The following is a 49765-nucleotide window of genomic DNA, read 5'->3' as shown; positions in this document are numbered from 1 at the left end:
ACGCCGCTGAGTGGTTCCGTCTTGTTCTTTTCGTCATGCCTTTGCTCCTAAAATCCGGCCTTGCGGCCGCTATTGTGAAGCAAGGCATCCACTTATCCTACTGTCCGAAAAACCGGAACCGCTTCTTCTCTACTGGCTTCGTATCATCGAAAATCCACTCGAAGTATTTCATCACGAGCAGAACTAATTCATACATCAAAAAATGAAACGATTTAGTATCGATGGGAAATTGTGGTCCGTAAAAATAAGAGTACCAGCAACTAATTTCATGAATCGCCACGAGTTCTGTAGACACTCTCCAGCCTATAATTTAGGCCAATAGGAGAAGTGATGAGCAACAAGCGATACACCGACGAATTCAAAGCTGAGGCAGTTAAGCAGGTCACTGAGCGAGGGCATACTGCGGCCGATGTAGCTGCACGGCTCGACGTTAGCGCGCACAGCCTCTATCAATGGATGAAGCGCTTTGGCATCCCACCAGCGGAGCGCAAGGTCTCCGACGACCAGCAAGCCGAAATTCGACGGCTCAAGCCGACGGCGTTCAAATCGTCACCGACACTACACAAGTAATGTCAAACTTTACCTTTGCTGAAACCACTGCGAGTCGTCTTGGGCACGAAATGGTAGATATTATATTGAGCACGCAGGAGCCCACCGCAGAATAGAGAGGCCATGCAATGCCTGTGGCCTAGCAAACACCAGGGTAAGCTGATGAAGCTGTGCAACTAAGCAGCCAGGTCCCATTGCTGAATTCCCAAAAATGGCATAATCAGAAGACTAGAGCTACTCGGGGAGTAAGATGGATAACAAACGTCACTGGGAAGGTGTCTACGAAACAAAGTCTCCTGACGCGGTCAGTTGGTATGCTCCACACCTCCATAAATCCATCGAGCTTATTGAAAAAAGTGCGCCTTCTCGGAATGCTGCCATTATTGACGTTGGAGGAGGAGAGGCAACTTTAGTTGATGACCTATTTGCGCGGGAGTATCGCGACCTAACGGTGTTAGATATTTCAGAAGCTGCAATTAATGTCGCAAAATTGCGGTTAGGTGAGGCAAGCAAGCAAATACATTGGCTTGCGGCGGACATCACGAAAGTTCAGCTTCCTGAAAATCGCTACGATATATGGCACGACCGCGCTGTCTTCCACTTCCTGACTGAGCCCGAACAACGGCTTGCTTACGTAAAACAAGTCACCCGTGCTATGCGAACTGGAGGTAGCGTCATTGTTTCAACCTTCGGTCCCCAAGGCCCTCTTAAATGCAGTGGCCTTGAAATAGTGAGATATGATGCAGACGCGTTACATGATGAATTCGGGGCAAAGTTTAGTATGGTCGAAAGCTGTGTTGAGTTACACCAGACGCCATTCGGTACAACACAGCAATTCATCTATTGTATGTGCCGTATAGACTAACCGCCCCAAGACGTGTCACCCAACGTTTGCAGTTTGCAAATAGATGGAGCTCTCCTTGCGCGGTAGAACCCTGCCCGGCAGGAGAATCAGAGCGATAAAAACGTCCCTCACTGTTCTTGGTGTCAACTACACCAAAAAAATCGCCTCACATGAGAGCAGATAACCAGGGCACGGAGGCATCGCTTCGCCGTATAGTCATAGAATAGGTATCCATAAAACCAATTAGTAACCGGCATTCCAAGTAGCCCCGAATGACTAATTGCGAATGTAGTTGCGACACATTGCCAACAAACGCTCCAAACTATCAGCATCATCGCGTTGAAGTAGCAGCTCTACAACTTGTTCAACTTGAATTCGGCTTGGAACAATCTCAATTGGGCTGTTAGTCATCCACCCGACAAGCAACTTCGTCAATGAGTCTACGGGCAGCGTCTTCACCTGTTTACGAGTTGGTACTTGAGTATGATATTCAAAACCTTTTCGCTGCGGCTGTTCCCTTAACTTTGCGGCTTCCATGTTTTCAACCGGGACGCCAAATGTATCAAAATCGTCTTGCATGACATACCTTATTCGCGAAGAACGCAATCACACTAACATACTTATGATGAAGGTGTCTTGATGCTGGGCATCTAAGTGCGTATTTCACAGTTACTGGATGGGCTGTTCGACGACATGGACAACTTAAGTCCGGCAACGTGAACACTCGCTTGCAAGATATTGGCAGTCGCTTTGCTTAACCGGCGGCTGCCGCCCCTGAGCAGCCATTCAAGAAGAAATGTTTACGTACGTAGCCGCGAGCAAAAACATGCACAGAAGCAGCCACAGCGCCTTTCGTACAACGGAATAGCGCTTGGCCGCTATTGGAGCAAGGACATTCAAAATTAGGTCCGCGAGCATTTTTTTCCTTTAACAGCTTATGGCCGATATCAGCGCTGAGGAATGCTTGCTGCCCACGCATCCCAATATGCTTTACTGGCTGCGGCAAGCTCATCGACTGAAACTGCATCACCTGAATCAAGATAAATCGATACAGCTCCATAGGATACTTTGAGCGAACCCATTACGCAGTTTATAACGACTGGATGAGTGCCCTCTTCAACGCCAAGGATTTCAGGCTCAAGCCTAACTATTTCATCAAAATCCTCGACCGGCGAAGAGTCGTATTCTTGATAAACTAACTGGTCGCAATAAGACAAGACGACTTTAAATCCTGTGCCTTCGCCCGGGAATTGTTGCCGCAAGTAGCGAATTGATACTTCTATTGAGACTGTACCTGGAATTTTTCCTGCGATGGACGTAATTCCACCGTCATGCAGTAACCCCCAGAAGTCTTCCATCTTCATCCCAACGTTATTTATTCCGAGCGTCCGGTAATGGCCGAATCGAGGCATTCACTATATCTCAGAGGAGTGGCGAATAGCCTTTTCATACTGCGAAGGCTCGAAACGGAATGGGCCTATTTCTTCAAATATCCAAGGATCTTCGTAGCCGTTCTCGTAGGCGAAATCCGACCAGATCACTTCACCAGCGCGTCTCTCTACCATTACCGAAAATCTTCCACAGCCGATATCACCGCACTCAGGACAAATATATATTCCGACGCGCCGTTGCTGAGAGCCAGTGTCAACCTTAAGTAAGAGCTCATTTAAAGCTTGTGCTTTGGCTTCGGCGAAACCACGAACAAAACAGCCCATGAAGTCGCCATGTCCGCCATTCATCGTAACAAGGCGGGCTAACAAAGACGTACCATCCACCAAGAAATCTGCGGAATCGCGCTGTACTGTAGTGGCTCCGTTCACTGAGGATCCTGGGCGATGCAGGTTGACGTGGCTCAGCGTTGCAAAGGACATTGATAAATCTCGTTTCGGGGTTTTAAAAAACTTTACTTGCAACAGGCAGCTTTTGGCCGTGTGCGGCATCATACGGCGGAGTCCTCTGGATTGACGGTCCAGAATGACGTGCCTGAATGGCTGCGGTCGATGAAGTAGTGATGATTTTTCCGTTTGATCGCATCTATCGCAGCTACCGCATCTTCAGCAGTTTTCGCGTCCGGATGTTCTAACAATTCCTCCAAGTGAGGAATCGCATCGGGTCGCAGGGAGTATGCACAAACACCACAGGCGCGATAGCGAACCAATGTCGCTTTGTCTTTAAGAGCACGAATACCAAGTTCAAACGCAGCTTCTGAATCGCGTGCAAATCGAATAGCGTGAAAGATTAGAGCTACACGACCTTGCGCTTTTTTTGTGCTGCCGTAGGCATCGGCCAAAAATGGGACAACACCTGCTCCAAGAGGACGCAACAAGGTCCAAGCGGCTTCTTGCTCAACTACGCTGGCCGTGTCCAGCCTCTTTACCAACTCTCTTATTTTCAAATCATCCATTGGCTACTTTTTATTTCACGTGGCTGCTATTGGCCGTATTCAACCAGTGAAAGAGGATATCAGCTTGCCCCTCCCCAAAATACGCGAAATCTCACTAGTCTGTGCATACTAGTCAATTGAATGCCAATAATGACGCGCAATGAGCGTCGATTGTGACCATTGCGGAGTTGCTGGACGGCAATCAGGATATCTTATGAGGAAGCGCTTGCGGCGAATGGTGTGCTTATTCACCGCAAAATATGCGGCGAATAGAACCTGTAGACAAGAAAAACACGGGCAGGATTGTTCCAGGTATGCCGACATGTAGAAATGAAATCTTCTCGTTACCGACTTGTTGGCTGTAGTGGACGGCAAAGTATCTTCTTAATGTAGCGAATTCGCCCCTTGGGGGGGGCAAGCTTTAGCGGTCTCTGTTGCAGAAAAAATTGTCCATTACCGCCGAAATACTCACCAATAGGTGTCGTTGCTGGGATAGTATTTTTGATAGCCTTAAAAGGCATACCTTACTCTTCCGTTCAACAGAAAAAAGATTAGGGCTTGTACAATCAACGCATCGCCAATGATTTTAGGGATCTTCAATGTCTACCTATCAGGATTATCAAAAGCAAATCGCTGAGCTCCAAGCCAAAGCTGAAGTCGCGCGGCTAAATGAGATTTCAGAAGCGAAGGCAAAAATTCGGGCAATTATGAACGAATATGGTTTGACTTTAGCTGACATCGGTGGAAGTCCCAAATCGATGCCTAAGGCCTCGCGCAAGCCTGTAGAAATCAAATATAAAGATGCGGCAACAGGCGCCACTTGGACAGGTCGTGGACGCGCTCCTAAGTGGCTTGCGGGTAAAGATAAAAGCCAATACCTGATCCGATGAAAGAATTTGGTGCGCGTCCATATGGCAATATCAAGCATCTGTTTGCTCGGCCATTTCAAGCGCATCATCTACCTCAATGCCTAGGTATCGCACAGTGCTCTCAAGTCGTGTATGCCCCAACAGCAGCTGCACAGCGCGCAGGTTCTTCGTACGACGATAGATGAGCGTGGGCTTGGTTCGTCGTAAAGTATGTGTGCTGTACGCCGTTGGATCCAAGCCAATTTCATCAAACCATTGATGTGCTATTCGCGCATATTGTCTAGTTGATATATGTGGTGATCCACTGATTCGACTCGAGAATAGATAATCATCGTGCCGCAATCCGGCAACATTAATCCATTCAAGCAAGCTCTTTCTGGTGCCTGCCGTTAGCTCAAATTGAACGGGCTGCTTTGTTTTTTGCTGCATCACAGTCGCCCGATTTGCTACATGATTGCCGTGAACCACATCGAGTACGCGTAGTTGTACCAAATCACAGCCCCGCAGCTTGCTGTCTATAGCGAGATTGAAAAGTGCCAGATCGCGCTGGCGCCCGTAGATTTCAAGCCTGACCCGAATAGCCCAGATTTCACTGATGCGCAGCGGCATCTTCTGGCCTACTAGCTTGCCTTTGTTCCATGGCGAATTGTGCTCTGAAGCATAAGTCTTGGTGTTCATAATCGACCTCCCTGTGTTGGAGCTCCACTATGCGCCGACTTCATCAATAGGGTTGTTCCTGTAGCGTTAGAATTCGAGGATTTTCCTTCTGGGCAAAATGTTATGCTAATTCTCAGGCTGCAGTCGGCCAGGAGCGGACGATTGCGAATGAATGTTTTCAAAGCCACGGCTGACCACTACAGACTCAGTTCAGCAACCGGCTTCTTCAGCCTCGAGTTCTCGTCCTGCAGAATCTTAAGCTCTCGTACGCCTTCGGATTGCATGCCGCCGTACTGCTTCTTCCAGCGATAAAAAGTCTGCTCAGAAATGCCAAGTTGCAGGACAATATCGCCGACCGCCATGCCCAGCTCGGCCTGCTTTAAGACGGATACAATTTGTTCTGCCGGAAAATGTTTGCACGTCATGGTCAAGTCCACAAAGGAATTATTGACCGAAAACTCGCGCCAGAATGTGTCTATTTTCGCCAATGCAGATCAAAATCGTCGACTAAATCAAAAATCACCAAGCACGTCTAAGACAAAACTGCGAATCTGGTGACTGCCCTACCTGAAAATACCACAGCATGTTGATCCCACCATGACATGCCAGATGAACGCAAGTAGTATAGAAGTTCATTGAGACAGCATTCGCAGAGACCATCAATAGAGCTATTTAGAATTAGTAGATCTGAGTGTCGTTAATCTCTTCACACCACCTTAAGCTTCTGATCAATTGAGGAATCAAAGCATGACTTTTGCAAAAAAACTATATGTTTTGTTAGCGGCGGCAGTTATGGGTATGTGTGCCGTGGGATTAATCAGTTATTTACAGATCTCGACTGTGTTTGAAGCTGCAAACTATGCTAACGTCAACACCCTTCCGAGCGTGGAGCAACTTGATAACGTCGACGAGGCCTTTGGCCGCATGCGCATTGACACCTGGAAGCATCTTGCTACCAGCGATCAAAGCGAGCGCGACCAAATCGCCAGCGACATGGCCAACGCCGAAGCCAAAATTCGCGATGCCCTGACGCGTTACGAAAAGGAAGACATCTCAGACGAGCAAGATCGTGTTTTGCTCAGTGGAGTCAGGCAGACAATTGCCGATTACTATCTTGCACGGGACAAGGTTCTGAAGCTATCCGCATCAGGCGACGTCGAACAGGCCCGTAAAGCGCAGTTGAGCAATCAGGAGATCATCGCCCGTGCCGATCGTGCCATATCTGATCATCGCGCTTATAACTTCAAACTTGCTGATGAGGGCTCGAAGCGGGCCGAAAGTGTACACGCCAGATCCACTTGGATTTCTATCGCGATCACCGTGCTATTCGCGGTCGGCATCGCAATCGCCGGCCATTTCTTGATCGATCGTCTGTCCAATGCGCTCAAAAGCGCGGTCAAGATTGCTGATGAAGTCGCAGCAGGTGACCTGACCCGCGAAGACATAAGCAGCGGGTCGGACGAAGTTGGGCAATTACTGGCAGCGCTCAATCTCATGAGCAGCAAACTGAACACTATTATAGGCGAGGTACAGGAAGGCGCGACTGCTATCCAGACCGCTTCTCATGAAATCGCCAGCGGCAATATGGATCTGTCGGCGCGTACCGAACAGCAAGCCGGCGCCTTGGAGGAGACTGCTGCGTCCATCGAGGAGTTGACCAGCACGGTTCAGAACAACGCAGAATCTACCACGCAGGCCCGGCAATTAGCCAATGAGGCAGCAGAAACCGCGATCCAAGGTGGTGAAGTTGTCGCACAGGTAATCGAGACCATGGCAGCGATAAACGCCTCGTCCGTACGGATAGTCGATATCATCTCGGTCATTGACGGAATCGCATTCCAGACCAATATTCTGGCATTGAACGCCGCTGTAGAGGCGGCGCGGGCGGGTGAACAAGGTCGTGGGTTTGCGGTAGTAGCGACCGAAGTACGCAATCTGGCCCAACGCTCCGCTAGTGCAGCGAAAGAAATCAAGATGCTCATTGATGACTCCGTTGCACAGGTCAGCCAAGGGGATGAACTAGTCCACAAAGCCGGCGCAGCGATGGAGCGATTGGTAGAAGGTGTCAACAACGTCGCGCGCATCATCGGCGAAATTGCCGATGCCGGAATTCAACAGAGTTCGGGACTGCATCAGGTAAATCAGGCGGTAGGGGAAATGGATTCATTTACCCAGCAGAATGCGGCGCTCGTTGAACAATCGGCCGCCGCCGCAACAGCTATGAGCGAGCAGGCACAGAATCTGAATCAGTTGATTGGACAATTTACACTTCGAGCTGGCACAAACCACGCCACAATGACGAAGCATTTACCACGAAAAGCCGCCAACGCTGCTTTGGGGTACACCCCGTCGACCTAAACTGCTCGGATCAATACGCGATTCGCTAGGGATTACTCCAACCGCAGATGCTTAGCATATGCTGATTTCCGAGGCCGGAATCAGCATATAACATGGCATGTTTTATAGTTGCATGGCCACCGCTACCCTTGATGAAATGCTAGGCTGTTCTAAATTTGAACTGTAGCAAACGTTATACTTGTTGTGATGCACGGAGGAACTATGGGACTGTCTAGGGCAACGAATTATCGAGGCTACATTGTCAAAACTTTAGTTCAGCCGAGTCAGCCCCCTACTGCTGGGTTCATAGGGTACGTCAGTATTGAAATCGACAGCGATCAAATCGTAACGGATCACACCGATATCATGTCTCATTTTAGCTTTGCGGAAACGGCCGCGAGACAACTTGGGCATGAAATGCTGGACTTGATACTGGGAGCGCCTAATGGCTATCGTTAGCCGCCTCTACCCTAACACTACCGTTAATCAGCAGCGTATACCTTTACTGAAAGTTCTCTGCTGAAGTCAGCAGCAGCAATCCGTTTAAGGGCTTTGATTATTGAAGCATAGGGTGAACCATCGTTTTCGAATACCTCAGCGCAGTACGCTACGTTCACACCATTGATCCGGCAAAGGTATTCGTAATAAGCACTTTCATCGATATCCTGAAACCGTCCCCATCTGGTAACGTCATAGACGAGAATAAAAGCGAAGTCATGATTTTGCTTTACGTCTTCAATGAGCCGACACAGCCCAGGCCGTCCCCTCTTTGTTAATCCACTCTTGCCCTCGTCCTCATATACCTTAACCAACGTCAGTGAACGTTCTTCTGCGTATTTCTCGATGGTGTCTAGTTGGTTCCGAGTGAAATACTCCTGACGCTTAGTCGACATGCGCACATAGGCTACCGCTCGACGATCCAATGCGGCCGGTTGGATTGATTTCGGAATGTTGCGCCGCATTTTTTAATATCCTCTCTCCCGCTGAATAGTAGAGACAGACTAGCGCCTTTTCCGGCAATGTCAAAAAGTGAAGTGCAAGGTGTAGCGGAACAGCCTGCTCACAAAGAAGCGATGCGGCAAACGGAAGGCCGTGGCTGTTTATTAATTCTCGGGCAGCCCAGCACAGCTTCAGTAATTTGGGATTCATTCTTTTAGTATGAGAGCCTAGGCTTACATCGCGTTGATCATGCTCAACTGGGAATGGATCATCCAGTGTTCTTTAGATAGCGGAAAGCAAGTAGTACGGGTTACGCGCGACACGGACTCTGGTGCCATTTATGATGGCAACTCTTATTTGAATGATTGGCTCAAGAAGGAATTCAGCGAGCGAGCTAGCAAGAAGAGGAAAATCATTCTTACTGATAAGTTGTCGGTAGGGCTAAAGATAGTTCACGCGGCGGTGATCAAGGAAATGGAAGAGGAAGAGGAGAAGTTGCTGGCGGAAGTCCATGCTGATTTCGAGGACCTGACCAAATCTGGTGGCTAGCCAATCACTTATCCGGGTAGGAAACTGGTTGAGGCGACTCCCCCCAAGTCAGTTCTTTTCGCGATACCTATTTATCGCGAAGGTCCGATTTGGGGCATTTCCGCTCGGCGTGACAATTCGTGAGCTTTCCAAAAGGTTAAGGTGCTACCCTTTGAGCCTTAGGCCGGCAACGGCCATAGCCGCCGGTAGATGTTCGCAAAACATTAAGCTGGAGCGCTAATGTCTATCCCTAAAATTGGAGAACTAGATGTTTTCTTTTAAGAGTCTTGTACGTGCCGTCCTGATTCTATTGGCACTCTGTAGTGCTGTGTTCTCAATTGCTGCTGATGAGCAGAGTGCAACTCAACCAGGTATTCATTTCAATTTCGATTTTGAGACGGCTAGGATTGTCAGTAAGGCTGTAAGCACTGGCGATTTTGATGAGGCTGCTCTCTCCGTGTGCGTTTGCGCGCTGAATTGACCCACTCAGTTTGACCCTCCCTCCACTGTCTGGCGAACGCCGCGACTCTGTCGTAAGACCCCTTAAAACCCAAATTGATAAGCTCCTGGTGAAGCTGCTTGAGGCTGCGCCTCTGCTTTCGGGATTTGGCCGCCTCAGTCTTGAGCCAGGCTGAAAGCTGGAAGGCGTAAGGATCGATTGCGCTGGTGGATTGGCGCTCCGCATACGCGGGCTCGGTGATTTCCGACCGCAAGTAGCGGCGGACGGTGTTGCGGGAGATGCCGAGCCTCTTCGCGATTTCCCTCAGCGGGACCTGGTCACGAAGGTGCCAGCGTCTAATAATTCCTAGTAATGCCACGTCAATCACTCCGATCCCCTACTCGTTCTGATGAGTAGGATTGTGTGCTAAACGTGGGTCAATTTTCGATGCAAATTATGCTGCAAAGTGGGTCAGTTTTCGGTGCAAATCAACAGACTTAAACTGTCTCAGTGGTGCGACGGTTTTTGGGCACAACCTTGGGCAGAGTATTAGCTGAGGATTAATATTTATCGTCACAATCTGATTGGGATTGCGCTAAATTAGCTGCGCAGATAAACTAACGGATATTGCTAAAGAAAAGCAATCTCACTTTATTTATCTGCGCAGATAAACTATGTCTATCCTTGAAAAAAATCTTGTCGAATCGCTACGCATGGCTCTGGCCAGCGCGGGCATAGAAGTCGACGAGCCGATGTTCGACGTTCCCTACCGCGGCGGCAAGCTCGATTGTCTGTTGCATATCAGCTCGCCCTATGGTCGCAGGCGTCTGGCCGTCGAGTTGTTGCGCCAAGCCTATCCGAGAGACATCCGCGATGCTGCCTGGCAACTCCAAAGTTTCCTAAAGGATAACGACGAAGCCAAGGACATCATCCCTGTGGTGGCCGCGGAGCATATCAGCGAAGGTGCGAAGGACGACCTGCGTCACCACAAACTCGCGTATTTCGAAGCCTGCGGCACGTTTTATTTGCGGCACAAGGAATGGCTCATCGATATCCAGCGCCCTTCCAGACCCAACGCCCGTCGCAGCGAAGTGCCCCTTTTTACCGGCGCCAGGGAGCAAGTCATCTTGGCCTTGCTCGTGGAACGCCACAATTTTAGGAGCGGCCTGGAACTGGCAAAGCTGTCGGAGACGTCGACCTACACCGTGTCAACTGTGCTTTCGGAACTGGAGCGCAAGGAATGGATTGAGAGCGAGGGAAGCGGCCGGACGCTCCGTCGTAGGCTATCCCAGCCGACGGAATTGCTGGACGCGTGGGCGGAGGCGTGGACGCAGCGCAAAGACATTAAAACGAAGTGGTATTGCTTTATGTCCAATCCCGCCAATATGCTCGAGCAATTCTTCGAGAAACTGGACAACTCACTGATGGGGAGAGACGACGGTGTCTTTACTGGCGCCGCAGCGGCGAACCGCATCACTCCGCATCTCACACGAACGGATACAGTCGAACTTGTCATTCCTCCTGGTAAAGCTGGACTATATGAATTTTCGCTCAAGTTGAAGCCGGTGGACAAGGGAGCCAACGTCACGCTGATCGAACGCACCGGCGCTAGCTTTCTGTTTGCCGACAAAAAAACATCTTCCCAGCCCCGGTTGGCCAATCCTTTTATCCTGTATCTTGACTTGCTGGATGGCAAAGGTCGAAACAAGGAACTTGCTCATCAACTTCGCCTAAATGAACTAGGAATCTGAATATGGCCACTACAGGAAAACCCCAAACAGCCGAAGGCTACGTCACCGCTCAAACCGTGGCCTGCGAGCGGGTATCGGTTTCGTTTTCCAGAGCTTCAACCTGCTTCCCGCGTTATCGGCCACCGAGAATGTGTCCATTCCCTTGCTGTTGCAGGCCACGCAAGACAATCTCGATCTGGCGCGCGCGCGGGCCATGCTGCGCGCGGCGCGTGCTAGGCACGGCCTGGTTGAGGCATCGCGCTACCCCCGGCTTGGCGTGGCTGCTTCTGCGGCGCGTGCCCATGAGAGCGCCAATGTCCCGAGTACGGCGCAGGGCCAGCCTGGCGAGACGGACAACCTGTTTCAGCTCGGTTTCGACGCCAATTGGGAAATTGACTTGTTTGGCGCCCGTCAGCATGAGCGCGACGCTTCGGCGGCGGACCTTGGCGCCGTTCAGGATGACACTGCTGCGGTTCGCCTGAGCGTTCTGGCCGAGGTGGCGCGCAACTACGTCCAGCTGCGCGGCATCGAGGCACAAATTGCGCTGGCGCGGCAAAGCGCCATGACCGCCGATGAAGCGAAGACATTGGCGCACAGCCGCCTTACGGCAGGTATCGGCACCGAGTCGGAGCTCTTAGCCGCCAAGGCGGACTTGGCTGCAGCACAGGCCGCCATCGAGCCACTCGACGCCACCCGCAAGGTGACGCAGCACCGTCTGGCCGTCTTGACCGGCAGCACGCCCGGCGAGATCGAGCGCGAACTTGAGGCCGGCCAAGCCATCGCTACCGTGCCCGCCACACTGCCCGGCGATCTTCCTTCCGACCTGCTGCAGCGGCGCCCCGACATCCGCGCTGCCGAACGCCGCCTGGCTGCGGCAACGGCGCGTACCGGCGCCGCGCAAGCCGACTGGTATCCCCGCTTTTCGCTGCAGGGAGACATCGGACTCGCCAGCGCGGCGTTGGGCAGCCTGCCCAACGCCGCCAGCCGCACCTGGAGCATCGGGCCATCGCTGTCATGGCCCATTCTGCGTGCCGGCCAGATTACAGCAACGGTGGCAGTGCGCGACGCAGAACAGCAGGCCGCCTTGCTGGCTTATCGTCAGGCCATCCTGATGGCCATGGAAGAAGTCGAAGATGCGCTGGCCACCTACCGCCATGAGCAACTACAGCATGCACGACTGCTTGCGGCGGTCGTTACTGCACGCGACAGGGTCGCCCTGGCGCAATCGAATTTTGACGGGGGAATGAGCGACTTCCGCAGCGTGTTGGCGGTAAACCAGTCCCTGGGCGAGGCGCAAAAGGCGCTGGTACATAGCGATATCGCGCTAGCGACGGAGTGGATTGCCATTCATAAGGCGCTGGGCGGCGACTGGTGTGAGGGGGGCAAGGCATGCGTCACGTCGCACTGAAAATGCTGGGCGGCGATCGCGTCAAGTACGCCGCATTGATCCTGGGGGTTGCCTTTACCGCCTTTCTGGTCACGTTTGCGGCATCCTACTTCTGCGGCTTCATGACGCGCGGCTTCGCCCTGGTGAGCGAAACCGGCGCGGACATCTGGGTCATGGACCCGGCGGTCGATTCTGTCGAGCAGACTACCAATTTGCCCAATTGGGCTCTGGACCGGGTACGTTCGATACCCAGCGTGGCCACCGCCACACCGATGCTGCTGGGCTCGGCCGAGGTGCGCTTCCCGAACGGACGCTTCCAGCCGTTCCAGGTGATCGGCATCGACGGCGCGACGCTGACTGGCGCGCCGTCGTATCGCCAGCTGGACGTTCGCGCCCTGCGCAAGCCAGGTGCGGTGATCGCCGATACGGGCGGTACGGAGGACAAATTGCTGGCTCCGGTCTCTGCCGGCGATGCCTGGCCCAGCAATGGCCTGCCGAGACTGAGCGCGCCGCTCAGGATGCTGCAGACCGGCGATACGTTGGAGGTAAATGATCACCGGGCTGATGTTATTCACGTATCGTCCAGTCATCCGCGCTACCCGGCGCGGCCGCTGCTGTATATGACGATTGGCAACGCGCGCCAGATGCTGCTGCCAGAGCGACGGCAACTGACCTTCGTGCTGGTCAGCGCGGCACAGGGCAGCGATGCGCACGAACTTGCCCGGCGCATCCGGCGTCAGACTGGATTGAAAGCACTGACGGCGGACGACTTCAAGGCCAATACGGTACGATGGTATCTGGTCAACTCGGAAGACGTTGGCGATGTGATGTCCATGCTGACCTTGGCGATTGCGGTCGGCTTTGGTGTCACTGGAGTGATGCTTTACATGTTCACCAGCGAACACCTGCGGCAGTATGCGGTGCTTGGTGCTTTAGGCGCCACGCCGCGAACCTTGATGATGATGGTCTTTCTACAATCGGGCACCTGTGGCTTACTTGGCACGGGGATAGGCGTCGGGGCTTGTGGTATTGCCGGCCTCCTGCTACGCGGCGGCGATTACCCATTCCGTATGCTGTGGTTCACTCCGCTTACTGGCGGCGCGATCGTCGTCTTGATCGGCATCGTCGCGGCTATTCTCATCAACCCGGACACTCATTCTCATCTCAATCTGTACAGCCGATGGCACTTGAAGTCGGACAGCAACTCTCCTGTACGTACACCCCACGTCGCAAATGATTCGGAGGGCAGGCCTCCTCGTCGAATTGTGAAAATGCGTGATATTTTCATTTCAGTAAGCTGGTATCCTGCTGCGTTAGGCCGAGATCGGCCAGAAGCTTCCGTTGAATTTTCTTAGAAAACGGATACCCCTGAATATTTCTTTCATTCCCATTTTGTTGATGACCACCCTAGCAGCGTCGGGCTATGCATGTGCTGGCGAAGGGTTAAATGGATTGAAAATGCCCGCCCTATATACTGAATTAATTTTTATTTTATAACCTCGTTTGCAGGAAAATTTACATGGGCGTCTATACCGTACTGCGCTGTCCAATCTGCAGAAGAGACCTAGCCACTAGATCATTGCTTGGATATGGGATCGGTAGACCGCTGGAGCGGTGCGCATGCGGTATAGTCGTCGATCTCAGTAAGACACAGAACGAGTGGTCGGCGATGGGGACAGGAAACAGGGTCCGGATCGTAATTGAGATGCTTATCCATGTTGCATGGATTGGGTTTGTCCTTGCTGGTATGGCGGTTGGTCGGGCCAAGATCATGCATGCATCACTACTTACGATTTGTCTTGCTTCGGTAATGGGCTTTTTAATTCCGTTAGCATGCTTTGGTGGGCTACTGTTGTATCGAATCGGCCGTTCGAATCGTCGAGTAAATTTTAGCGCGAGATGAGTTTCAATAACGATTTTGGAGCGAATCACATTTGGCTAGTTGCTAAGTTTTGGCCATGAGCCGCCGTCCAGTTGACGTTCTTTGTTTTAAAAGGATCGAATATGGCTGCCACGAAGCGTCCACAGAATAAGTGCAAAAAATGTGGCTACACCTGGTATCCGAGGGGGGCGCATATTTCGTTGAAATGCCCATCTTGTGGCAGCTCTGAAGTTGGATTTGCCGGGCCCGGCGTCGGCATATTGGCTCTATTCGTGATCGCGGTGATGGTATTCGGCGGCAGCAAAAAAGAAGCGCCTGCAGAAGCGCCATCAGCGCCGCCAGTCAATGCTAAATTGCCAGCCGTAGCAAACCGTCAACAAGTCACTCAGGCGCGTGCCGCAGCAGCGCAGTCCGATCCGCCAACCGACATTAGCAATGCACGTGTTGATACTGAGAAAGGTGATGCGAAGGTGGATACTTCAGCATCTAGTGAATGTGTTGAGGGCAACGAGGGGAAGCCTTCGGAGTGCTCGACTTCTGATTGCGCGAATAGTATGCCGGCATCACAAAAGTGTCAGCAGAAACGAGCGCCTCAAAACGAGCTTTATTGAGTCCAGTAAAGCCGGATGAAAGCAGAAGTAAATTCCATTCGGTACGACGGGCTCACGTCATGCAAAGCAATTTTGCTCAAAAATCGAAGTAAAAGTGCAAAAAAAATTTTACCTTTCGGGCTTCGACAAATAATTTATTAAAAAACAGAGACTTAACAGCATATGCAAAGTAATTATGCAAAATTGCCGATGTGCGGTTATGGTTGTCTTTTGGATATCTATAAATAGGCGCTTGGAACAGCGCGCAAGCGCCAGGTTCGCCGCTCCAATGTCGTGACGCCCAATATTCAAAGCGCCCCCCGTTTCGGTGATCGCGTAGGTGAAGCGCAACTATGTGAAACTAGGCGCCATGCGGGTCTCCGGCTGGTTGAGAACAATTTAGCAGACTTACTTGGAAATTCACGGATATGACAGAATTACTTCGCTGATGATCGAAGTAAAAATGCTAAAATATTTTACGATGACCAATAGAATCAATTAGTTACGGAATCGTACCTTTTGCAGATTTACTTTGAGTGACGGTGGTTAAGCCGCAGAGCTTTCAGAAAGTCATCGTCGACAGTACGGTGCAGGAAAAGGCTATCGCCCATCCAACGGACAGCAAGTTGCTGGAGCGGGCCAGGCGGCAATTAGTCCAGTTCGCCGTCGAAGCTGGGCTGACGCTGCGCCAGAACTACAACCGCGCAGCGCCGACGCTGGCGGTGCAGATCGGGCGATATGCCCATGCCAAACAGTTCAAACGCATGCGCGGCAGCCTGAAAAAATTGAAAACCATTGTCGGTCGCGTCTGGCGCGATGTGGAACGCCAACTGGACCATGCACCCGAAGCGCTCAAGCAGCGCGGCTGTGAATTGCTGCCCAAAGTCGAACGCTTGCTGACACAAAAGCAGCCCGACAAGAACAAGCTCTACAGTCTGCATGCGCCGGAGGCCGAATGCATCGGCAAGGGCAAAGCGCGCCAGCCATATGAGTTTGGTGTGAAGGTATCCATCGCCACCACACACAAGGAAGGGCTGGTGGTGGGTATGCGCACCATGCCTGGCAATCCCTACGACGGCCATACTTTGCTGGAAACGTTGGAACAGGTAGCGATCCTGACCGATTGCCAGCCCAAGGAGGTCTTTGTCGATCTGGGCTATCGCGGCGCGGACGTACCGCCAGGCACCAAGGCTTACCACCACAAGCTCAAACGCGACATCACGCAACGTTTGCGCCACGATATCCGGCGCCGCAGTGCCATCGAACCGGCCATCGGGCACATGAGGAATGATGGTCGGTTACGGCGCAATTGGTTGAAAGGCGCCGATAGCGACGCTTTCCATGCGCTGCTATGCGGTTGCGGCCACAACCTGCGCATGATTCTGCGGAAGCTGCGGCTTCTTTTTGGCCTGATCACGGGCGGGCCAATATGGATGCCCCTGCTGCTCGTGGCGCTGCACCGATTCCTAAGCTCAGACGAGGCCACTCTGCCGGATGCACCGTCCAGTCCTGGTGCACATTGGCCGCTGGGTGCCAATGGAATTTGAATTATTCAGACCGGACTAAATATCAATATAATCGGCAAATTGCTACATTTCTAGTAGCAAGATAATAATTATTCTATGTTCCTGCGTAATTCAAGATTATTACTGCGCGACTGGCATTAATCCGTCTACCGCCCCTAATGGCGACCTAAGAATGGCATAGGAATTAATTTATTTGTGCAATAAAATCGCTGCAATGCTACATTCCGGCACCAGCCTTCACCCGCGCAATGATGGATACACCTACCGCCAGCCTCGCCCTCGCCATTACCCAGCTCTGTATATCCTTCATCATGGTCGGGGTATATTTCGCCGCGCCCACCGAACGCCACACGCGGCTGTGGGCGCAGTTCGGCGTCTGCAGCGCCGTCGGCATGACGCTGATCGTGCTCAGTGCCTCCGGCCCGCCGGGGCCGATGCTGGTGATCGGTAACATTCTGCTGATTGCGGCCTGTTTGCAGGTCTGGGCCGGACTGCGCGCATTCTTCGGCCACACCACCCGCTACAGCGCCTACGCACTGGGCATGGGGTTCGCGCTGATCTACACTCTACTCATAGCACTCGAAGCTGCGCTGGCCACCCGTCTGCTGTTCAGTAGCGCCAGCCTGATACTGATATTCCTGCTATGCCTGCAGACCCTGCTCGTCTGCGCGCACGATCACAGCAGCGCACGCCATGCGTATGCACGCCGCATGGCCATAACCGGTCTCTGCCTGCTGCTGATGGGGCATATCGGCCGCATCGTCTTGCTGCTCACGCAGCAAGAGGGTACCGTACAGGCCGCGTTCTCGCAGTTGAATGCGCTGCTGGTCTACCTGATACCGCTAGCGGGCACCGTACTGTTCTTCCCCGCCCTGCTGCTGCTCAATTTCGAACGCATCAAGGATCAGTTGCTGCTTTCGCTCGATGCGCGACAGGATGCGCTGGAGACCCAGACCCGCTTTGTCGAAATGTTCTCGCATGAATACCGCACCCCTCTGGCCATCATTCGTACCAATCTCGACATTCTGCATAGCAAACTGCAAACGGGCAGCGCTAGCACCGGCCATAATCTGGAGAAGATGCAGCGTGCCGTGGGCAGGCTAGTCGAAGTGGCCGAGACGGCCGTCCGCAGTGAACCGCGCGAAGATGGCAAGATAGGCCCGATCCGCGCACCGCTCCAGTTTCCGCAACTGCTGCAGGAAGTGATTGCCGAAGCAGCCCAGTTCTGGAGCGAGAAAGCACCCCAGATCAGTTTCGACAGCGCACAGGACTACACCATCATCGGCGACCGCGCGTTGCTCAAGACAGCCGTGCTGAATCTGCTCGATAATGCCATCAAATACGGCCCGCCCGCCGGTCAGGTCGGGCTGCAACTGAGCCAGCAAGGCAACTGCCTGCGCCTGCTGATCACCGATCAGGGACCCGGCATTCCCGAACATGAACTCGATCTGGTGTATGGCAAATACTATCGCGGTAGCCGTACCCGTCTGGTCGCCGGCAGCGGCATGGGGCTGTATCTGGTGCTGCGCATCATCAGCCAGCATGCTGGCGGGGTCGGCCTGGCCAACCGTGCCGAAGGCGGTACCGCCGTGACCATCACCCTCCCATTGTCCACGCAGGAGTAAGCAGTTTGAACGAACCTATCAAAGTACTACTGGTAGAGGACGATCCTGACCTGCGCGACAGCGTGGTGGAATGGATGGAAATCCATGGCACGCCCGTGACGGCGGTGCGTAACGCTGCCGAGTTCTATCAGGCCTTGTCGCATCAGCAGTTTCATGTCGCCGTGATCGATGTGGGTCTGCCCGATCAGGAAGGCTATGTACTGGCCGAATATACGCGTGCCAATACCCGTATGGGCATCATCATCCTGACCGCACGCAGCACCCTGGACGACAAGTTGCGCGGCTACCAGTCTGGTGCCGATATCTTCATGGTCAAGCCGGTAGATTGCCGCGAACTGGCCGCCGTGGTGCACAGCATGGGCGCACGGGTAACGAGCGCTGCACCAGCTGAGGCCACCGCCGTGGCAGCAGTGGCGCCAACCGAACACTGGCACATGTCCGCAACACTGTGGGAATTGCGACTGGGCGACAGTGCAGCGATAAAGCTGAGCCAGAAGGAACTGCAACTGATGGAAATGCTGGCCGCCCAGCCCGGCGCCGCCGTGCAGAAACGCATCATCCTGACCCGGCTTTACCAGCGCGACGACTATTCCAGCAGCCGTTCGCTGGATACGCTGGTGCGCCGCCTGCGTGCCAAAATTGTCGCCAGACTGGGCACCGAGCTACCGCTGCGTACCGTTCATGCAGTGGGCTACTGCTTCGCCGCCGAGATCAGCATGGAGGACGTGGAGCCAGTTTGAAACAACTGGTCACACGGCCAGCGATGTCACATTCGGTCACATCTGGTCAGGATTGGTGGTTTGCCCGCCAGCTAGGGCACCACCTATTATGGAAATGTCACTTTTAGTTATTTTTCTTTACGACATTCCACCACTCCTGTTCCGAGGTTTCCATGAAAAAAATCCTGCTCGCGCTCGCCACCACCAGCCTGTTTGCCGCCACCAGCGCGCAAGCGACCGTCATTTCCTACGATGTCAGCAAAGCCAGCACCGTTACCAACTGGACCGATAGCCTCAGCGTCAGCAAATTTGACAGCAAGCTCGGCAACCTCAATTCGATTACCTTCCAGCTAGGCGGCAGCGTTTCCGGTGCGGGCAGATCCGAATCGCTGGACGCTGCGGCCAGTACCGTGACTCTGTCGCTCAGCTCGCTGCTGACCCTGACCCGTCCGGACGGCACGACCATCGTTGTCACCAATCCTGTGTTCAGCAACGCTTACTCGCTGACCGCTTTCGACGGCGCAATCGACTTCGCTGGCACGTCGGGCGCAGCAACCGGAGCCGTTAGCAGCAGCCACACCGAGACCAAAATCTCCACCTCAGCCAGCGACTTCGCCCTGTTCTCGCAGGCTGGTGGCGGCAGCCTGACCCTGTCGCTGCGGGCAGCCGGTCTGTCCAACGCGTCCGGCGCGGGCAATCTGATTTCGCAATTCAACACCGAAGCGGGCGGCAACCTGAAAGTCACTTATGACTACACCGCCGCCGCACCAGTACCTGAGCCGGAAACCTACGCCATGCTGATCGGCGGTCTCGGTCTGCTGGGTCTGGTACGTCGTCGCGCTGCCAAACAGGCAGCCTGATAACGCCGCCGCCACGGCTGCCTAAACGGCGGCCGGTGCGGCACTTCGCCGGATCGCCCGCACTGATCACAGCCGGGCGATCAGCACTTTGATGCCGTAAGCTTTTCTATGTCGATTATTTTCGCCCTCGCACTCGCTAGTGCCAGCGTGGCACCTGTCGAACCGCCCTGTTCGTGGGACCACCCGGGGCGCAACCCTTATCGCGGCAGCATTTCCGCCGCCATTGACCGCTATACCGATATTCCGCCAGAGATCGCCCGTACCCTCAAGCGACGCATGGCCGAACACCAGCCGGACGACAAGGTCATCATCACGCGCGACGCCATCAGCGGGCGCGAACAATACGAGACGCAGATCCGCGACATGCATTTTGGCGCTGCCTCGGTCTGCCACAGCGTCAGCCGCGCCGGCTGGAGTACCATCCGGCGCGAACCGGCCAGCGTCTATTGCGTGGGCAGTGTGTGCATACTGGTGCCTAGAATCTGCGGCAATATCAGTCGCATTACCCGCATCGAAGCTCCGCCCCATAGTAGCGCCGACCACGCAGGTGCGGCGCCATCGCAAGCACCGGCAGGTACGACAGCGGTGGCGCCAATCCGGCGCACAGCGGCTGGTGCGCCGACACCGGCCGCCGCTCTGGCCGCAACCCTGCACCCCGTCTTGCCGCCGGTAGCAGATGCGACACCGCCAGCCAGTCTGCCCATATTCGAAATCAGCGAACCGGCTGCTCCGGCCACAGTGAGCACCGCAGATCCCGACAGCAGCGGGCGCAATCGCCTGCCCGGCCGTACTCCAGCGACTTGGCAGACTATCGACGCAGCGTGGCATAACCCCGGCCGCGATGGTGGTGCTGGTGGTGCTGGTGGTGCTGGTGGTGCTGGTGGAGGTGGCGCTGGTGGCTCGAATGGCGGCAGCAGCCCCTCGCCCGTGCCGGAGCCCAGTGCAGGCCTTATGCAGCTAGCCGGCCTGGCTAGCCTTGCGCTGCGGCAGCGGCTGCGCCGGCGCAGCCAGCAAACCTGAGCGGCACACCGGCCGCTGTTGCGCCCCGCGCTATCCGCCCACAATACCGGCCAGATGTAGCGCGGCTTTGTTGCACAAATCCCTATCGCGAGCGTCTAAGCTTGCGGGGTAAACTGTCAGCATGAGCGCCCCTGCGAAACCGTCATGCAAAGAAATTTTGCTCAAAATTCGAAGTAAAAGTGAAAAAAAAATTTTACCTTTCGAGCTTCGATAGATAATTTATTAAAAAACAATGACTTAACAGAATATGCAAAGTAATTATGCAAAATTGCCAATGTGCGGTTATGATTATCTTTTTGATATCTATACATAGACGTATGGAATAGCGCGTAAGTGCGCCAACCTAAAGCTGTGGCCAAGAAATTTACCCGTTCTCCCAGTAAACGCGGTCGTTTTAGCTTCAAATAGCTATACATTTAGGTTCAGTTAAAACCGAGTTTTCCCTTCCCGTCCGGCAATTGTCACCTAAACGTTGAGCCAAGCTGTTGGTACATAGTTGGTGACGGAAATGTTAGGCCACCGTGTGGATCGGTGCTCGTGACGGAAATGCCTGGCCAGATTGTATTCGTCGTGCGACTTAAAGGTTGGGCTGTCGTGACGGCTACCTGCCAAATTCACCATGAGCTTGGTACGACGATTCGTGAGGAGGGCACTATCGTGCACCACGTCCTATCCGAACCTTGCGTCTTTGACGGTTGATCGAAGCTTAACGCATCCTTTGAAAAGCATCAGGGTGGCGATCAATTATTCGGCGCCAGGTACCTCCCACGCGGCCCACCGAAGGCGGTGGGAAGTCCCTTTTTCGAACCACATGCCATAGGTGGAAATTCGCCAGCACCCGATTGACCGCAAATGTGGCAGGGAACGGCACCAAATTCAAGTACAATCATTTCCACACGACAACAAACCAAAACAATGAAAGGGAAAAAATGGTCGTTCGTGCCGAAGTTCTGAGGATTTGGCATCGCTTGATCGGGGCGAAATCCTCGGCGAAACAACCCACTTACGTTCCAGAAGATTTTTACGGCCGCGACCCACGCGGCACGTCGACATATAAAGATCAGTTCGAATGACGGGGCAGGCCGCCCGATGCTCGTACTTCGACAAGGAGATTTACGATTGCGCGGCCACCACCAAGTTGATCAGCCTGTTCATGCAGCACCCCTGGGTGAGGCTGGTCTATTTCAATGACCCGGCGGTCCAGAAGGCGGTGGGACGTGTGCGCAGCTGCATCGGCCACAACGACCACTTCCATGTGGAACTTTGGCCGAGGTATGCGTCGTGAGCGCGTACCGGATGGCGCTGCTTGTGGCGCTTGCCCTGTTCCCGGCGGAACGAGCCGCCGAGCAGCAGGAACCTTGGGATGGCCGGCCGAAGCCGCTGAACGGAGACTACCAGGTCTACGGCGGCACGCTGTCCGAGTCGGTGCCCCCGACCAGAAAGGACCGGAAGATCTCGTTCATGTTCACCGGTCCCCTTGGAAAGGATCTGTTCGAGCACATCGGTCCCGACTTGAAGGAAGCCTGTGGCGCCGCCCCTGATCACAGGACCCGGCGCAGGGGCGACCTCAGCTGCGTCTGGACCAAAGAGGGCGGGTACGTCTGTTATCTTGGCTTGGATGTGCCGACCGGGAAAAGCACCAGCGGATCAATCTGCTGACGGCCTTGGGGACACGGCGACCGGCGGCCGACAGCGATCGCGCGCGCAGCTGTTGGGGCGGGGGCGGCTGCGTCCTGGCCCCGCGGAGCACTGCGTCGCCGTCGGGCGCGATGATCGGCTTGGTGGGGATCAGGAAGGGGCCAGGGGTGTCCAGCCAAATTCGGCCTCGATATCGGGCCGGTAGCGCGTCCGGACCTGGCGTGGCGCTTTACGGATATATTCCTCGGCCAGAGCGCGCTTCTCCCCGGTCAGGCCACGCAAATAATGCAGCACCCGATCGATCCCGGGCGTCTGGCCGTCGTCGAAATTGGGGCGCAAGTCGGTCCAAACGGCGCCCGTGATACCGTGTCTGGCCGCCCACGGAGACAAATCGCTCATGTGCGGAGGATCTTCCTGGCCGGGGCGCCACTGACCGATCCGCCGCGCCCTGGCAGAGGGAGGGATACCCTCGCGCAAGGCCAGCGCTTCGATTGCCTGCGCCATCGCGTCTTGGGGGCACAAAGCCCAGAAGCCTGTCGAGGGCTGGGCGTCGCCGGCGAGCACCAGAGTCAGGCGGCCATTTTCCGACTTGCGGGCGAACTCGACACAGACTCGCGGCCCATCGCTAGACCAGGGGGACCCCAGAGGCAACGCGCGCGGATCCCAGACGAGGGAGCCCCACGCAATGTAAGCAAGGCGTTCCATAAGCCAGTCCGATCACAGTCGATTAACAAGGCATTATAGCCAAAAAGCATGCGCCATCTTTCCCGTCATGAAGCCCCCAAGGCCGTACCGGTCACAGGCCAGACCTTGGGCCTTGGCGTCAAAAACAGCGATCCGCCCTCGCGTTGGCCGTTCGTTTCCCGGTCAATGCCATCAACAGCTTGTGGCCTGTCGCGGGCGCATCCAACTGCAAGGCGACGAATGCAGCGGGCCGGCTCCCGGTGCCATTCAAGCTGTTAAATTGCGGATGCGCTCGAAGACCGGGTTTAAAAAACTGACCCCTCTATGGTTGTACTTGTTGCAGATTTTGCGCGCGATATCCACCTCGCCGCGGTCGGCAATGCCTTCGACAATGGCCACCACATCCTCTTGCTCGAAGTCTGGCAGGAATCTATCGGTAACAGCATCGAAGATTGCACTGACCGCCTTGGGATTGGCTTCAGTCAAGCGGCGCAGTTCGGACACCAGCGTATGGGCATGGAACTTCACGTTGGCGTGGAGCGCGGCGTTGAGCAGCAATGGCGTGGTTGACGCATCGAGCACGTCCAAGAAAACCGCCAGCTGGTTCAGCGCCGAGAGAAGTTCGGCATGCTCTTGTCCGGACGCGCGGATTGTCTGGTCCAGCTTTTTCCAAAAGCTCACAATCTTGGGCGCATCCGCGCCCGCCGGCCCCTGCGCGCGCAGCGTCCAGAAGAACCAGCACAGGCGCGACAAGGCCTCGGCATTGAGGTCGTTGATAACGCGCGCCATCAAGCTGGGTGCGCCGCCTGTGCCGTCGAGCGATTCAAGTTCGTCATTGAGGTAGGCCAGCCCCAGGAACTGCATCGCACGCTCCTGAACCTGATTTTTCTGGGTGTCCTCATAAATCATCCGGTACAGGTGGCCGCCATCGCGCAGCAGCTTGTATAGCCAGGGATAAAGGTGGTTCTGGTACGAGAATCCCTGCGCCGCGCAGACCCACGCTGCCTTATTTTTCAGCGAAAACAACCTGTTGAAATTGTCCACCACCCAGGTCGGGTCCAGGTAGTGCAGGTTGACGCAGTAGAGCCCGCCGAAGGTGGCGAATTCAAGATTCGCGCCCGTCTCGCTGGCATCGAGGGCGTCCGAATAGATCGGGCGCAACGCCGTCCAGACCTGACGCGCAGCTTCGCCGGATTTGTCCGCCCGCGCCATGGCAAGCGCTGCGACAAGGGAGGTTTCCAGGGCCTTGCCATAACGGCTGTTGATCATCGTCGACACCGCGTCCTTGACATCGGAAGTGTCATGGGGGGGACTGAGCTTGAGTAAGCTCAGGACCGCCGCCAAGCATGCATCCTGCAGCGTTGCCGGGATAGGATGGGAACTCGATTGAAAGCCGGCCTTTATCACGTCCGCGATGCCGGTCAACACCCACAGCGATGTGGGTTCAAAAACCCCGCCGAGGGACTGGTCATCCACAGGGCGCTCGGGATTGATGCCGGCGAGGATGGATTGAATCAACTGCACTGTCGCGGGCCAATCAAATGCACTCATTGGCAGAGAGAGGCGATCCTTCAGACCCGACAACAGGCCATGCTGATACGCGGGGTGGACATTGACGAACAGGGGAAATTTTCCAGCGAAACCATCTTCGCTCGCCTTGACCGCTTCCTGCAGATTGTCGGCCGCACCCCGATACGAAGGCCCGTCGAAAACGCTCCGGTCTGGCTTGAATGTCTCCATGAAAGCGCGCAGTTCATCGGACCCCATAGTCAGGAACTCGTCCGACGTCTTGGGTGTGGCGGCGCCAACCCAGCCGCCGGAGGAGAAGGACTGAAAGTCCACGTGGTCGTGGGCTGACCCGAATTTTTGCGTCAGCGATTGGTACCAGGCGTCGACTGCGCTGTCGCCTTGGCCGGCAATCGCGCTCAGCAGATCGCGACGGTGGTAATCCTTGAATTCAGCGGTGCGTGGATCGTCCTCATCCCAGTCGCCGGGCAACTCCTGCACCAGGTTGAGAAACTTTTGCCTGAGCGCCGGTGGGAAGTCGGCGTAATTGTGTTTCACCAGCCAGTATGCCTCGTGCCAGAATTCTGGCTTGAGCAGCCAGCCCGCGTCGAAGTGCTTCTCCAGTACGTCTGAAAAGGAGAGGAAATGTTTGTCGCATATATAAATTCCGACACGGACAATGGACGGAAAATCCGAAGTCAGCAGCGCAGCGAGGACGGGCGCGGCAGCTGCCTCATCTTTCCGGATGAAACCGATCATCGCATCCCGCAGGGCATCGATGTACACACTCGTCAGGCTTTCACCCGCATACGCGTCCTGCCGGTGCTCTTCTATCGCCTTGCGATGGACATAGGTGAACCTGTCATCCGTCGGCGAGCCGATGGCCCCCATGAGGCGCCCCATGAACAAGCGCACGGCAGCCTCACCGCACCGTTCCCCGAGCTTCTCGCAATGGCCTTCCAGCGCGTCTTTGACCTGGTGAGTTTTGAGCAGGGTTTTTTGTTCACGCATCTGATTTCTCTACGGTGATTTTTTCAATGAGCGCCAGGGCCTTTTCCGCGTCCGCAGGCGCCGGGCTATCCAGCAAGCGCGGAAGCAGACCAGCGCAAACGTTGTGCCCGATGAGATCCGCATTGAACATCGTGTTCAACCAGACGCCGATCATGTCGATATCCTTGAGCTCGATCACATTGAGGGGAAGCAGAGACATGATGGTCGCGCAGCTTGCCCAAATGCGCCAGTTGTCGAATCCATCGGAACTTCCGTAGGCGGTAAGTCTGCGCAGGACCGCCATGATGCGTTCCGCAGTCTCGTCGCGGGCCTCTGGCGCGATGTTTTCCAGATACCGCAACGCCGGCCAACGCGGCGCCTCATACAGGCGGCCACCGTCCGGCTCGTTGGTCACCACCAGCGCCGGCATGTTCGTGGGAGCGAAGAACCCGTTCGTCTCAAGTTCGTCAAACCACAGCGGATCCTTGATCGAATTTAGAAAGAACGGTGTGAGGCCCGGCTGCCTCAGTACGAGCTGAATGGCCGAAGCCCGGTTCAGCGCGTCCGATTCATCATTGATGAACACCTGCAGCTGATGCTGATAATCGAGCAACGAGGGCGTCTTGGCCTTGATCGCCGGCGCCCATGCTTCCAGCACATCTACCACCTGGTCATAGCCTTTCTCATCGATCTCGTAGTTAATGACACTGATGCCGCACTCGTCGCGAAAGTAACTCTCAGTGAATTCGTTTTGCTTCACCTGGTTGGACCGAACCGGGTTCAGCAGAAAATGCCTGGGCTCGGCGCCGGGATTTTTACCCACGGGATCGTTCGAACGAATAATATGCTCCAGGATTTCCAGCTCAGCGACACCGTACCCCAGGAACAATACCGTGCAGTAGGTGAACAGGTGGTTGAGAAACCTGATGACCTTCTCATCCGCGTAGTGCCGCATGTAATGGCGCAGGGAGATGATCATCGAATCCTCGTCCTGGTAGGCCCCGTGCAGATGAATGACAGCGCCTTTTTCGGTGAGCACATAGGGTAAAAAATGCTCACTCTTATAGTACTTCGCTTGCAGATAGTCGCTCGGCGGCCGGTCGGGGAGGGCGGCTTCGTCCTGACCTCCCTTGGTTGTCTTCTCCCGGTCGGCCTTGTGCGGCCATTTGTCATAGTTGGTGGTGACAACAATGGAGTTGAATTCTTTTAGAATTTCATACAAGCGCGCGCCGCGCTCCCAGGGCTGTCCTGGGTGCAGGATCGTTTCATAATCGATCTTGACGCCATTCTTCTTTGCCAGATTCATGGCGACCGACAGCGTACGGCGCGCATCGGGGATGGACCTCAATTGTTCAGCCTCCAGGAAGTTCAGTATTCCCGCTTTTTTCAACTCCCCGACCACGCCGTCGGCAAAGCCACGCCAGTCGGGACTGCCGCATAGCTTCGACGCGCCTGCGCCTACGAATATCACCAGCTCATTATTTTCTGCCGCGTTCAAAATCTGCGGGGGAACGGTGGGTAGTGTTTTACTCATATGTTGAACTGAGTGAGGAAAGTGGAACGTCGCAGACGCGTATGGCTAGCTGGAACGAAACGGAAAAAGCGCCCTTGATCCTGACGCGTTTGTCTCTTGCAATTATAGTCGGAGACGAACGACTGTTTGAGGCCACCTTGCCTTGAGCGAGGCATTCATCGTCACGGTGCGCATCGCCTCATCGCGCGCCCACTGAGAACGCGACTTCTGGATCAGGATGGAAGACACCTCCATGTGATCGAAATCCAATAAGGCGGACTAATGCGTGGCTGCCCCGCGATACAATGGCCACTTTGGGGGCAATAAAGGATATGGGTGGCTACTCGAAACGCATCAACAGTTGGGCCGGATTTGCCGGCACGAAGGAGCCAGGCTTTTGTGTGATCTGCGGTCGATTCGGCGAGCTGACCCGCGATCACGTTCCGCCGCGCGGTTGTGCGCAAATCGCCAACGCCGTATTGAGCCGCCTTACGATGGGGGCGCCAGGCGAGGGGCAACCGCGCAACACCATTTATATTCAAGGCGGTCTGAAATTCCAGACGCAGTGCGCGACCTGCAACAACGAACGACTTGGGCTGCACTTCGACCCGGAACTGAAGCATTTCGTGGATGGCATGCATGTTGGAATGCAGGCGGTGGCGAGGAATGTCGTGCTGCCCCGGATCATCCGGCTGGAAGCGAACCTGCATTTGGTCGCCAGGTCCATCATTGGCCATGTCCTGGCCGCCCACTCAGCGAATGATACCCAGATCTGGCGCCAAGACATTGGCGCATCCGAATCCTTGCGCCAGTATTTTCTGCATCCTGATCGCGCGTTTCCAGAAGAATGGCGTTTGTACTGCTGGCCATACCTGTCCCGCAAACAGGTGATCCTCCGGCACGCATCCTGGATGGACGTTTCCTTGTCTAGCCCAGCCCAAAAGACGGTGTATGGGCATGTGCTCAAGTTCTTGCCGTTCGGCTTCTGGCTTGTTCACAATCAGCCAATGGAGTTTGTCATTGATGCCCTCGACATTACTCCCCGAGGCGCACCTGACGCCGCAAGGGAGACGTGCTCCTTTGACCTTCGCCTTGCGCCTCACCATTTATATCCAGAAAATCCATCAGGCCATCGCCTCATGCTATTTGCCAATGAACAATCCTCGGTGGCGACACCGGATGCCAAAACAAGGACCAGCAAACGGTGACACTTTAGGGCCATGCATCCACGTGCCGGTGTGACTGAGATGTAGACGAAAAAGGATAGCCGCAAAAATCGAAACTCCCCATTTAAATCATCGGCTTAAACTAACTTCGGCGTAAAAACACGAATCCCGGCCGTTACTCACATCGGCTTGGCACGATTGAAAGCACAATGCCGGTCGAGCCCCCTCTGGTGTGCCGAACGCCTAGGCCGGGGAAACTGTCACCTGTTCGGCAAGCAACCCCGGGGTGGCCATATTCGTGGCGCGGATCAAGTCCAGTGCGTCCTGCTCGGTATAGACCATGGTCGTGGCCAAATCCCTGTGGCCGAGGAGCGCGGCGACCTGGCGGACATCCTGTCCGGTCAGCAAGGCCGATTTCGCAAAGGTGTGCCGCGGCCAGTGGGGCGAGGCTTGCCGCAGATGCGCGCAGCCGGTGACATCGCCGGCCTGCTTCAGGGCGTCGGCGGTGCGGGTCAGACGGCCTTTCACGATGTAATAGAGTCCGTGGCGGGTCGTCACCGGCAGCCAGGCCTGAAAGAACCGGCGTGACTCCACGTCCCGGATCGGTTTGCCGCCGATCACGATGGCGCCGCGGTCGGTGCGCGGCGACAGGATCAGCGCCCCCGTCTCTAGCGGAGCGGGCAGGGCGTCCATCCCGAACGCTTCCCGATAGGCGCCCAATGCCGCCATCACCGTCTTCGTGACCGGTATCGTTCTCTCCCTGCGTCCCTTTGCCGTTTCCTCGCGCACGACCATGACCCAATACGTCTTGCCGTCTTTCGGATCGGTGAGGCAGTGAAACGCGCCCATGGTGGCCTTGATCAGCTCGCTGGCACGCAACCCCAGCTCGCGTAGCGCGATGAAAATAAACCGGTCACGCGTGTAGGCTTGACGCGCGGCGAACGTCGCCTTCTCGGATGCCTCCATGGTGTCGAGCACAAGGTCGTATAAGTCCGGCACGACCGCGCGGTTGGCGTTGATCTTTCGGGTGGTGCCGGCGCCGTGCAGGCCCATCGGATTGATGGCGATGTAGCCCATCTCGCGCCAGACGCGGAACATGGCGTGGATGCAGCGCTGGATGTCCGACCGGCTGCTGGCCGACGGCTGCTTGCGAAAGGGAGAATATCCCTCGTCGTCGACGCCGGCGTAGGCGCCCGTCACTTCATCCTGCGCACACAGCGCCGAGTCGGGCAGGTCCGCGAGGAACCCATAAAAAGCTTCGACGTCCTGCACTGTCCAGCGAGACGGCGGCACGCCGTGCACGTTCTCGCAGAACCAGCGCAGCTTGGCGATGTGGTAGCGGTAGGTGGCCACCGTTTCGGGGGAATTGCGCCGGCCGCGGCTGGCGATCGCCCGCAGCCAGACCTCGGCGGCCTCCCAGTCGTCGGCCACCGGACCCAGGCCATGCGCCATCGGCGCCATCAATGGGGAGGGCAACGTGTTTACAGTATCAATCAGCTCGTTCAACGTGGGTGCTCCCTGGTCAGTTGGTCGGGGATCTCAGCCCCTTTTTGATAGGCGAGCCGACGGAACGATTCCATCAGCCGCTCATCGGCTCGGCGCTGCGCCTCCAGGGCGGCAACGCGTTCTTTCCACGCCCGGCCTTCACCGCGCGCCTCGTCGATCGACATCAGGGCGAATTTGCGCAGCTCCGCCACCTCGGCCGTCAGCGCTGCCACGCTGTCGGCCTGGCGGGCGAGGGCGGCGGTCGCCCGGGCCGCATCTTCGGCGTGGCGCCGGGCGCTGTGCTTGGCCACTTCCAGCTCGCTCGCCAGGGAGGCCGCCGTGGCGCGCAGGTCGGCCAGCTGTTGTTCCGCCTCCTGCAGGCGGTTGAGGAGGAACCGCGACTCGGCGCTGTCGGTGCGCTGCGCCGGGCGTGCGCGGTTGAGGTCCTGTTCGACCGCCTCGGCGATGCGCGCCTGCAGCGTGTAAAGGTCTGGCAGGGCGGAGGGAGGGGCGTCGGGCGCGCTTGGGGCCGGCGCCGGGCTTGGCTGCCGGGCCAGCTCGGCCGCCAAGCGGTCCTTTTCGTCGGCCAAGGTCACGGTCGAGGGGCGCCGGGCGGGCGCGAAGGCTGCGAGCAGGCGCCGGTAGATCGTCGGGCTGAAGAACTGGCCGGTGGCTTCATGGACGGCGAGGATAAACCCGCGCACGAAGGGGCGGTGGGAGTTGCCGCCGAGCGGGCAGGCCAGTTCGAGTTCGGCCACGCGCCGGGCCAGGATGCGGGCCTGCGGATCGGACAGGGAGAAAGCGGGACGGCCCATGGCGTGAACACCGTAGTCGGAATATAGAGGGATGGCCGGGATTGCGGATTTTTTCGCAGAAATTGCTTTAACTGATTGATCTATAATGAGAAATCGGCTTAAAGATTGCTTCTCTGACGATCTGTGCAATCTAGCCGAGAGGCCTCCCCTGCGATGCAACAAGCATATTCAGCTTTTTCGGCGATTCACGTTCCGTCAAAATGTGTAAAACCTGAATGTGGAGCCGCAAACGGCGGCAACCTTTCTCAAGCAGCTCCGTGACGCTTCAAATGTGCTTCCGTTACGCGGGCCGAATTGGATAACTCCAGCTCTATTCGCTCAGATAAAGGCTTCCACGCCTGATAGCGCGGCGGGTATAGTCGATCCAGATCAAAGCGAACAAGCGCATCTTTTGCAAGCATCAAGCTATCCCTCGATAACCCCATAAATGAGTTAAAAATGTTCACGGGCAGCTGACCCTCTCTCTGCCACCAATCCTCAACGCTACGCTCTTGCGCTTGGAGCACGTCATAGAAAGCGATCAGCGCCATCGCGTCGTCACCAGACAGATCGCGAAATTGAGGGGCGTCCGGATAAAGTGTCGGCATGTGCGGGAGGAAATCCTCTCGCTTATCGCCCGGCAGTTCTGTTTTTGCCGACGCGCAGATAAAATTGGCGCTGGCCCGTTGATGTATAAAGAGCATACGTTCGATTGCCCTATTTAGTTCCGCAGCAAAATATCGTCGAGCATCGCTCTCCCTGCGGAGCTTGTCTGCCGCATCTGCTTTCTTCTTATTAAATTCGGTAATGCCTGCGCCTAGTAGTGAGGCGGCAGCTCCGAACAAGGCGCCAGCAACTGTTGGAACAACATTCGTTAAGAGCAAGATGCCCCCAGCGCCAAACAGGCATGCTGATAGTACGATATGTGGGCTTCGGACACCTATGGTGGCGATGCGATTCATGACAGTTTTCGTATTAGTGCGCGGGTCTTGCATTATTTCTCCGTCGTTATGTACTGCTAAATGGTCCCATATCAAGCGCATGCGAGCCGACCGTCAGAGCTCAAGGCCGCTGCGCCTGAACTGGCCAAGCATTTTTGGCGAATGGCCCTTTTTAGCTGGCCAGCAAAAATGGACGTTTCGCCAAATTTAGACTTCATCCATGCGAAGCTGCCCGGCGGCGTAAAAATCTTTCACCCCTGCCCAGGCTTCAGGTATTTGGAAGCAATAGCTCCCCTCTGGCAAAGCTTCAAATTCCTCGCACGTCATTGTTGCCGGGCCTGGCTGCTTGTTCACCGCGTTCTCCTTTGCAAACCACGCCAACGACTGGAATTCGAGCGCCACTCGCGCGAAGTGAAGCTCGCTGATATGCAAAAGTGATGCGGTGTGCAGCAGCTTGCGCACGCCGGCCGGGGACAAATCTAAAATTTCCTCATCGTTCATCATCATCCTCAAGTTTGATGAATCGTCGTGCCTTCGCTATCTAAAAATTTCCCAGATAGCGCATCTTCGACGAAGCGCAAGCCGATAGCCCTTTGCTCGTCTGGCGAACCATTCATGAGGCCGGGGTATCTGGCTTCCATCTCGGCAGCGCAAGCGCCTTGCAGGTCCGGTTCCGTCGCCAGAATCCACACGTTATATGCCTGCACGATCATCGGCGTCTGCTCGCCAAACAAGCACGCACAATCGTGGGCGGCCACAAACAGCATCAGCTTGTTGTCCCGGTCACTTAACTCGATCACCGCGTCAAGATTTCCGTCCGCATCAGGATGCTTCAGGAAATTGCGGGCGCCATTCAAAATCTCGAAGATCTGCTTCTGTGTGCTGTCTGGATAGGTGGCCGCGATCTCGTCATAAAAGCGGTTGATGCCGGCCATTTGGCAGTGCCTCTCATAGATCTCGCGCGCGGCGCAGGCCAGCGTGTGGATCGCCACCATGTCGCCATCATTCAAGTACATTCGGATTGCGACGGCCAGCTGCCGATTTGCGGCATCAGCCTTCGATATGGTTTGCTGCGCGGATTCAGGAGGAAGCGGACGAACGGTACGCTGCGCGGACCAACGTCATTGAAGCCAAGGTGGTGGAACAACAGGCGGCTATGCAGTCCATCGAAGCGGAGAACGCCCGCTTGCGCGCGCAGATTGCCGCTATCGAAACGGCAAACCGACAATACGAAGCTGCGGTGGCGGGCGCACAGGAAGCGTTGTCGCGGGAGACTACGGCCCGCCAACTGGCAGAACAAGAAGCCAATAGCCTGTCCCAGAGACTGGCGGAAAACGAAGCCCATCGCCGGTCGCTGGAGGAAAAACACCAGCATGCGCGCGACGCGTTGGAGCACTATCGCCTCGCGGCAAAAGAGCAACGGGAGGCCGAATCGCGCCGGCACGAACTACAGGTTCAGCAACTGCAGGCGGAGCTGCGTCAGGCCAACCAGACGCTGGTCGGGAAGAATGACGAAATCACGATGTTAAACCGCGATGGCGCCCGGTTTATGGCGGAGCTCACTCACACACGCCAGGCGCTGCGCACTGCCGAAGAGTATGCAAAGCGGCAGCTCGATGAGCTCGAACGTCTACATGCAGTCCAAACTGCCTATGAACAACTGATCACCCAGATGGCCGAGCGTGAGGCACGCGTTGCAGAGCTCCAGGATCAGCTTGCAACCAGCCTCGGCGAGCAGGACAAGCAGACGTCGCAGGTACGTACTCTTGAGCTTGCACTTGCCCAAGCGCGAACCCAGGTCGAGATGCAGGAAAAAATGAATGCCCAGTTGCAGGAACTTTTGGCAACCGGGCATAGGCCTACTAGCTAAGACCACGCGCGCTACGATGCGCTCTGGCCTATCCCGGGCCCGCTTTATGCTGCCGCCGGCGCAGCACAAGGTATGCGGCCGGCACCACGAGCATGGACAATAATGGCGCCGTGATCATTCCTCCGACCATCGGCGCCGCGATTCGCTGCATGACTTCGGAGCCTGTCCCGCTACCGAGCATGATTGGCACCAGCCCCGCCAGAATGACGGCAACGGTCATCGCCTTGGGGCGCACGCGCAGTACGGCACCTTCGCGGATCGCGTCCAGCAGGTCGTCAACGCTGGTTTTGCCAGCCTGTATGCGGGCATCCCAAGCCTGCTTCAAGTACAGCAGCATGATCACGCCGAACTCGGCCGACACACCGGCCAAGGCGATAAACCCCACGCCCGATGCGACAGAAAGATTGTGCCCCAGCAGCCAAAGCAGCCACACGCCGCCTGCCAACGCAAAAGGCAGCGTGGCCATGATCAAAGCGGCCTCATCAAAGCGCTTGAAGATCAGGTACAGCAGCACGACGATGATCGACAAGGTTGCCGGCACCACGATCTTCAGCTTGGCGGCGGCCCGTTCAAGGTACTCGAACTGCCCAGACCAGGAAACGGAGTAGCCGGGCGGAAGCCGGACTTCCTGAGCGACCACCTGCTGCATCTCATGTACCGCCGAGCTGAGGTCGCGTCCGCGAATATCGACGTACACCCAGCCAGACAGGCGTGCGTTCTCGCTCTTTAACATCGGCGGGCCGTCCTCGATGCGAATAGCAGCGACGTCTCCGAGGCGGATCTGCGCCCCACGCTCCGTCAGCACCGGCAGCTCGCGCAGTTTTTCGACCGAGTCGCGCACCTCGCGCGGGTAGCGGACGTTGATCGGGAAGCGCTGTAAGCCTTCGACGGTTTCTCCGATATTGTCGCCGCCGATTGCCGACGACACGATGCTCTGCACATCGGCGACATTCATCCCGTATCGGCCTGCAGCGTCGCGGTCGATCCGCACATCGATGTAGCGGCCACCATTCAGACGCTCGGCCAGCGCGGAGGACACACCGGGCACCTTTTTGACGGCCCGCTCGATTTCTCCGGTGATCCGGTCGATTTCCTTCAGATCGACGCCTGCCACCTTCACGCCCACCGGGCTCTTAATGCCGGTCGCCAGCATATCGATCCGATTGCGAATGGGCGGCACCCAGATGTTCGACAGTCCCGGCACCTTGACGGTGCGGTCCAGTTCTTCGACCAGCTTGTCCGGCGTCATGCCCGGCCGCCACTGGTCGCGCGGCTTGAACTGGATCGTGGTCTCGAACATCTCCAGCGGTGCCGGATCGGTGGCGGTTTCCGCCCGGCCAGCCTTGCCGAGCACACTTTGCACCTCCGGCACCGTCTTGATCAGGCGATCGGTTTGCTGCAGCAGCTCGGCTGCCTTGCCAATCCCGATGCCCGGCAAGGCCGACGGCATGTACAACAGGTCGCCTTCATCAAGCGGCGGGATGAATTCGCCTCCCAGGCGCGCCAGCGGCCAGATGGTCGCCATAGCGACGATACCGGCCGCCACGAGGGTCGCCTTCGGATACTTCAGCACGCGCTCCAGCAGCGGCCGGTACAAGCGGATCAGTCCGCGATTGAGCGGATTGCTCTGTTCGTCCGGGATACGGCCACGAATCAGGTAGCCCATCAACACGGGGATCAGGGTAACGGCCAAGCCGGCCGCGGCGGCCATCGCATAGGTCTTGGTAAAGGCCAATGGCGCAAACAGCTTACCTTCCTGCGCCTCCAACGTAAAGACCGGCACGAACGAGAGCACGATGATCAGGAGTGAGAAGAACAGCGCCGGGCCGACTTCGGCGGCGGCGTCACCCACCACGCGCCACTGCTCGTCACCAGTCAGCGCCTGGTCGGGATGGCCGTGCTTCCACGCCTCGATGTGCTTGTGCGCGTTCTCGATCATCACTACGGCCGCGTCGACCATCGCCCCAATGGCGATCGCAATACCGCCCAGCGACATGATGTTGGCATTCACCCCTTGGTAGTACATGACCAGGTAGGCCGCCAGTACTCCGAGCGGCAGCGAAACGATGGCCACCAGGGCCGAGCGCAGGTGGAACAGGAAAATGGCGCAGACCACGGCCACAACGACAAATTCCTCGATCAGCTTGTGTTCGAGATTGGTCACGGCCCGCTTGATCAGGTTCGAGCGATCATAAGTCGGCACGATCTCTACGCCTCGCGGCAGGCTGGCTTTGAGCTTGTCGAGCTTGGCTTTGACAGCCTCGATGGTCGAAAGCGCGTTTTTCCCTGACCTCATGACGATCACGCCGCCGGCCACTTCGCCTTCACCGTTCAGTTCTGCCACGCCGCGCCGCGTTTCCGGGCCGACCTGTACCCGGGCGACGTCGCCCAGCCTGACCGGCACGCCGCTATCTGTCGTGCGCAGCGGAATCTTGCGGAAGTCGTCAAGCGAGGTCAGGTAGCCCGATGCGCGTACGATGTATTCCGCTTCGCCCAGTTCCAGCACCGATCCGCCCGTTTCCTGGTTGGCCTTTTGTACCGCCTCGATCACCCGGGCATGGGGGATGTTATAGGCGCGCAGCTTATCGGGGTCGAGCTGGATCTGGTATTGCCGCACCATGCCGCCGATGCTGGCCACCTCCGACACATTGGGCACCGCTTTGAGTTCGTACTTGAGAAACCAGTCTTGCAGTGCACGCAGTTGTGACAGGTCGAGCTTGCCGCTCCGGTCGACCAGGACATACTCATAGATCCACCCCACGCCGGTGGCGTCAGGGCCAAGTGCTGGCCGCGCCTGTGCTGGCAAACGGGACTGCACCTGGTTTAGGTACTCCAGCACGCGCGAGCGCGCCCAATAGGGATCGGTGCCGTCGTCAAACAGCACGTAGACGAAGGAGTCGCCGAAGAATGAATAGCCGCGCACAGTTTTGGCGCCGGGCACCGAGAGCATGGTTGTCGTCAGCGGATAAGTGACTTGATTTTCCACGATCTGCGGCGCCTGGCCTGGGTAGGTTGTGCGAATGATGACCTGTGTGTCTGACAGGTCCGGGATCGCGTCCAGCGGCGTCTTCGACAGCGCCCAGATGCCCCAGGCGGCCAGACCCGCCGTGGCCAGCAGCACGAAAAACCGGTTCACGATGGACCAGCGTATGAGCTTGGCGATCATCGCTTGCCTCCCATAGACGCTTTGTCCATCGCCGGCGGCATCGCGCCAGGCTTCATCGCGGCCGGTGCGCTATCGGTAACAGGCGTTACGGCCGTCAGCTGGTAGCCATCCTGCACCTTGCGCATCTCGAAGGCTACCGTGTCGCCGACTGCAACATTGCGTGGCAATCCGTCAGGCGGCGGCTTAAATGCCATCGTCATGGGCCCCCAATGCAGCGAAGGAATCGGTCCGTGCGATAACGTAACGCCCTCCGGGCCGATTTTTTCGACCCGGCCGGTTCCGCTGTGGCTTGTCTCCGCCGGTGGCCTATCGGTTTGCGGCGCAGAAGCTGACGCATCGACCATCCGGGCAATCGTTCCTTTCAGACTGGCCTCCGAATCGACTAGGAATTGTCCCGAGACGACCACTTTCTGCCCGGCCTGCAAACCCTGACGAATCTCAATTTGGTTCCCTGCCTGTGCGCCGATTTCGACGTTCACCGGGGTGAACTTGCCGTCGCCGGCGGCCACAAAGACCACATTGCGGGTGCCGGTCTGGATCACAGCTTCGCTGGGTACCAGCAAGCTGCGTTGGCCGGTGGCAGGCGTCAGGCTGATGTTGGCGAACATGCCCGGCGCCAGCCGCTCCCTTGGATTGGCCAGTTCGATACGGGCCTTCAAGGTGCGGGTGGCGGCATTAATTTCCGGCAGGAGCGATTCCACCTTGCCCTGGAACGTTTGCCCCGGCCACGCGGGCGTGCGCGCCGTCACGGCAGCGCCAGGGCGTACCTGCCCGGTGGCTGCCTCGGGAATCTCGGCAATGATCCATACGGTCGATAAGCCGTTGATGCGGTACAGCGGTGCGCCAGCGGCGACGGTCAAGCCTTCGCGTGCTGCCAGCTCATCGACGACACCCGATACCGGAGCGTTGATGGTGATCCTGGGATGGACTTTGCCGGTACTGGTGACCAGACGGATCTGCTCCTCGTTCATGCCAGCCAGTCGCATTCGTTGGAGCGCGGCATCAGCGAGATCCTGCCCGCCTTGCATGCGACGGGCAGCAAAATATTCCTCTTGTGCCGCCACCCAGTCAGGCACGTACAGCTCTGCCAACGGCTGGCCTTTGCGTACCCGGTCAAGCGGTGCTCGCACGTAGAGGCGCTCCACATAGCCGCTGGCGCGGGCCTGCACCAGGGCGACGTCACGCTCGTTGTAGGCGGCACTACCGACTACTTCCACCGTGCTGGACAGCGTACCTTCCACCACGTCGGCGGTGCGAATACCCAGGTTTTGCTGGACGCGGGGACTGATGAGTACCTTACCGTTGTCCCCAGATTCGTCGGCAAACATGGGGACGAGCTGCATATCCATGAATGGCGATTTGCCCGGCTTGTCAAATTTCGGCCCCGGTACCATCGGGTCGTGCCAATAGAGAACCTTCTTGCCGGTGGCAGGATCGATTTGGCCGCCGGGGCCGCCCGTGGCTGGCTGGGAGGCACCATGTGTTTCTTGTCGTGCGCCGGCCCAGTAGCCGCCCGCTCCGGCGACGGCGATGACGAGAGCGACGATCGCAGTGCGCGTGATGTTTTTTTTCTGGTTCATTTGATACCTTCAATACTTGCTGTCGGCGCTGGGCCATGCGTAGTCGGAAAGAGGAAATTGAGTTGCGCCCAGAGCCTCGCGGTGTCGGCTTCAAGCTGGAGCGCTGACAGGCGCACGTCCAGTTCGTTGCGCCGTGCCGCGAGCACTTCGCCCAGCGCCGATTTGCCACCTCGATAGGCAGCCAAGGCGGCCTCGCTACGCTCCTGAGCTAAGGGCACCAGCTCGCGGGCGTACCGTGCAAGGCGATCACGGTTGGTTTGCCATTCGTTTAGCATGGTGCGCGTCTCGGCGACATGTGAGCGCAGCATCTCGTCGCGCCCGGCCCGGACCTGCTCTGCGGTGGCAAGCTTGGCAGCCAACTCGCGGTCCTGCCGGTTCTTCTGATCCCATTGCAGTGGCACGGAAATGCCGACCGACACCATGTTGGAATAGGCGCCACCTCGCTGCTGGTACGCCACCTCGATACTCCAGTCGGACTTTTTATTGGCTTCGGCCAGCTTGACGTCGAGCGCCGCGATGTCCTCCTGCCGGCGCAGGGCTGCAATTTCAGGATGGTGGTTGAGCTGCGTCTCCAGCGCGGCCGGATCGAGGCGCACCGTGTCGATGGCCGGCTCCCCGGCCAATGGCCGGTTACCGGCTTCGCCAACCCAGCGGGTCAGCGTGATCGCGGTGCCGCGCACGCGGCGGACGGCATCATCGTGGCGGTCGTCTAATTGCGCGATAACACCTTTGGCGGCAAGTACATCAGCCTGGCTGCCGCGCCCACCTCGGTAGGCCGCCTCAGCTGCCTGCAACTCGCGCACTGCCTGATCGCGCTGTGCACTGACTACCTCGGCCACCGCCAAGGCGTAATAACGGTCTAGCCAGGCGATGGCGGTATCTCGCTCGATAGCTGCAATGACCACGTCTTTCTCGGCCAGCGCCTTATCGGTTTCGCGAGCATAGCGTTCGCTGCGAAGATGGCGTTTATCTGAGCGCGTCAGCTCTTGCGAGAAACCGATGCGCCGCATGGTCATGAAGTCGGCGGCAACGCTGCCGCGATCGCGGCCCGTCACTGGCAGGTTGTCGATACCGGCCTTCAACACCGGGTCTGGCAGTTGGCCGGCGGCCACCGACATGTCGCGCGTTGCGTTCACGGCGGCGTCTTCAGCGACGATCTGGCGTGACCGCTCAAGCGCCATGCGCTGCGCCTCGGCTAACGATAACGGATCGGCGGCAAGAGCCGCCCACGAGGATGTAACGAGTCCGATGGCGACGGCAAGGCGGACCATAGAATATGAATTTGCACGCCCGTTACGGCGTGCGGAAATAAGATGCGGCATGAGGCCTCCACAAGCGTTGAACCACATCGCGGACGCAAACGCGCACGCGACGGCAAATCAAGCGAATGAAGGTGTCAAATACGGAAGCAGCAGTGCCGTATTGACACAGGCGGCGCTATGGCATGGGCCAGGGAGGTGTCTGTCAACGCCGCAATGTCGGTCGGCATCGACACGTCCAGCAGAATAACTGTCTGAACCAGGGTGATCGGATGGAATGGTGGGATCTGCGGCAAGTCCGGCTTGTCGAGCGATTGATGCCCGGTGTGGCCATAGGCGTGGCACAAGCTCGGCTGCGCTTTATCCATACCCGTACAGTTCGCCATTGGAGGCATGCCGGCATCTGCCGTCATCGTCGCGCGCTCGGGCATACTCATGCCTGGGCAAACATAGGACGCCACAGCCAGCTGCGTGAACAGCAAGCTGAACACGGCTATGATGGCGGCAACGAAGCGCGATGTACGGGAAAATTTCATGGTTGGGCCGATTATATCTGCTTTTACACAGCCGTGATCAGTGCCCTCGGTAGCCAATGCACCGTTCGTGGCACCGGCATTACAGCGGTGGGCCGGTGCGTAGTACTTTCGAAATGCGGGACAAGCCGCCGGCCGAACAGTCGGCCGGCCAAAGCTCAACAACGTCTCCTTCCTTGAGAGAGAAATTCGCCGGTACGGCGGCCACCGCGGTGCGTGTCAGGCGCACGTGCTGGTAGCGAACCAACACAAATCGATGCTTGGCGTACTGGTCTGGGGACAGCGCCGCCACGCACGCCGCGCGCTGGGCAGGCGCAATGTCAGTGCCGTACGTGGTGCTGATTACGCCGCGCCGGGCGCCATGCTGCCAGTCGACGACACCAAAGGTTGGGTCCGAAGCGCAGCCGGCGAGTCCCAGCAATGCGATCACCGTTACCGCAAAACTGCCTAGCCAATTCATCCGGATTCTCCTTTTCCGCCTCTGTGACCGACAGCCTGTTATTGAAGACGCAGAATGCGGCGCGCGCCGCCCAGCACGATCACACCAATGATGAGGCCAATAATCAGGTCCGGGTAGCGTGAACCGGTCCACGTCACGAGCGCACCGGCGATGATCACGCCCAGGTTGGCAATGACGTCGTTGGCCGAGAAAATGTAGCTGGCCTTCATGTGCGCGCCGTGGTCGCGTTTTTTGGCGATCAGGATGAGGCATGCGATATTGGCCACCAGCGCGACGGCGCCGATGCCCATCATCGTCACCGACTCTGGTTCACTGCCCGATACGCCGTGGCGGATCACCTCGGCAATCGCGCCAATGGCCAGCACCAGCTGCAGCCATCCAGCCAGGTGCGCGGCACGGCGCTTGTGGGCCAGCGAGCGCCCGACCGCGAACAGTGCCAGGACATACACCGCTGCGTCGGCGAACATGTCCAGCGAATCGGATATCAAGCCGGTCGACTGGGATAGCCAGCCCCAGATCATCTCCACCAGGAACATGGTTCCGTTGATGGACAGCAGCCAGCGCAGCGTGCGGGCCTCGCCGGCGTCATCGCCAGATTGCATTGCCGGCACGGTGTCGGCCCGTTCCGTGCTGGTCAGCTCAGCGCCCAGCCCAAGAGGCGTGAGACGCTCCAGCAGCGCTTCGGCGTCGCCCGTGTGGGTCACGCGCAGCTGGCGGCCGGCCAGATCAAACTGCAATGCGCTAATGTTTGGGGTATCGGCCAGCGCCATGCGGATGAGATTTTCTTCCGAGGGACAGTCCATCTTCGGAATCGCGATCGTGCTGAGGACAACACCGTGTTCGCCGGCCTCAATTTTCCGGCTTTCGCGCAGCTGGGCGCCGAAGTTCAATGGTGCCAACGCATCGACAAGCGACTCGGCCGCGCCGACATGCTCGATGGTGACAGTGTGTGCGCCAAGGTCGAACTTGAGAGTGCTGATACCGCTGATCGGTGCCAAGGCCAGGCGAATCAGGTTCTCCTCGGATGGGCAGTCCATTTTCGGTACCGACAGGATGCTGCGATGGCGGTCAGCCGTGGACGCTTCAACCGCTTCTAGGGAGATATTCGTATTCATACCCCAAGGCTAGACCTTGAAGTAGCTTCAACGTCAAGCGAATCCGCAGAACTATGCTCTAGGCTGCAATGCGTCGATGATACGGCAATTGGCTACCGGTCCCCCCTGGCACGAAGCCAGCAAGCCGGTGAGTTGGTCTTTCAGCGCCAATAAATCGGAAATTTTCTGCTCGACGGCGCGTAAGTGTTCGGACGTCATCGCCGTCACCGTGCAGCAATCAGCGTCGCGCTGATCCGAAAACGCCAGCAGGCTACGGACTTGATCGATCGTGAAGCCGATTTCGCGCGCCCGGCGCACAAAGGCCAGCCGGTTAAGATCCTCGGTGTCGTACAGCCGGTAGTTGCTGTCGGTGCGCGATGGCTTGGACAGCAAACCGATTTTTTCATAGTAGCGGATCGTCGCCGCCGGTGTTTGCGCGGCGCTGGCCAGTTGGCCGATCGAAAAAGATGTCGTCATGTTACTTGACCTTGAAGTGACTATAAGGTTTATAAACCTTACAAAATCACCCGTCAAGCACTCACTATGCCCCTTCGACTATCTCGTACCCTGATTCATGGAATTTTTACCGTGAGCCTGCCTCTAACCACCCTGGCGCAGGATCTGCCGCTGACGCTGCGTGAGGCAGTGGCGCACGCACAAGAGCGCGCTCCGACATTGCGTGGCGCCGATGCCGCAGCAAGGGCCGCCGACGCCGGCGTGGAGGTGGCGGGCTTGCGCCCGAATCCCACGTTGTCCATTGAAGCGGAAAATGTGCTCGGCACAGGCCGCTACAGCGGCTTTGGCGGCGCCGATCGCACTGTGTCCTTGGCCGTGCCACTGGAACTGGGCGGCAAGCGCCAGGCGCGCATCAATGTCGCACAGGCGGAGCGCGCGGCGGCCGGCATCGGACTGACCGCTGCGCGGGCCGACCTGACGCAGCGCGTGACCGAAGCGTTTGTGCGGCTGGCTGCCGCCCAGCGACGGCAGGACATTGCCCGTAGCGCCCTGGAGTGGGCCGAGCGTGCCGCCCACGCGGCCCAGGAACGTGTCCGCACCGGCAAAGCGTCCCCGATCGAGGAGCAGCGCGCGCAGGTGCTCAAGCTTGGCGCCGATACACGGTTCGGTAAAGCAGTGCGCGCACTGGCGCTCGCCCATGCCGACCTCACTCAACTGACCGGCGACGCAGCGCTCGCTATCTCGGCGTCCTGGTTCGATACGGTCGCACCGGTTGAATCTGCGTCGGCCGGGCAACCGCCGCTGTCCGTGGCCGCGGCGCAGGCCCAGTTGGCGATTGCCAACGCGCGCGTCGATGCGGCCCGGAGAGACCGGATGCCCGATGTGACGATCACGGCCGGCACGCGCCGCTATGGCGATTCTCCCGACAAAGCGGCGGTTCTTAGCCTGTCGATACCGCTACCGCTGTTTAACAGCGGTAGCGGCGCACTGGTGCGCGCTAAGGCGCAGGCGGACCAGGCGAACGCGGAGGGCGACGCGGCGGCCATCGAGGCCCAGCAGGCACTGGCGCACGCCGTCGCCGACGTTGTCGATGCCCGTGCGGTGGCGCAGACGGCGGCCGGCCCGGCCCTCACTGCAGCGCAGGAGGCGGCCAGGATCGCCCGGTTGGGTTACGCCGAAGGCAAATTTCCTCAGCTTGAGATGATCGAGGCGGAGCGCTCCCTTGCCGAAACGCGTGAAGCGGCGCTTGAAGCGCTGACCGACTACCACCTTGCCCAAGTCCGTCTGGCCCGGCTGCAAGGCAGCATACAACCCATCTACAAGGATTAAATCATGCAAATGCCATATCGTTTGAGCGTTTGCGGCATGTTGCTGATCCTGGCAGCGTGCTCGCGCTCTCCCAAGCTCGAAGAAGGCACGCCCCAAGCTTCCGCCGCTGCGTCGGCCGCGCCAGCAGCAGCGCAAAAACACGCCGACAAAGACAAGGATGACGACGACAAGCCCACTGAGCGCAAAGGCGGCGAAGAAAAGGATGGCAAGGGCGCCGATTTTGTAAAACTGTCAGACAAGCAGATCCTGGCCGCCCACATCGAGGTGGCGGCAGTGCGCACGGGATTCGCCGGCGCTGTCGAAGCGCCCGCCGTCATCATCGCCGACCCGCAGCATGCCGCTGTTGTCAGCAGTTCGGTCAGCGGCCGGGTAATTTCAGTGCGCAAGAATCTGGGGGAAAACGTGGCACGAGGCGATATTCTGGCCGTTATCGAAAGCCGTGAGGTGGCCCAGTTCAGCGCCGATGTGACGTTGGCGCGCCGGCAGCTGGAACTGGCCGACGCCGGGTTTAAACGTGAAGACCGCCTGTACGCAGAAAAGGTGTCCTCGCGCCAGGAATATGAGCTGGCACAATCGGCGCTCGACGACGCCCGTACCCGGCTGCGCCTGGCGCAGCAGCAGCTTGCCACCAGCGGCGGCGCCGAACATAGCGCCCAGCTGACACTGCGCGCGCCCATCGCCGGCGTCGTCACGGCCCGCCAGGTGGCGCTCGGTGACATAGTCGAGGCCAATGCCAAACTGTTCGAGCTGGCCAACCCAGACCTCCTTTCCGTCGAACTGTCGCTCGCGCCAAGCGATGCCTCGCGCGTGGCGCCCGGTACGCCAATCGAAGTATCGGCCGATGGCCGGTCGGGAACCGGGCATGTGGCTTTCCTGTCACGTGTTCTGGACCCGGCCACGCGCCAGATCCGGGCCATTGCGGCGCTGCCGAATAAGAATGCGCTATGGCGCATCGGCGAGACGGTGTCCGCCTCGGTGGTGCTCAAGCCCGAATCTTCCGGAGAGCAGATCGCTGTGCCGCGCGCCGCGGTTCAGACCGTCGAGGACAAACCCAGCGTGTTCGTGCGCCAGAAAGACGGCTTTGCAATCAAGCACATCGTGCTCGGCAAGCCTGCGGCCGGGTTTGTCACCGTGCTGTCAGGGCTGGACGGCTCTGAGCGCATCGCCACCAGCAACACCTTCGTTCTCAAGGCCGAGCACGGCAAGGGTGAAGCGGGAGGCGACAATGACTAAACAGCCGCATTTCGCGTGCTCGCCGGAGGTGTGGGCATGATCGCGCGGATCGTCAACGTGTCGGTACGCCACCCTTGGCAGATTTTGTTTGCCGCGCTCTTTGCTGCCGTGGTTGGCGCTTTCGCGTTGGTGCGCCTGCCGATTGATGCAGTACCTGACATAACCAACACGCAGGTCCAGATCAACGTGGTGGTGCCGGCGCTGGCCCCGGCCGACGTGGAACGACAGGTAACTTACCCGATAGAGACGGCTTTTGCCGGCATACCGGGACTGGAATCGACGCGCTCGCTGACGCGCCACGGCTTTGCCCAGGTTACGACCGTGTTCAAGGACGGCACGGACGTGTATTTCGCGCGCCAGCAGATCGCCGAGCGCCTGCGTTCGGTGGAACGTGCACTCCCGCCGGGGGCGACAGCCACAATGGGGCCGATCGCCACTGGCCTCGGCGACGTCTACATGTGGACCGTGGAGTTCTCCAATACGCATACCGGTGCCAGCGGTGCCGGCATGGCGCCGGATGGCAGCTACACCACGCCTGCAGGTGAACTGCTGCGCACCGAAAAAGACAAGGCGACCTACCTGCGCACGGTGCAGGACTGGATCGTAGCGCCGCAACTCAAAAATACGCCCGGACTGGCCGGCGTGGACGTGATCGGCGGCTACGTCAAGCAGTACGTGGTGACGCCAGATCCGCAGCGCCTGGCGGCACTTGGCATCGGATTGTCCGAACTGGCCGAAGCACTGGAGCGTAACAACACCAGCGTCGGCGCCGGTGTGCTGGTGCAAAACGGTGAAGCACTTACCATCCAGGCCGACGCTCGCCTGACCAACAGCGCAGAGTTGGCCAAGAGCGTCATCGCCACGCGCGGCGGCATGCCCGTGCTGTTATCCCAGGTAGCGCAAGTTGGTGTCGGTCAGGAGATCCGCTTCGGTTCGGCTTCGGAAGGCGGTGTCGAGGTTGTCCTCGGTACCGCCGTGATGCGCATTGGAGAAAACAGCCGCACGGTCGCAGCGGCCGTCGACGCCCGCTTGAAGGAAATTGCCCGCTCGCTGCCGCCTGGTATCGTCATCAAGCCGGTGCTCAATCGGACACGCCTGGTCGATTCAACGATCAACACCGTCGCTAAGAACCTCACCGAGGGCGCCTTGCTGGTCATCGCCGTGCTGTTCGCGCTGCTGGGCAACCTGCGCGCGGCGCTAATTGCCGCCGCCGTCATCCCCGTGACGATGCTGCTCACGTCGGCCGGCATGCTGCAGATGGGCTTGTCCGCAAACCTGATGAGCCTTGGCGCGCTCGACTTCGGCCTGATCGTCGATGGCGCGGTCATCATCGTGGAAAACGTGCTGCGCCGCCTGGCCGAGCAGCAGCATGCCAACGGCGCAATACTGACCCGTGCGCAGCGCCTGGAGGTGGTCGGCGCTGCGGCGCGCGAAATGATCCGACCGAGCGTCTACGGACAGGCCATCATCATTCTGGTGTATGTGCCGCTGTTGACCTTCCAGGGCGTTGAGGGCCGCATGTTCACACCGATGGCGATCACGGTGATCCTGGCATTGCTGTTCGCGTTCCTGCTGTCTCTCACCGTCGTGCCCGCCGCGATCGCGCTGTGGCTCTCCCGCCCGATCAACCACGCCGACAACAAGCTGGTATCAGCAATCGGCAAACTGTATGTCCCCTGGCTGGACCGAGTTATGCCGCGCCCCATGTTGACCGCTGGTCTGGCCACGGCCGCTTTTGTCGGCGCGATCGCTTTGTTTCACACGCTGGGGCAGGAATTTCTGCCGACACTAGATGAGCATGACGTCCTGCTGGAGATAGTTCGTATTCCGGGCACATCTCTGGATCAAAGCCAGGCAATGCAGTTTGAAGTAGAAAAGGCGGTGAGCAAGGTGCCGGAAGTAGAACTGGCATTTTCGCGCACCGGTACGGCCGAACTGGCGTCCGACCCGATGCCGCCGAATCAGGCCGACACCTTTGTGACCATCAAGGATCGCTCCCAGTGGCCAGACCCATCGCTGAGCAAGAGCGAACTGATAGAGAAGATCGAACGCGCTCTGGCGGATATTCCTGGGCAGAATTACGAGTTGACCCAGCCAATCCAGATGCGCTTCAACGAATTGCTTGCCGGCGTGCGCGGCGATATTGCCATCAAGGTCTACGGCGACGATTTTGCGTCCATGCTCAAAGTGGCCGACAAAGTCGCCGACCAGCTGCGCGCAATTGAGGGCGCGACGGGCGTACGCGTGGAGCAAGTACAAGGCATGCCACGGCTTGACGCCCAGCTCGATCGCGATGCGATGGCCCGTGTCGGGCTCACGGCAAAGGACGTATTCGATACGCTGGCTGTGGCTGTGGCGGGTCGCGAGGCTGGCCAGATCTATGAGGGAGACCGCCGGTTCGATGTGGTGGTGCGCCTTACTGACAGCGCGCGCAACGATATCGAGGCGCTACGCCAGCTGCCCGTGCTGACACCTGCCGGCAAGTTTGTCCCGCTTGGTGCGGTTGCTCGGCTGGAATTGGCCAAAGGAGCAGGCCAGATCAGCCGCGAGAACGGCAAGCGGCGCGTGGTCGTGCAGGCGAACGTGCGCGGCCGTGATATCGCCAGCGTGGTCAAGGATGCACAGGCAGCGATCGATGCCAAGGTACCTCGTCCTCCGGGCGTCTGGCTGACATGGGGCGGCCAGTTCGAAAATCTGGAGCGCGCCCGCCTGCGGTTGGCCGTGGTGGTGCCAGCCTGTTTCTTGCTGATCGTTGGCGTCCTGTATTCGGCAGTGGGCTCCTGGCGCGCGGCGGCGGTGGTCTTCACCGGCGTGCCGCTGGCCTTGATCGGCGGCGTGCTGGCACTCTGGCTGCGTGGCTTGCCGTTCTCCATTTCTGCCGCAGTCGGTTTCATCGCGCTCTCTGGCGTGGCCGTCCTGAACGGGCTCGTGATGGTTGGCGCGATCGACGAATTGGCCAAGACGCAGCCTTGGAAGGATGCGGTGCGCCTTGGGGCGTTGCGCCGCCTGCGGCCGGTGCTGATGACGGCGCTGGTGGCGTCGCTCGGTTTCGTGCCGATGGCCTTGGCCAACGGCGCCGGCGCCGAGGTGCAGCGCCCGCTGGCGACGGTTGTGATCGGCGGTCTCCTCTCGACCACACTGCTTACGCTCTTGGTGCTGCCCGCGCTCTACGCCAGGTTCGGCAAGCCAGTGCGGCAAGGCGACGCTGTACACTGATTTCAAATCTGCAATTAAATAATCGTTTTTGTGCAAAATGGCCGATTTCTAATGATTTTTGAGTCGCAATAATCGTTCTTGGGTAGGATCGGCCGGATTTATGTGCGGGTACAGGCGGTTGTCGTCTGTCCATGAAAATCAGCCACACGGAGGTGTTGATGCGCTCGTTAGCGGAGGAAATCCCCGATATCCAGGTTTTGCTGGCCTTGGCGCCGGAGGAGTTGGCCTACACGGTGCTGCGCCTGGGAAGCCTCAATGATCAGAATGGTCTGTTCCACCCAGCCTCATTCGAAGCGCAGCCGAACGGGCCACGGTATCCCCAAGAGCGGGCTGCGCAAGCCGCAGTTGCACTTGGGGAGGCGTTGGCGTGGCTGACGGTGAACATCCTCGTCATGCCGGCGCCGGGCATCAACGGGAACAACGGCCATTTGATGATCACGCGCCGCGGACGCGAAGCCCTGCAGCGGCAGGCATTTGACCAGTACCGGCAGGCTGCCGCTTTCCCCAAGACACTGCTGCATCCCCTGATCGCTGACCAGGTGTGGCTGAATCTCGCCCGCGGCGACTATGCCACTGCCGTCTTTCTGGCATTCCGGGCTGTTGAAGAAGCAGTCAGGGAGGCTGGGGGCTTCCGGCCAGAAGACATAGGTACCCGCCTCATGTTCAATGCGTTTAGCCCCGCCAACGGCCCATTGACCGATCAGAACCCCAACGCGCCCGCCGCCGAGAAGGAGGCGCTGGCCAGCTTATTCGCCGGCGCCATCGGATCGTACAAGAACCCGCACTCGCATCGTACCGTCGCGATCGTCGACCCGGCAGAGGCACAGGAGATGGTACTCCTGGCGTCGCACCTACTGAGGATCGTTGACGCACGGCGGCGCCATTAGCGGCGCAGCTGATGAACCGAATGCAGGTCACAGGTGAGCCGATCAAGGTCACGGTTGAGCCGTTCTAGCTCACCGGTGAGCTAGTTGAGGTCACGCCTCGCGAAGTTGCGCTACAGGACGTTCTCTGCACCTGTTTTTACGCATTTATTTGTTGACAGGAAGGTATCGTCGGGTCAAGCTTTATATTGTTCAATTAACCATGCTAAGCGAACTGCGCGATCGATGACCAGCGTTCACGAAACGGCTTACCGTAGTGGAAAGCGAAAGTGTCACTTTTGCGACGGTAAATGTGTCAATCCATCTTTTCAGAGTCGGGAAAGTTGAAATTCTTTAATATTTTCAACGGCTTACCGAATCTGGAAAGCAATTGTGTCAACTGGAATGCAAGGAAAGGAAATGTGTCACTTCCTTGGCGCCGAAAATCGGCACCGATTCGCATCGTCAGCGTCATATCGATACGATCAGAAATACGCAAAATAGCTCCATCGCAGCCGCGTGATGGCGATGCGCGCCTTCTTGTTGAATGGACGCTTGTTCCGCGGCAAAACGGGCGGCGATGCGCCATATAGGTGGCCACAGTTTCCGCATCGGTAGGGCGCGTCGAGCAGGGCTACGTTGAGTCGGTAGGGCACCTTGGCGCCGCAAGTGCGACAGGCGATTTCCAGCGGGTCGCCATGCACCGGGCAGCATTTGTTGGTGCCGACCTGATGCACCACACTGTGATAGCCACGGCACAGGCATTTCCGGCAATACCGGAAATGGTTGCCGGCGGTGGCCTGCAACGCATCGGGGAGCACAGAGTCCCACACCAGTTTGAGCGGTAGCCCCAGGGTGAGATGTAAGCGGCACAGGTCGACCTCCGAGCGGCATGCCGCCACGCCCTCATATGGGTCAATGTCAGACTTGGCCAACTGCGTGGTGATCGCCTGACCGGATAGCCGGTTCATCCTGGCCAGCTTCCACAGGATGGACACGATCGATTCAAACGGATCGAGCCATTTCGGGTCGAACACGTAGCCGAAAGACGGCGTCAGCGCGCGCTCGTCGAACAGCATGATGGGCAAGCTCTTGGCCTCCATGG

General features: G+C 57.7%; 43 protein-coding genes and 4 pseudogenes. 23 read left to right on the top strand and 24 right to left on the bottom strand.

Going from position 1 to position 49765, the window contains the following annotated elements; translation table 11 throughout:
- From GTP23_RS22875 to GTP23_RS21675, 3 genes and pseudogenes are all read left to right on the top strand, one after another.
- Positions 1 to 206: hypothetical protein (locus GTP23_RS22875; RefSeq protein WP_229256233.1), on the top strand; the 206-nt coding region annotated here is incomplete at its 5' end.
- Positions 207 to 330: 124 nt separating this feature from the next.
- Positions 331 to 531: pseudogene (locus GTP23_RS21680) on the top strand (transposase); the annotation flags it as partial.
- Positions 532 to 799: 268 nt separating this feature from the next.
- The gene (locus GTP23_RS21675) at positions 800 to 1414 is read left to right on the top strand and encodes a class I SAM-dependent methyltransferase (protein ID WP_161037045.1); all 615 of its coding nucleotides are present in this window, start codon (positions 800 to 802) and stop codon (positions 1412 to 1414) included.
- 255 nt (positions 1415 to 1669) lie between these two features.
- On the opposite strand, the gene GTP23_RS21670 is transcribed toward GTP23_RS21675, so the two are convergent.
- From GTP23_RS21670 to GTP23_RS21655, 4 genes are all read right to left on the bottom strand, one after another.
- The gene (locus tag GTP23_RS21670; protein WP_161037044.1) at positions 1670 to 1972 is read right to left on the bottom strand and encodes a hypothetical protein; all 303 of its coding nucleotides are present in this window, start codon (positions 1970 to 1972) and stop codon (positions 1670 to 1672) included.
- Positions 1973 to 2340: 368 nt separating this feature from the next.
- Positions 2341 to 2751, bottom strand: coding sequence for a hypothetical protein (locus tag GTP23_RS21665; protein WP_161037043.1), 411 nt, complete (start codon positions 2749 to 2751; stop codon positions 2341 to 2343).
- Between the two features lie 57 nt (positions 2752 to 2808).
- Positions 2809 to 3336: a hypothetical protein gene (locus GTP23_RS21660; protein WP_202412308.1), complete on the bottom strand. Its 528-nt coding sequence runs from the start codon at positions 3334 to 3336 to the stop codon at positions 2809 to 2811.
- A complete protein-coding gene (locus tag GTP23_RS21655; protein ID WP_161037042.1) occupies positions 3333 to 3797 on the bottom strand; it encodes a HEAT repeat domain-containing protein in 465 nt (154 codons plus the stop codon). The genes GTP23_RS21660 and GTP23_RS21655 overlap by 4 nt, the downstream gene beginning before the upstream one ends.
- 578 nt (positions 3798 to 4375) lie before the next feature.
- On the opposite strand from GTP23_RS21655, the gene GTP23_RS21650 reads away from it, so the two are divergent.
- A complete protein-coding gene (locus GTP23_RS21650) occupies positions 4376 to 4666 on the top strand; it encodes an H-NS histone family protein (RefSeq protein ID WP_161037041.1) in 291 nt (96 codons plus the stop codon).
- A gap of 30 nt (positions 4667 to 4696) precedes the next feature.
- On the opposite strand, the gene GTP23_RS21645 is transcribed toward GTP23_RS21650, so the two are convergent.
- Positions 4697 to 5323, bottom strand: coding sequence for a tyrosine-type recombinase/integrase (locus GTP23_RS21645; protein WP_161037040.1), 627 nt, complete (start codon positions 5321 to 5323; stop codon positions 4697 to 4699).
- Between the two features lie 179 nt (positions 5324 to 5502).
- Positions 5503 to 5727 (bottom strand): annotated as a pseudogene (locus GTP23_RS21640) (transposase); the annotation flags it as partial.
- A gap of 322 nt (positions 5728 to 6049) precedes the next feature.
- On the opposite strand from GTP23_RS21640, the gene GTP23_RS23040 reads away from it, so the two are divergent.
- Positions 6050 to 7660, top strand: coding sequence for a methyl-accepting chemotaxis protein (locus GTP23_RS23040; RefSeq protein ID WP_161037039.1), 1611 nt, complete (start codon positions 6050 to 6052; stop codon positions 7658 to 7660).
- Positions 7661 to 8121: 461 nt separating this feature from the next.
- On the opposite strand, the gene GTP23_RS21630 is transcribed toward GTP23_RS23040, so the two are convergent.
- Positions 8122 to 8601, bottom strand: coding sequence for a recombinase family protein (locus GTP23_RS21630; RefSeq protein ID WP_161037038.1), 480 nt, complete (start codon positions 8599 to 8601; stop codon positions 8122 to 8124).
- A gap of 226 nt (positions 8602 to 8827) precedes the next feature.
- On the opposite strand from GTP23_RS21630, the gene GTP23_RS21625 reads away from it, so the two are divergent.
- Positions 8828 to 9127 (top strand): hypothetical protein, encoded by a 300-nt coding sequence (locus tag GTP23_RS21625; RefSeq protein WP_202412307.1) that lies wholly within the window; start codon positions 8828 to 8830, stop codon positions 9125 to 9127.
- A 464-nt stretch (positions 9128 to 9591) separates the two neighbouring features.
- Here the strand turns inward: GTP23_RS21625 and GTP23_RS21620 are convergent.
- Positions 9592 to 9933: pseudogene (locus GTP23_RS21620) on the bottom strand (helix-turn-helix domain-containing protein); the annotation flags it as partial.
- A gap of 286 nt (positions 9934 to 10219) precedes the next feature.
- On the opposite strand from GTP23_RS21620, the gene GTP23_RS21615 reads away from it, so the two are divergent.
- The 11 genes and pseudogenes from GTP23_RS21615 to GTP23_RS21565 all read left to right on the top strand — a co-directional run bounded on the left by GTP23_RS21615 (position 10220) and on the right by GTP23_RS21565 (position 22543).
- Positions 10220 to 11296, top strand: a complete 1077-nt coding sequence (locus tag GTP23_RS21615; protein WP_161037037.1) for a type IV toxin-antitoxin system AbiEi family antitoxin — start codon at positions 10220 to 10222, stop codon at positions 11294 to 11296.
- A gap of 130 nt (positions 11297 to 11426) precedes the next feature.
- Positions 11427 to 12683 carry an efflux transporter outer membrane subunit gene (locus GTP23_RS21610; protein WP_161037036.1) on the top strand — a complete coding sequence of 419 codons (1257 nt, stop codon included), beginning with the start codon at positions 11427 to 11429 and terminating at the stop codon, positions 12681 to 12683.
- Positions 12665 to 14017: an ABC transporter permease gene (locus GTP23_RS21605; RefSeq protein WP_202412306.1), complete on the top strand. Its 1353-nt coding sequence runs from the start codon at positions 12665 to 12667 to the stop codon at positions 14015 to 14017. The genes GTP23_RS21610 and GTP23_RS21605 overlap by 19 nt, the downstream gene beginning before the upstream one ends.
- 649 nt (positions 14018 to 14666) lie before the next feature.
- Complete coding sequence (locus GTP23_RS21600) at positions 14667 to 15155, top strand: hypothetical protein (protein WP_161037035.1); 489 nt, start codon at positions 14667 to 14669, stop codon at positions 15153 to 15155.
- Between the two features lie 521 nt (positions 15156 to 15676).
- A pseudogene (locus GTP23_RS21595) lies at positions 15677 to 16549 on the top strand (IS5 family transposase); the annotation flags it as partial.
- Positions 16550 to 16911: 362 nt separating this feature from the next.
- Entirely contained in the window at positions 16912 to 18285 is a 1374-nt protein-coding gene (locus tag GTP23_RS21590; protein WP_161037034.1) for a sensor histidine kinase, read from the top strand.
- A 5-nt stretch (positions 18286 to 18290) separates the two neighbouring features.
- Positions 18291 to 19025, top strand: coding sequence for a response regulator transcription factor (locus GTP23_RS21585; protein ID WP_161037033.1), 735 nt, complete (start codon positions 18291 to 18293; stop codon positions 19023 to 19025).
- A gap of 152 nt (positions 19026 to 19177) precedes the next feature.
- Complete coding sequence (locus GTP23_RS22860; protein ID WP_229256232.1) at positions 19178 to 19864, top strand: choice-of-anchor E domain-containing protein; 687 nt, start codon at positions 19178 to 19180, stop codon at positions 19862 to 19864.
- 108 nt (positions 19865 to 19972) lie between these two features.
- Positions 19973 to 20884 (top strand): MHFG family PEP-CTERM protein, encoded by a 912-nt coding sequence (locus GTP23_RS21575; protein ID WP_161037032.1) that lies wholly within the window; start codon positions 19973 to 19975, stop codon positions 20882 to 20884.
- A gap of 1069 nt (positions 20885 to 21953) precedes the next feature.
- A complete protein-coding gene (locus GTP23_RS21570; RefSeq protein WP_161037031.1) occupies positions 21954 to 22169 on the top strand; it encodes a hypothetical protein in 216 nt (71 codons plus the stop codon).
- Complete coding sequence (locus tag GTP23_RS21565; RefSeq protein WP_161037030.1) at positions 22166 to 22543, top strand: hypothetical protein; 378 nt, start codon at positions 22166 to 22168, stop codon at positions 22541 to 22543. Before GTP23_RS21570 ends, GTP23_RS21565 begins: the two co-directional genes overlap by 4 nt.
- A 129-nt stretch (positions 22544 to 22672) precedes the next feature.
- Here GTP23_RS21565 and GTP23_RS21560 read toward each other — a convergent pair whose 3' ends face one another.
- The 3 genes from GTP23_RS21560 to GTP23_RS21550 all read right to left on the bottom strand — a co-directional run bounded on the left by GTP23_RS21560 (position 22673) and on the right by GTP23_RS21550 (position 27236).
- Positions 22673 to 23227, bottom strand: a complete 555-nt coding sequence (locus GTP23_RS21560) for a hypothetical protein (protein ID WP_161037029.1) — start codon at positions 23225 to 23227, stop codon at positions 22673 to 22675.
- A gap of 246 nt (positions 23228 to 23473) precedes the next feature.
- Positions 23474 to 25723 carry a hypothetical protein gene (locus tag GTP23_RS21555; RefSeq protein ID WP_161037028.1) on the bottom strand — a complete coding sequence of 750 codons (2250 nt, stop codon included), beginning with the start codon at positions 25721 to 25723 and terminating at the stop codon, positions 23474 to 23476.
- On the bottom strand, positions 25716 to 27236 hold the full coding sequence (locus GTP23_RS21550) for an SIR2 family protein (protein WP_161037027.1): 1521 nt from the start codon (positions 27234 to 27236) through the stop codon (positions 25716 to 25718). Before GTP23_RS21550 ends, GTP23_RS21555 begins: the two co-directional genes overlap by 8 nt.
- A 311-nt stretch (positions 27237 to 27547) precedes the next feature.
- Here GTP23_RS21550 and GTP23_RS21545 point away from each other — a divergent pair, with 311 nt between their 5' ends.
- Positions 27548 to 28423, top strand: coding sequence for a hypothetical protein (locus tag GTP23_RS21545; protein WP_161037026.1), 876 nt, complete (start codon positions 27548 to 27550; stop codon positions 28421 to 28423).
- 201 nt (positions 28424 to 28624) lie between these two features.
- On the opposite strand, the gene GTP23_RS21540 is transcribed toward GTP23_RS21545, so the two are convergent.
- The 5 genes from GTP23_RS21540 to GTP23_RS21520 all read right to left on the bottom strand — a co-directional run bounded on the left by GTP23_RS21540 (position 28625) and on the right by GTP23_RS21520 (position 32617).
- A complete protein-coding gene (locus GTP23_RS21540) occupies positions 28625 to 29887 on the bottom strand; it encodes a tyrosine-type recombinase/integrase (RefSeq protein WP_161037025.1) in 1263 nt (420 codons plus the stop codon).
- Positions 29884 to 30681: a hypothetical protein gene (locus tag GTP23_RS21535; protein ID WP_161037024.1), complete on the bottom strand. Its 798-nt coding sequence runs from the start codon at positions 30679 to 30681 to the stop codon at positions 29884 to 29886. Before GTP23_RS21535 ends, GTP23_RS21540 begins: the two co-directional genes overlap by 4 nt.
- A 245-nt stretch (positions 30682 to 30926) precedes the next feature.
- A complete protein-coding gene (locus tag GTP23_RS21530) occupies positions 30927 to 31622 on the bottom strand; it encodes a hypothetical protein (RefSeq protein WP_161037023.1) in 696 nt (231 codons plus the stop codon).
- A gap of 186 nt (positions 31623 to 31808) precedes the next feature.
- On the bottom strand, positions 31809 to 32102 hold the full coding sequence (locus tag GTP23_RS21525) for a hypothetical protein (RefSeq protein ID WP_161037022.1): 294 nt from the start codon (positions 32100 to 32102) through the stop codon (positions 31809 to 31811).
- A gap of 8 nt (positions 32103 to 32110) precedes the next feature.
- Positions 32111 to 32617 carry a hypothetical protein gene (locus GTP23_RS21520; RefSeq protein ID WP_161037021.1) on the bottom strand — a complete coding sequence of 169 codons (507 nt, stop codon included), beginning with the start codon at positions 32615 to 32617 and terminating at the stop codon, positions 32111 to 32113.
- A 26-nt stretch (positions 32618 to 32643) separates the two neighbouring features.
- Here GTP23_RS21520 and GTP23_RS21515 point away from each other — a divergent pair, with 26 nt between their 5' ends.
- Positions 32644 to 33471, top strand: a complete 828-nt coding sequence (locus GTP23_RS21515) for a coiled-coil domain-containing protein (protein WP_161037020.1) — start codon at positions 32644 to 32646, stop codon at positions 33469 to 33471.
- A gap of 28 nt (positions 33472 to 33499) precedes the next feature.
- Here the strand turns inward: GTP23_RS21515 and GTP23_RS21510 are convergent, their stop codons facing one another.
- From GTP23_RS21510 to GTP23_RS21480, 7 genes are all read right to left on the bottom strand, one after another.
- Positions 33500 to 36637 (bottom strand): efflux RND transporter permease subunit, encoded by a 3138-nt coding sequence (locus GTP23_RS21510; RefSeq protein WP_161037019.1) that lies wholly within the window; start codon positions 36635 to 36637, stop codon positions 33500 to 33502.
- Positions 36634 to 38217 (bottom strand): efflux RND transporter periplasmic adaptor subunit, encoded by a 1584-nt coding sequence (locus GTP23_RS21505; protein ID WP_161037018.1) that lies wholly within the window; start codon positions 38215 to 38217, stop codon positions 36634 to 36636. Before GTP23_RS21505 ends, GTP23_RS21510 begins: the two co-directional genes overlap by 4 nt.
- Entirely contained in the window at positions 38214 to 39539 is a 1326-nt protein-coding gene (locus GTP23_RS21500) for a TolC family protein (protein WP_229256231.1), read from the bottom strand. The genes GTP23_RS21505 and GTP23_RS21500 overlap by 4 nt, the downstream gene beginning before the upstream one ends.
- A gap of 74 nt (positions 39540 to 39613) precedes the next feature.
- Positions 39614 to 40012 (bottom strand): hypothetical protein, encoded by a 399-nt coding sequence (locus tag GTP23_RS21495; RefSeq protein ID WP_154378653.1) that lies wholly within the window; start codon positions 40010 to 40012, stop codon positions 39614 to 39616.
- Positions 40013 to 40091: 79 nt separating this feature from the next.
- Positions 40092 to 40469 carry a hypothetical protein gene (locus GTP23_RS21490; protein WP_155436766.1) on the bottom strand — a complete coding sequence of 126 codons (378 nt, stop codon included), beginning with the start codon at positions 40467 to 40469 and terminating at the stop codon, positions 40092 to 40094.
- A gap of 38 nt (positions 40470 to 40507) precedes the next feature.
- The gene (locus tag GTP23_RS21485) at positions 40508 to 41584 is read right to left on the bottom strand and encodes a cation efflux transmembrane domain-containing protein (protein WP_202412305.1); all 1077 of its coding nucleotides are present in this window, start codon (positions 41582 to 41584) and stop codon (positions 40508 to 40510) included.
- Positions 41585 to 41635: 51 nt separating this feature from the next.
- Positions 41636 to 42040 (bottom strand): MerR family transcriptional regulator, encoded by a 405-nt coding sequence (locus GTP23_RS21480; RefSeq protein WP_161037017.1) that lies wholly within the window; start codon positions 42038 to 42040, stop codon positions 41636 to 41638.
- Positions 42041 to 42151: 111 nt separating this feature from the next.
- Here GTP23_RS21480 and GTP23_RS21475 point away from each other — a divergent pair, with 111 nt between their 5' ends.
- The 4 genes from GTP23_RS21475 to GTP23_RS21460 all read left to right on the top strand — a co-directional run bounded on the left by GTP23_RS21475 (position 42152) and on the right by GTP23_RS21460 (position 48684).
- Positions 42152 to 43348, top strand: a complete 1197-nt coding sequence (locus GTP23_RS21475; protein ID WP_202412304.1) for a TolC family protein — start codon at positions 42152 to 42154, stop codon at positions 43346 to 43348.
- Positions 43349 to 43351: 3 nt separating this feature from the next.
- Positions 43352 to 44581, top strand: coding sequence for an efflux RND transporter periplasmic adaptor subunit (locus tag GTP23_RS21470; protein ID WP_161037015.1), 1230 nt, complete (start codon positions 43352 to 43354; stop codon positions 44579 to 44581).
- A 36-nt stretch (positions 44582 to 44617) separates the two neighbouring features.
- Entirely contained in the window at positions 44618 to 47797 is a 3180-nt protein-coding gene (locus GTP23_RS21465; protein ID WP_161037014.1) for an efflux RND transporter permease subunit, read from the top strand.
- Between the two features lie 131 nt (positions 47798 to 47928).
- Entirely contained in the window at positions 47929 to 48684 is a 756-nt protein-coding gene (locus GTP23_RS21460; RefSeq protein WP_155436761.1) for a TIGR02391 family protein, read from the top strand.
- Positions 48685 to 49145: 461 nt separating this feature from the next.
- On the opposite strand, the gene GTP23_RS21455 is transcribed toward GTP23_RS21460, so the two are convergent.
- Positions 49146 to 49765 (bottom strand): TniQ family protein (locus tag GTP23_RS21455; protein WP_229256230.1); only part of this gene is annotated, 620 nt, incomplete at its 5' end.

The sequence above is a fragment of the Duganella fentianensis genome (genome assembly GCF_009857835.1).
GTDB lineage: Bacteria > Pseudomonadota > Gammaproteobacteria > Burkholderiales > Burkholderiaceae_D > Rugamonas > Rugamonas fentianensis.
This window is presented reverse-complemented; position numbering and strand designations above follow the sequence as displayed.

Excerpts from the sequence above, each read along its gene's own strand:
- GTP23_RS21590 (WP_161037034.1), top strand. The coding sequence starts at position 16,912 with ATGGATACACCTACCGCCAGCCTCGCCCTCGCCATTACCCAGCTCTGT.
- GTP23_RS21675 (WP_161037045.1), top strand. The coding sequence starts at position 800 with ATGGATAACAAACGTCACTGGGAAGGTGTCTACGAAACAAAGTCTCCT.
- GTP23_RS23040 (WP_161037039.1), top strand. The coding sequence starts at position 6,050 with ATGACTTTTGCAAAAAAACTATATGTTTTGTTAGCGGCGGCAGTTATG.
- GTP23_RS21670 (WP_161037044.1), bottom strand. The coding sequence starts at position 1,972 with ATGCAAGACGATTTTGATACATTTGGCGTCCCGGTTGAAAACATGGAA.
- GTP23_RS21465 (WP_161037014.1), top strand. The coding sequence starts at position 44,618 with ATGATCGCGCGGATCGTCAACGTGTCGGTACGCCACCCTTGGCAGATT.
- GTP23_RS21605 (WP_202412306.1), top strand. The coding sequence starts at position 12,665 with ATGCGTCACGTCGCACTGAAAATGCTGGGCGGCGATCGCGTCAAGTAC.
- GTP23_RS21650 (WP_161037041.1), top strand. The coding sequence starts at position 4,376 with ATGTCTACCTATCAGGATTATCAAAAGCAAATCGCTGAGCTCCAAGCC.
- GTP23_RS21490 (WP_155436766.1), bottom strand. The coding sequence starts at position 40,469 with ATGAATTGGCTAGGCAGTTTTGCGGTAACGGTGATCGCATTGCTGGGA.
- GTP23_RS21625 (WP_202412307.1), top strand. The coding sequence starts at position 8,828 with ATGCTCAACTGGGAATGGATCATCCAGTGTTCTTTAGATAGCGGAAAG.
- GTP23_RS21545 (WP_161037026.1), top strand. The coding sequence starts at position 27,548 with ATGGGTGGCTACTCGAAACGCATCAACAGTTGGGCCGGATTTGCCGGC.
- GTP23_RS21645 (WP_161037040.1), bottom strand. The coding sequence starts at position 5,323 with ATGAACACCAAGACTTATGCTTCAGAGCACAATTCGCCATGGAACAAA.
- GTP23_RS21560 (WP_161037029.1), bottom strand. The coding sequence starts at position 23,227 with ATGGAACGCCTTGCTTACATTGCGTGGGGCTCCCTCGTCTGGGATCCG.
- GTP23_RS21460 (WP_155436761.1), top strand. The coding sequence starts at position 47,929 with ATGAAAATCAGCCACACGGAGGTGTTGATGCGCTCGTTAGCGGAGGAA.
- GTP23_RS21575 (WP_161037032.1), top strand. The coding sequence starts at position 19,973 with ATGTCGATTATTTTCGCCCTCGCACTCGCTAGTGCCAGCGTGGCACCT.
- GTP23_RS21550 (WP_161037027.1), bottom strand. The coding sequence starts at position 27,236 with ATGAGTAAAACACTACCCACCGTTCCCCCGCAGATTTTGAACGCGGCA.
- GTP23_RS21660 (WP_202412308.1), bottom strand. The coding sequence starts at position 3,336 with ATGATGCCGCACACGGCCAAAAGCTGCCTGTTGCAAGTAAAGTTTTTT.
- GTP23_RS21600 (WP_161037035.1), top strand. The coding sequence starts at position 14,667 with ATGGCTGCCACGAAGCGTCCACAGAATAAGTGCAAAAAATGTGGCTAC.
- GTP23_RS21480 (WP_161037017.1), bottom strand. The coding sequence starts at position 42,040 with ATGACGACATCTTTTTCGATCGGCCAACTGGCCAGCGCCGCGCAAACA.
- GTP23_RS21520 (WP_161037021.1), bottom strand. The coding sequence starts at position 32,617 with ATGTACTTGAATGATGGCGACATGGTGGCGATCCACACGCTGGCCTGC.
- GTP23_RS21495 (WP_154378653.1), bottom strand. The coding sequence starts at position 40,012 with ATGAAATTTTCCCGTACATCGCGCTTCGTTGCCGCCATCATAGCCGTG.
- GTP23_RS21555 (WP_161037028.1), bottom strand. The coding sequence starts at position 25,723 with ATGCGTGAACAAAAAACCCTGCTCAAAACTCACCAGGTCAAAGACGCG.
- GTP23_RS21630 (WP_161037038.1), bottom strand. The coding sequence starts at position 8,601 with ATGCGGCGCAACATTCCGAAATCAATCCAACCGGCCGCATTGGATCGT.
- GTP23_RS21485 (WP_202412305.1), bottom strand. The coding sequence starts at position 41,584 with ATGAATACGAATATCTCCCTAGAAGCGGTTGAAGCGTCCACGGCTGAC.
- GTP23_RS21530 (WP_161037023.1), bottom strand. The coding sequence starts at position 31,622 with ATGAATCGCATCGCCACCATAGGTGTCCGAAGCCCACATATCGTACTA.
- GTP23_RS21655 (WP_161037042.1), bottom strand. The coding sequence starts at position 3,797 with ATGGATGATTTGAAAATAAGAGAGTTGGTAAAGAGGCTGGACACGGCC.
- GTP23_RS21570 (WP_161037031.1), top strand. The coding sequence starts at position 21,954 with ATGACGGGGCAGGCCGCCCGATGCTCGTACTTCGACAAGGAGATTTAC.
- GTP23_RS21505 (WP_161037018.1), bottom strand. The coding sequence starts at position 38,217 with ATGAACCAGAAAAAAAACATCACGCGCACTGCGATCGTCGCTCTCGTC.
- GTP23_RS22860 (WP_229256232.1), top strand. The coding sequence starts at position 19,178 with ATGAAAAAAATCCTGCTCGCGCTCGCCACCACCAGCCTGTTTGCCGCC.
- GTP23_RS21615 (WP_161037037.1), top strand. The coding sequence starts at position 10,220 with ATGTCTATCCTTGAAAAAAATCTTGTCGAATCGCTACGCATGGCTCTG.
- GTP23_RS21665 (WP_161037043.1), bottom strand. The coding sequence starts at position 2,751 with ATGGAAGACTTCTGGGGGTTACTGCATGACGGTGGAATTACGTCCATC.
- GTP23_RS21470 (WP_161037015.1), top strand. The coding sequence starts at position 43,352 with ATGCAAATGCCATATCGTTTGAGCGTTTGCGGCATGTTGCTGATCCTG.
- GTP23_RS21525 (WP_161037022.1), bottom strand. The coding sequence starts at position 32,102 with ATGAACGATGAGGAAATTTTAGATTTGTCCCCGGCCGGCGTGCGCAAG.
- GTP23_RS21500 (WP_229256231.1), bottom strand. The coding sequence starts at position 39,539 with ATGCCGCATCTTATTTCCGCACGCCGTAACGGGCGTGCAAATTCATAT.
- GTP23_RS21535 (WP_161037024.1), bottom strand. The coding sequence starts at position 30,681 with ATGGGCCGTCCCGCTTTCTCCCTGTCCGATCCGCAGGCCCGCATCCTG.
- GTP23_RS21510 (WP_161037019.1), bottom strand. The coding sequence starts at position 36,637 with ATGATCGCCAAGCTCATACGCTGGTCCATCGTGAACCGGTTTTTCGTG.